Consider the following 57,671-nt stretch of genomic DNA (forward strand, 5'->3'; position numbering starts at 1 on the left):
GCGATTGTCCCCTCAGCGCAAAACCCGCAGCTCCCGCGCCAGCGCCACGGCCTGGGTGCGGCTGCGCGCGCCCAGCTTGAGGTTGATGCTGCGCAGGTGGGTGCGCACCGTGCTGTCGGAGACGAAGAGCTTCTCGGCCATGGCCGCATTGGAGTAGCCCGAGGCCAGCAGCTCCAGCACGCGCAGCTCCTTGCGGGTCAGGGGCTCGGCAAGCGCCGTGGCCGGCGCCGGGCCCTGGGGCGCATCCGCTGCCTGCAGCTCGGGGGGATCGGCGGGTTCGGCAGGCTCGCCCAGGGCAGACAGCAGCCGCTGGGCATGGGCGGCAGCCTCCGGCTCCGACGCTTCCGTGCGGCGCGTCAGTGAAGGCGATAGTGAGGGCGACAGCACACGCTGCAGCACGGGCGCGAGCAGCGGCCCCTCATCGAGCATCAGGCGCACAAAGCCTTCGCTGGCCCCGTGGCGCAGCGGCTGGGCCAGCATGGCGGCTGCGGCGTCCATGTCGCCGCAGCCCGCCTCGGCCAGCGCGCACAGCACCTGCAGCTTGAGGCTGCGGTGGCGGCGCCCGCGCAGTTGCGCATCGGCCAGCAAGGGGGCAATGGCATCGCGCACGGCACGGCAGTCGCCAAAGTGCAGCCCCCAGCGCAGCCGGGCGATGGCGATGTCCTCCACCTCGTGCGGCGGCAGGCGCAGGCGTTCCACGCGCGGCCATACGCCGGGATCGTCGGCACGCTCCAGCGCCTCGGACGCGGCGGCCCGGTTGCCCTGCAGCACGAAGATGCGCGCATGCTCCAGCCGCGCGCTGGCCGTCACGCGGGGCAGCTGGCGTTCATGCCCCAGGTACTCCAGTTCGGTCAGCAGGCCGAAGGCCGCATCCACATCGCCACGCACGAAGGCAATGCGCGCACGCATGCGGTAGCTGGAGATCACATGGTCGGGCAGGCCCACGTCGCGGGCCAGCGGCAGGTAGACGTTGAGCAGGTGGTCGGCGCCGTCGAGGTCGTTGGTCTCGTAGAGCACGCCGGCATGCAGCACGCCGGCCCAGGCATTGCCGTTGGTGGGGTTGTAGGAGGCGCTGCGCGGCGTGGCGGCCAGCGCCACGCGAAAGCGCGACGCCGCCTGCCGCAGCCGCCCGCCCGACAGGTCCAGCACGCCCTCCATGGCCTCGGTGTACATGCGGCTGAACAGGCTGCCGGCCTGGGTGCTGCGCGCCGCGTCCAGCAGGCGGTGGGCCTCCTCGGCATCGCCCAGCACCGACACCACGTAGGCCATGGCATTGGTCAGCGAGCTGTCCGCAAACGGCCGGCAGCTGGGCAGGCAGGCCAGCGCCTGGCGGCCCAGGGGTGCTGCCTCTTCCACGCGGTCCATCATGGCCAGCAGCAGCGGCTGCAGGGCCATGACCAGCGCCTGCGCGGCGGGGTCTGCGGCCATGCGGGGCCGCAAGGCGTCCAGCCGCTGCTGCGCCTGCCAGGGGCCGCGCGTGAAGCAGTCGGCATAGGCGGCCACGGCCTGCAGCAGCGGCTCGCGCGCCATCAGCGGCGCCGGCATGGCCGAGAACCAGCGCGACAGCAGGCGCATGCGGCCCTGCTCCATCAGCGCCTCGGCATGGCGCGCCAGCAGGGACAGGGCATGCGGCAGGTCGCCGCCTTCCAGCGCATGCTCGATGGCGGGCACGGGCCGGCCGCAGGATTCGTACCAGCCGCTGGCCGCCAGGTGAAGGCGCGTCAATTCGCCGGGCTGCTCGCGCAGCAGCTGCGCGCGCAGGAAGTCGGCAAACATGCTGTGGTAGCGCCAGCTGTGCCCGCCCTGGCCGCCCTGTGCCTCGTCGGCCAGCGGCACGAGGAACAGGTGGGCCTGCTCCAGCGCCTGCAGCATGGCGGCGCCGTCGGCACGCGGCACCAGGGCCTGGCAGACCTGGGCATCCAGCGTGCGCAGGATGCTGGTGCGCAGCAGGAAGTCGCGCACGGACGCGGGCTGCTGGGCCAGCACATCCTCGGCCAGGTAGTCGGCCACGGCGCGCTCCGAGCCCGAGAAACGCTCGATGAAATCGCTGTGCGGGCCATGGCGCTCCAGCGCCAGCGAGGCCAGCCACAGCGCGCCTATCCAGCCTTCGGTCTTGTCCAGCAGCCGCGCCAGGGCCTCGCGCGGCAGCGGGCAGCCGCGCAGGCGAAAGAACTCCTCGGCCTCGCCCACGGAAAAGCGCAGCAGCGCCGCATCGATCTCCAGCAACTGGCCACTGGTGCGCAGCCGCCCCAGTCCCAGGGCCGGCAGCGCGCGCGAGCCTATGACCAGGCGCCCGCGCTCGGGCAGCTGCTCCATGAGCTGGCGCACCAGGCCGAGCACGGCATCGTTGTGCAGCACCTCGAAATCATCGATGAACAGCGCAAAGGAGCGGCCCTCGCCGGCCAGCGCATGCAGGGCCTGGGACAACTCGCCGGCGCCTTGCGACGGCCCCACCCCCAGGGTGCGCACGGCCGCGCCCAGGCACTGCAGAAAGCGCGAGACATCGTTGTCGGCGGCATCCAGCGTCAGCCACGCCGTGGCCTGGCCCTCCGCCTGCAGGCGCTCGCGCATCTGGCGCATGGCCGTGGTCTTGCCGAAGCCGGCAGGGGCGCGCACCAGCACCACGCGGGCGCGCAAGGCCTCGGGCCAGCGCGCGGCAACGGCCAGCCGGGCCACCTGGGCGGCAGCGGCGCGCGGCGGGCTCAGCTTGGCCTGCGGCACGTAACCGGAACCCGGACCGGGGCCGGAGGAAGGGGTGGGCGCTGGGGGCTGCATGCAGGCAGGGGGCACTGTGAAGGGGTGAGGCACCGGGCACTTTCGTCGGTTTCGACGATGGCGGCAAGACGGGGCGATTCCTAGACTTGAAGGCAGATCATAGGTGGCGGACTGCCGCCTGTCCCGATCCAAGGCGACAGGCAACGGCGCGCCGCCAACACACCAACCAAGGAGACCTTCACATGCAGCTTGACGCAAGCATCAGCGCCGTCGTCACGGGCGGGGCATCGGGCCTGGGCGCGGCCACCGCGCGCCGCCTGGCCGCCAGGGGCGTGCGCGTTGCCCTGTTTGACCTCAACGAGACGGCCGGGCAGGCGCTGGCGCGCGAGACAGGCGGCCTGTTCTGCCGCGTGGACGTGACCGACGAGGCCAGCGTGGACGCAGGCTTTGCCCAGGCCCGCGCGGCCCACGGGCAGGAGCGCATCCTGGTCAACTGCGCGGGCACGGGCAATGCCGTCAAGACGGCCAGCCGCGACAAGGCCACAGGCGAGATCCGGCACCTGCCCGTGGCCAATTTCGACCGCATCATCCAGATCAACCTGGTGGGCACCTTCCGCTGCATCGCCAAGTCGGCCGCGGGCATGCTCACGCTGGAGCCGCTGGCCGACGGCGAGCGCGGCGCCATCGTCAACACCGCCTCGGTGGCGGCGCAGGACGGGCAGATGGGCCAGGCCAGCTACTCGGCCAGCAAGGCCGGCATCACGGGCATGACCCTGCCCATCGCGCGCGACCTCATGGGCGAGGGCATCCGCGTGAACACCATCCTGCCCGGCATCTTCGACACGCCGCTGCTGCAAGGCGCGCCCGACAACGTGAAGGCGGCGCTGGCCGCCTCCGTGCCCTTCCCCAAGCGGCTGGGCCAGCCCGACGAATACGCCCACCTGGCCGAGACCATGATCACCAACGGCTACTTCAACGGCGAGTGCGTGCGCCTGGACGGCGCCATCCGCATGGCGCCGCGTTAGGCGTACCGCCCAGGCCTCACGGCAGGCACCGCCCCCGCGTTTTCCCTGGCCGGAATCGTCGCTTGCGACGATGCCCGGCCCGCGCCGGCCGGGCCACCATCCCCCCAGGAATACAGGAACAGGAGACATATCCATGGCACAGGCATACATCGTTGCCGCCACGCGCACGGCGGGCGGCAAGCGCGGCGGAAAGCTCTCGGGCTGGCATCCGGCCGATCTCGCGGCCCAGGTGCTCGACGAGCTGGTGCGCCGCAGCCAGGCCGACCCGGCCCAGGTCGAGGACGTGATCATGGGCTGCGTCAGCCAGGTCGGCCAGCAGGCGACGAACGTGGCGCGCAACGCGGTGCTGGCCTCGTCCCTGCCCGAGTCCGTGCCGGGCACCACGGTGGACCGGCAGTGCGGGTCGTCTCAGCAGGCACTGCATTTCGCGGCCCAGGCCGTGATGTCGGGCAGCATGGACATGGTGATCGCCGCTGGCGTGGAGAGCATGTCGCGCGTGCCCATGGGCACGCCCAACGCCCTGCCCGCCAAGGCCGGCCTGGGCGTCTACATGAGCCCGGCCATGCAGAAGCGCTACCCGGGCGTGGAGTTCAGCCAGTTCATGGGCGCCGAGATGATGGCCGGCAAGTACGGCCTGACCAAGGACCAGCTGGACGCCTATGCGCTGCAAAGCCATGAGCGCGCCGTGCAGGCCGCGCGCGAGGGCCGCTTCGACCGCGAGATCCTGGCCGTGCAGGCGCGCAGCGCCGAAGGCGGTGCCGAAGGCGAAGGCCAGCCGCACACGGTGGATGAAGGCATACGCTTCAACGCCACGCTGGAAGGCATTGCCGGCGTCAAGACCATCCGCGAAGGCGGCTGCGTGACGGCGGCCACGGCCAGCCAGATCTGCGATGGCGCCAGCGGCGTCATGGTGGTCAGCGAGCGCGGCCTCAAGGCCCTGGGCGTGCAGCCGCTGGCGCGCATCCACCACATGAGCCTGCTGGGGCATGACCCGGTGATCATGCTGGAGGCCCCCATCCCCGCCACCCAGGCCGCGCTGAAAAAGGCCGGCATGCGCATCTCCGACATCGACCTGTACGAAGTCAACGAGGCCTTTGCCCCCGTGCCGCTGGCCTGGCTGCAGGCCACGGGCGCCGATCCTGCGCGGCTCAACGTCAACGGCGGCGCCATTGCGCTGGGCCATCCGCTGGGCGCCTCGGGCACCAAGCTCATGGCCACGCTGATCCACGCCCTGCACGCACGCGGCGGGCGCTACGGCCTGCAGACCATGTGCGAGGGCGGCGGCATGGCCAACGTCACCATCATCGAGCGCCTGTAGGCGCCGCCATGCCACCGTGCGGCCGGCGCGGCCCGCGCCGGTCGCCCACCATCGGGGGGAGGGAAAGCCATGAGCCAAGACTCGCAGCCCCTGCTGCGCATCGAAGGCGTTTCGCTGCGCTTCGGCGGCATCGTCGCGCTGGACGGCGTGAGTTTCGATGTTGCGGCAGGCCAGATCTGCGGCCTCATCGGCCCCAACGGTGCGGGCAAGAGCAGCCTGTTCAACTGCCTGTCGCGGCTGTATGCCTGGCAGGCCGGCCACATCCGCTTTCGCGGCCAGCCGCTGGCCACGCTGGCGCGCCACCGCATGGCCGCGCTGGGCATGGGCCGCACCTTCCAGAACCTGGCCCTGTTTTCCAGCATGACGGTGGCCGACAACGTGCGCCTGGGCACGCACAGCCACCAGCACGCCGGCTTTGTGCGCGATGCCCTGCGCCTGCCCGGCGTGCGCCGACGCGAGGAAGAAGCCCGCGCCCAGGCACAGTCGTTGATGGCCCTGCTGGATCTGGCGGGCGTGGCAGACCGCCGCGTGGCCGACCTGCCCTTCGGCACGCAAAAGCGCGTGGAGCTTGCGCGCGCCCTGGCCTGCCGCCCGCAGTTGCTGCTGCTGGACGAGCCGGCCTGCGGCCTCAACCATGAGGAGCTGGCCGGCCTGGGCGACCTGATCCTGTCGCTGCGCGACCGGCTGGGGCTGACCGTGCTGCTGGTGGAGCACCACATGGGCCTGGTCATGCGCGTGAGCGACAAGGTCGTGGCGCTGAACTTCGGCCGCAAGATCGCCGAAGGCACGCCGGGCGAGGTTCGCGCCCATGCCGAAGTCATCCGCGCCTACCTGGGCTCGGACATGCAGCCGCAGGATCAGGACAGGGAGGTGGCGCATGCCGGCACTGCTTGAAATCCGCGGACTGCATGCGGCCTACGGGTCGGTGCGCGTGCTGGACGGCATCGACATGGACCTGGCCGAAGGCCGCGTCACGGCCCTGCTGGGCGCCAATGGCGCGGGCAAGACCACCACGCTGCGCGCCATCTGCCGCCACTTGGTGGACACACGCGGCGAGGTGCGCCTGGCCGGCGAACGCATAGACCGGCACAGCACCGAGCGCATCGCGCGCCAGGGCGTGGGCCATGTGCCCGACGGGCGCGGCACCTTCGCCCAGCTCAGCGCCGAGGACAACCTGCGCCTGGGCGCGCAGGCCCGGCCCACGCGCGCGGCGCGCGCCGACGTGGGCGGCGATATGGAGCGCATGTTCGGCTACTTCCCGCGGCTCAGGGAACGCCGCACCCAGCAGGCCGGCACGCTGTCGGGCGGCGAGCAGCAGATGCTGGCCATTGCCCGCGCCCTCATGGGCCGCCCGCGCCTGCTGCTGCTGGACGAGCCCTCCTTCGGCCTGGCGCCGCTGGTGGTGCGCGACATCTTCGGCATCCTGCGGCGCATCAATGAGGAGCAGGGCACGACCATCCTGCTGGTGGAGCAGAACGCGCGCCTGGCTCTGGAGCTGGCGCACAGCGCCTACCTGCTGGAGACCGGCCGCATCGTGCTGCACGGCCCCAGCGAAGCCATGCGCCGCAACGATGCGGTGCGCCAGGCCTATCTCGGGGAATAGCAGCCATGGACGCCTTCATCCACCAATTGCTGGCCGGCCTGGCCACGGGCGGCATCTACGCCACCGTGGCGCTGGCCCTGGTCATGATCTACCAGGCCACGCACCACATCAATTTCGCGCAGGGCGAGATGGCCATGTTCTCCACCTTCATCGCCTGGGCGCTGCTGCAGGCGGGGCTGCCGTACTGGTGGGCCTTCCTGGCCACGGTGGCGCTGTCCTTCGTGCTGGGCGCGGCCGTGGAGTTCGCCATCATCCGCCCCATGCACAAGGCGGCGGACCTGGCCCAGGTGGTGGTCTTCATCGGCCTGCTGATCGTCTTCCACAGCCTGGCCGGCTGGATCTTCGGCTACACCATCAAGGAGTTTCCCAGCCCGTTCCCGGCCGACGCCTGGTATGGCAGCGCCCTGATGTCGGCCCATGAGGTGGGCACCATTTTCGTGGCCCTGGCCATCGTGGCCCTGCTGTTTGCCTTCTTCCGGCTCACGCCGCTGGGGCTGGCCATGCGCGCGGCCGCGCAGAACCCGGCCTCCTCGCGCCTGGTGGGCATCTCCGTGGGGCGCATGCTGATGCTGGGCTGGGGCCTGGCCGGCGCCATCGGCGCGGTGGCCGGGATGATGGTGGCGCCCGTGGTCTTCCTCGATCCGCACATGATGAGCGGCGTGCTGCTGTATGCCTTTGCGGGCGCGCTGCTGGGCGGAATCGACAGCCCCGCGGGCGCCGTGCTGGGCGGCTTCATCGTGGGCGTGCTTGAAAACCTCGTGGGCAGCTACGTGGTCGGCACCGAACTCAAGCTTTCTGTGGCCCTGGTGCTGATCGTGGGCGTGCTCATCGTGCGGCCGGCCGGGCTGATGGGCCGCAAAGTCGTCAGGAGGGTTTGAACAATGCCCCCCCTGAGCGGCTACGCCGCCCCCCCTCTCTCGCTACGCGGGAGGGGGACGACACCCTCGCGGCGGGGCGGCGCGGCCGGCGTGGGCCCTTGCTCGGTGTCCCTCGCTTTTGGGCCACGCCATTTTTGTACCCAACGCCCTGGAGAACAATGATGTCCACACGATCCGCCTCCTCGTCTGACGCACTGGTCGCCGCCACCAGCGCGCGCCGCCCCCTGCCCCCGGGCACGTTACTGATCGCGGCGCTGGCGCTGGCGGCCTGCTCGCTGGTCTTCGTTGCCAAGGGCTACCAGCTGTTCCAGGCCACCATGGTGCTGGCCTATGCCGTGGCCCTGGTGGGGCTGAACATACTCACGGGCTACAGCGGCCAGATCTCGCTGGGCCATGGCGCCTTCTTCGCCATAGGCGCCTATGCGGCCGGCATCCTGATGGACCGCGCGGGCCTGGCCTACTGGCTGGCCGTGCCTGCAGCGGGCCTGGTGAGCCTGGCGGCGGGCTACCTGTTCGGGCGGCCCGCGCTCAGGCTGGAAGGGCTGTACCTGGCGCTGGCCACCTTTGCGCTGGGCGTGGCCATGCCCCAGCTGCTCAAGTACCGCCACCTGGAGGCCTGGACTGGCGGCGTGGGCGGCATCGTGCTGACCAAGCCCGAGGCGCCCTGGGGCCTGCCGCTGGATGCCGACCAGTGGTTCTACCTCTATGCATTGGCCGTGGCGGCGCTGCTGTTCTGGATGGCGCGCAACCTCATAGACAGCGGCAGCGGCCTGGCGCTGCGCGCCATCCGCGACCACGCCATGGCGGCCGAGGCCATGGGCGTGGACAACGCGCACTGCAAGTCCATGGCCTTTGCGATTTCAGCCGGCTACACGGGCGTGGGCGGCGCGCTGTCGGCCATTGCCGTGCAGTTCGTGGCGCCCGACTCCTTCACCATGTTCCTGTCCATTTCGCTGCTGGTGGGCGTGGTGGTGGGTGGCGTGGGAACGCTGTGGGGCGCGCTGTTCGGCGCCCTGTTCATCATGTTCATCCCGGGGCTGGCCGAGCAGGTGTCCAAGGCCGCGCCCTGGGCCGTCTACGGCACCGTGCTCATCGTCTTCATGTTCGCCATGCCCGGAGGCGTGATGGGCCTGCTGCACCGACTGGGCCGGCCGGGCCGGCGCCTGCCACTGCAGCGGCCGCGAGCCTGACTTTCCATCCCCATCCACAGGAGTCCCCCCATGAATTCCAGTCCGGCCATCCGCATGGAACGCCACGGCAACAACGACGACAGCGGCGACAGCGGCGAGATCGCCCTCATCGTTCTCCAGGACAGCACCCGCATGAATCCGCTGGGCAGGCCCTTGCAGCTGCGGCTGCGCGAACTGCTGGCCGAGGTGCGCGAGGACACCTCCCTCCGCGCCCTGGTGCTCACCGCCGAGGGCCGGGGGTTCTGCGTGGGCGCGGACCTGTCGTCCATGGGCGGCGCGCAAGGCGGGGCACAAGGCGGGGCCCAGGCCGATGGCCGCACGCTGGGCGCGCAGACGGCCGACAACATGCAGCAGTTGTCCAACCGCCTCATCCTGGACCTGCAGCAGTTGCCCGTGCCCGTGGTCTGCGCCATCAACGGCGCGGCAGCCGGGGCCGGCGTGGGACTGGCCCTGGCTGGCGATGTGGCGCTGGCGGCGCGCTCGGCCTACTTCTACCTGCCTTTCCTGCCGCGCCTGGGCATCGTGCCGGACCTGGGCACCACCTGGTTCATCGAGCGCCGGCTGGGCCGTGCGCGCGCCATGGGCCTGTCCCTGCTGGGCGACAGGCTGGGCGCGCAGCAGGCTGCCGACTGGGGCCTGGTCTGGGCCTGCGTGGACGACGAGGCCCTGCGCGAGCAGGCCCTGGCCACGGCCGCCCGCCTGGCGCGGCTGCCGGCCGGCGCCGTGCTGGAAGCCCGCCGCGCGCTGGACCACGCAGCCGCTTCCACGCTGGAGCAGCAGCTTCACTACGAGGCCGAACGCCAGCGCGAGCTGGTGGGCGCGCCAGCCTTCATGGAAGGCGTGCAGGCCTTCATGCAAAAGCGCGAACCCGTGTTCGCGCCACGCCAGCCGGGCTGACCGCCGCGCCTTCCCCCCACGCCTTCCCGACGCACCTTGCTGCGCCTGCACATGCATTCGTCGGAATCGACGATGGGCGCGCGCCCGGCCGGTTCCTACCATGGACCGGCCACCACAAGAAAAGCGGGCACGCCGCCCGCAAGCCAGGAGACAACCATGCGCAACACCATCGCCCGGGGCCCCTGGGCCCTGATCGCCTGCCTGGCGCTGGCCCTGCCGGCCATCACCCAGGCGCCAGCCCAGGCCCAGAAGAAGTACGACACCGGCGCCAGCGACACCGAGATCCGCATCGGCAACTTCGTGCCCTACTCGGGCCCGGTGTCGGCCTACGGCACCATCGGCAAGGCCCATGCGGCCTACTTCGCCAAGATCAACGCCGAAGGCGGCATCAACGGCCGCAAGATCACCTACCTCTCCGCCGACGACGCCTACAACCCCGCCCAGAGCGTGGAGCAGACGCGCAAGCTGGTCGAGCGCGACGGCGTACTGCTGATGTTCGGCGCGCTGGGCACCTCGCACAACCAGGCCGTGCATCGCTACATGAACCAGCGCAAGGTGCCCCAGCTCTTCGTCTCCACGGGTGCCACGCGCTGGGGCGATCCGAAGAACTTCCCCTGGACCATGGGCTGGCAGCCCACCTACCAGCTCGAAGGCCGCACCTTCGCCCAGCACATCCTGGCCACGCGGCCCCAGGCCAAGGTGGCCGTCCTGATGCAGAACGACGACTTCGGCAAGGACTACCTCAAGGGCGTGCTCGACGGATTCGGCGAGCAGGCCAAGCAGCGCATCGTCGTGCAGCAGACCTACGAGGTCGGCGACCCCACGGTGGACAGCCAGATGGTGGCGCTCAAGGGCTCGGGGGCGGACACCTTCATCAACATCAGCACGCCCAAGTTCGCGGCCCAGTCCATACGCAAGGCCGCCGACATCGGCTGGAAGCCTGCGCACTACCTGGTCAGCGTCTCGCTGTCCATCAGCTCGGTGCTCAAGCCCGCGGGCCTGGACAACGCGCGCGGCGTGATGACGGCCAGCTACCTGCGCGAGCCCTCGGACCCCACCAACCAGGGCACGCCCGAGCTGGCCGGCTACCTGGCCTTCATGAAGCAGTTCTACCCGGCCGGCGACCCCAACGATTCGCTCAACGTCATCGGCTACTCCCAGGCCCAGACCCTGGTGCAGGTGCTCAGGCAGGCAGGCGACGAGCTCACGCGCGCCAACATCATGAAGCAGGCCGCCAGCCTGAAGATGGACCTGCCCATGCTCTACCCGGGCATCAGCCTGCAGACCGGTGGGGACGATTTCTTCCCCATCAAGAAGATGCAGCTCGTGCGCTTCGACGGCAGCCGCTACGCGCCCGTGCAATGACCCCGGCCTTCAGGACAACGACAGGAGACACCCCCATGCCCGCCTTGCAAGGACTGATGCAGGACCGCCCGCTCATGATCTCGTCGCTGATCGAGCATGCGGCGCGCTTTCACCCGCACACCGAGATCGTCTCGCGCCTGCCGGAAACCCGGGACGGTGGCCTGCACCGCACCGACTGGGCCGGCATGCGCCGCGCCTCCTGCCAAGTGGCCAACGCCCTGCAGTCGCTGGGCGTGCAGCCTGGCGAACGCGTGGGCACGCTGGCCTGGAACAGCTGGCGCCACCTGGCGCTGTACTTCGGCGTCTCGGGCAGCGGCGCGGTGCTGCACACCATCAACCCGCGCCTGTTTCCCGAGCAGATCGAATACATCGCCAACCATGCCGAGGACCGGGTGCTGTTCTTCGACGTGACCTTCGCGCCGCTGGTGGAAAAGCTCGCACCGCATCTGAAGACCGTCACCACCTATGTCTGCATGAGTTCGCGCGAGCACATGCCCGCGCTGGACCTGCCCGGCCTGCACTGCTGGGACGAGCTGGTGGGCAACCAGAGCGAGGACTTCGACTGGCCCGAGTTCGACGAGCGCACGGCTTCGTCGCTGTGCTACACCTCGGGCACCACGGGCCACCCCAAGGGCGTGCTGTACTCGCACCGCTCCACCGTGCTGCACACGCTGATGGAGCTGGCGCCCGACACCTTCGGCCTGAACGCGAGCGAGACCGTGATGCTCATCGTGCCCATGTTCCATGCCAACGCCTGGGGCACGCCCTATGCGGCGGCCATGGCCGGCGCACGGCTGGTGCTGCCCGGCCCGCACCTGGACGGCCAGAGCGTCTACGAGCTCATGCGCGACGAGAAGGTCACCTTCTCGCAGGGCGTGCCCACCGTGTGGCTGATGCTGTTCCAGTACCTGGATGCGCATCCCGACATCGACCCGCGCGCGCTGGGCGTCAAGAGCATAGGCATCGGCGGCGCGGCCGTGCCGCGCGCCATGCTGGAGCGCTTCGAGAACCAGTTCGGCGCCCAGGTCGTGCAGGGCTGGGGCATGACCGAGACCAGCCCCATCGGCGTGGTCAGCAAGCTGCTGCCCCGGCACGACGCGCTGTCGGGCGAGGAACTGGTCAAGGTCAAGCTCAAGCAGGGGCGCGGCGTCTGGGGCGTGGACCTCAAGATCGTGGACGACGACGGCCGGCCCCAGCCCTGGGACGGCCAGGCCCGGGGACACCTGCGCGTGCGCGGCCCCTGGATCGCCAGCGGCTACTTCAAGGGCGAAGGCGGCTCGCCCGTCGATGAGGAAGGCTTCTTCACCACGGGCGACGTGGCCACCATCGATGCCGACGGCTTCCTGCAGCTGGTGGATCGCGCCAAGGACGTGATCAAGTCGGGCGGCGAGTGGATTTCCTCCATCGACGTGGAGAACGCCGCCATGGGCCATCCCGGCGTGGCCGAGGCCGCCATCATCGGCGTGGCCCATCCCAAGTGGCAGGAGCGGCCGCTGCTGCTGGTGGTGCCGCGCGCAGGCCACAGCGTCAGCCGCGAGTCCATGCTCGACTTCCTGTCCACGCGCATCGCCAAATGGTGGCTGCCCGACGACGTGCTGCAGGTGGCCGAGCTGCCGCACACGGCCACGGGAAAACTGCTAAAGACCAAGCTGCGCGAGCAGTACAAGAACCATCCACTGCCCACGGCCTGAAAGGAGACCTCCATGCCAGGACCGCTTGAAGGCGTGCGCGTGGTCGAGTTCGCGGGCCTGGGCCCGGGGCCGTTCTGCGCCATGCTGCTGGCCGACATGGGTGCCGAGGTGCTGCGCATCGCGCGGCCCGGCACGCCGGTCGATGCTCAGGACATCACCACGCGCAGCCGCAGCCAGGTCGAGATCGACCTGCGCGGCGAGGAAGGCCAGGCCTCGGCCCTGGCGCTGATCGCACGTGCCGACCTGCTGATCGAGGGCTTTCGGCCCGGCGTGATGGAGCGCCTGGGCCTGGGGCCCGAGCCCTGCCTGGCGCGCAACCCGCGCCTGGTCTACGGCCGCATGACGGGCTGGGGCCAGCACGGGCCGCTGGCGCATGCGGCGGGGCATGACATCAACTACATCGCCATCTCCGGCGCGCTGCACGCCATCGGCCGCGCGGGCGAGGCGCCCGTGCCGCCGCTCAACTACGTGGGCGACTTCGGCGGCGGCGGCATGCTGCTGGCCGTGGGCCTGCTGGCCGCCCTGCACGAGGCCGGGCGCAGCGGCCGGGGCCAGGTCATCGATGCGGCCATGACCGATGGCACGGCCCTGCTGTCGGCCTTCATGTACGGCTTCAAGGCCAAGGGCCAGTGGAGCAACCAGCGCGGAGAGAACTTGCTGGACGGCGGCGCGCACTTCTATGACACCTATGCCTGCGCCGACGGCAAATACATCGCCATAGGCGCCATCGAGCCGCAGTTCTACGCCGAGCTGCGCCAGCGCTGCGGCATACAGGACCCGCTGTTCGACGCGCAGCTGGACGCCGCACGCTGGCCCCTGCTCAAGCTGCGCCTGGCCGACGTGTTCCGCACGCGCACGCGCCAGCAGTGGTGCGAGCTGCTGGAAGGCAGCGATGCCTGCTTCGCCCCCGTGCTCGACTGGGACGAGGCGCCCCAGCACGCCCACAACCGCGCGCGCGCCACGTTCACCGAGGCCGGTGGCGTGCTCCAGCCCGCGCCGGCGCCGCGCTTTTCGCGCAGCGTGCCCGAGCAGCCCCGCCCCCCGCGCGCCGCCAGCCTGCAAGACACGCTGGCCGCGTGGAACGCCCGCTCCTGAGGAAACCCCATGCCCATGTATCTCACCCAGGCCATCCACAAGGGCCGCCGCGAAAGGGCTGGCGCCACGGCGGCCATCTGCGGCGAAGAGCAGGCCAGCTGGTCGCAGCTTGCGCAGCGCGTCGAACGCTGTGCCGGCCTGCTGCGGGCGCTGGACGTGGCGCCCGGCGACCGCGTCGGCATGATGGGCCTGAACTCCATCCGCTACCTTGAATACTTCTATGGCTGCTGGTGGGCAGGCGCCGCGGTCAACCCCGTCAACATCCGCTGGAGCGCGCACGAGGTGGCCTACTCGCTGGACGACTGCGACACGCGCGTGCTCTTCGTGGACGATGCCTTCGCGCCCCTGGTGCCCCGGCTGCGCGAGCTGTCCTCCAGCCTGCGCACCGTGGTGTTCTGCGGCACGGGCGCCGCGCCCGAAGGCGCGCTGCACTACGAGCAATTGCTGGCCGCCGCCACGCCCTGCGCCGACGCGCTGCGCAGCGGCAACGACCTGGCCGCCGTGATGTATACGGGCGGCACCACGGGCCGGCCCAAGGGGGTGATGCTCAGCCACGACAACCTGTTCATCAACGCCCTGTCCAATGCCAGCAACGTGCCGCGCCAGCATGTGAAGGTGGGCATGGTGGTCACGCCCATGTTCCATGTGGCCGGCTGCGGCCTGGCCCTGCTCATGGCCCAGCGCCTGGTGCCCCAGGTCATCGTGCCGGCCTTCGACGAGCTGGCCATCCTCGCCGGCGTGCAGCAGCACGGCGTGAACGAGCTGTTCCTGGTGCCCACCATGATCCGCCGGCTGATCGAGCATCCGCGCCTGGCGGAGTTCGACCTGTCCAGCCTGCGCCTCATGCTCTATGGCGCGGCGCCCATCGACGCCAGCCTGCTGGAGCGCGCCATGCAGGCGCTGCCCGGCGCCGACTTCGCCCAGGCCTACGGCATGACCGAGCTGTCGCCCACCATCGTGTCCATGGGCCCGGCCGAGCACCGTCCAGGCCCGCAGCGCGAGCGCCTGCTGCGCGCGGCCGGCCGGCCCGTGACCATTGCCGAGGTGCGCATCGTCGATGGCGAGGGCCGCGAGCTGCCGCCCGGCGAGGTGGGCGAGATCACGGCGCGCGGCCCCATGGTCATGCAGGGCTACTGGAACAGGCCCGCCGAGACGGCCGCCGCGCTCAAGGACGGCTGGATGCACACGGGCGACATGGGCCGGCTGGATGCCGACGGCTACCTCTTCGTCGTGGACCGGCTCAAGGACATGATCGTCAGCGGCGGCGAGAACGTGTACTCGGCCGAGGTCGAGAACGCCATCGCCCAGCTGCCCCAGGTCGCCATGTGCGCCGTCATCGGCGTGCCCGACGAACGCTGGGGCGAGCGCGTGCACGCCGTGATCGTCGCGCGCGAGGGCCAGCCGCTGACCGAGGCCGAGGTCATCGCCCACTGCCGCGAACGCATCGCGGGCTACAAGTGCCCGCGCTCGGTGGAGTTCCGCGCCGAGCTGCCGCTGTCGGCCGCCGGCAAGCTGCAGAAATTCCAGCTGCGCGAACCCTACTGGCAGGGCCGCGAACGCCGCATCAACTGACCCCCACGAACCACCAGGCCACGCCATGCCACTGCAACTGACACGCTCCTGGAGCACCCCCGAGCTGGAAAGCCTGCGCGCCACCGCCGTGCGCTTTCTGGAAACCGAAATGCAGCCCCAGGACGAGGCCGCACGCCAGCTCGGCAACGTGGGCCATGCCATCTGGCGCCGCGCCGGCGAGCTGGGCCTGCTGTGCACCGACATCCCCGAGGACTACGGCGGCGGCGGCGGCGACTTCCGCCACGAGGCCGTGATCCACGAGGAGATGGCGCGCCGCGCCCTCTCGGGCATGAGCAACTCCGTGCACTCCATCGTGGCCCACTACCTGCTCAACCACGGCACCGAGGCGCAAAAGCGCAAGTACCTGCCCGCCATGGCGCGCGGCGAGCTGGTGGGCGCCATCGCCATGACCGAGCCCGGCGCGGGCTCGGACCTGCAGGGCGTGCGCACGCGCGCAGAACTCAGGGACGGCCGCTACCTCATCAACGGCAGCAAGACCTTCATCACCAACGGCCTGCTGGCCGGCCTGATCCTCGTGGTCTGCAAGACCGACCCGGCCCAGGGCGCGCGCGGCACCTCCATCCTCATCGTGGAGACCCGGGACTGCGCGGGCTTTCGCGTGGGCCGCGTGCTCGACAAGATGGGCATGAAGGCCCAGGACACCTCGGAGCTTTTCTTCGACGACGTGGCCGTGCCGCAGGACGCGCTGCTGGGCGGGCGCGAAGGCCAGGGCTTCTACCAGCTCATGGGCGACCTGCCCTACGAGCGCCTGATCATCGGCCTGGCTGCCCTGGCCTGCATGGAAGGCGCCTACGAGGCCACGCTGGCCTACGTGCGCGAGCGCCGCGCCTTCGGCCAGGCCATTGCCGACATGCAGAACACCCGGTTCAAGCTCGCCGAGGTGGCCACCACGCTGACCGTGGGCCGCGCCTTCATCGACCGCTGCGTGGAGCAGCTGGTGGCCGGCACGCTGGACACGGCCACGGCCTCCATGGCCAAGCTCTGGGGCTCGGAAGCGCAGGGCCGCGTGCTTGACGAACTCGTGCAACTGCATGGCGGCTACGGCTACATGAACGAATACATGGTCACCCGCATGTACGCCGATGCGCGCGTGCAGCGCATCTACGGCGGCACCAGCGAAATCATGAAGGAAGTGATATCGCGCGCGCTCTGACGCTCTGATCCCCTGGCGGCACCTAGCGCTGCCGCAGTCCCCCTATCCCTTCCCCGGCAGCACAGGAGACAGCAGCCATGACCCTCGACGACCTCATCTACAAGCCCGGCCTGCTCAAGGGCGAACGCATCCTCGTCACTGGCGGCGGCACCGGCCTGGGCCGTGTCATGGCCGAGGCCTTTCTCATGATGGGCGCCGACATCCACCTGTGCGGCCGGCGCGGCGCCGTGGTCGAGCAGACAGCGCAGGAGCTGGTGCAGCAGCACGGCGGCCGGGCCACGGGCCATGCCTGCGACGTGCGCCAGCCCGAGGCCGTGGAGCAGATGATCCAGGCCATCTGGGCCGATGGCGGCGCGCTCACGGGTCTGGTCAACAACGCGGCCGGCAACTTCGTCAGCCGCACCGAGGACCTGTCCATGCGCGCCTTCGACGCCGTGGCCAACATCGTCATGCGCGGCAGCTTCAACCTCACGCTGGAGTGCGGCCGCCGCTGGCTGGCCGAGGGCCGCAAGGCCAGCGTGCTGTCCATCCTCACCACCTGGGTCTGGAACGGCTCGGCCTTCACCGTGCCCTCGGCCATGGCCAAGTCGGGCGTGCATGCCATGACGCAGTCGCTGGCCGTGGAATGGGGCAACCGGGGCATACGCTTCAACGCCATCGCGCCGGGCCTGTTCCCCACCGAAGGCATGAGCGCGCGGCTGAACCCGCAGGGCGGCGAGCATGTGCGTGCCGACAACCCCATGGGCCGCAACGGCCGCATGCCCGAGCTGGCCAACCTGGCCGTCTTCCTCATGAGCCGCCAGGCCGAGTACCTGACGGGACAGACCATCGCCATAGACGGCGGACAATACCAGGCGACGGGCGGCAACTTCGCCGGGCTGGCCAGCTGGAGCGACCAGGACTGGGCGAATGCGCGCAGCGCCATCGAATCGCGCAACGCGGCCGACCGCCAGCAAAGAACCGCATAGACACAAGGAGACAAGCCATGAGCCAAGAACGCGTGCGCATATCGGTGGACCACGGCGTGGCCGAGGTGACCCTGGCCCGGCCCGACAAGATGAATGCGCTGGACCCCGCCATGTTCGACGCCCTGATCGACGCATTGGCGCGGCTGCGGGGCACGCCCGGGTTGCGCGCCGTGGTGCTGCATGGCGAAGGGCGCGCCTTCTGCGCGGGCCTGGACATGGGCAGCATGGCCGGCATTGCCGACGGCCAGCAGACGGCGGACATGACGGACCTGGCCGCGCGCACGCACGGCATGGCCAACCGCTTCCAGCAGATCTGCTGGGGCTGGCGCGAGCTGCCCGTGCCCGTGATCGCCGCCGTGCACGGCGTGGCCTACGGCGGCGGCCTGCAGCTGGCCCTGGGCGCGGACATCCGCCTGGTGGCCGATGATGCGCGGCTGTCCATCATGGAGATCAAGTGGGGACTGGTGCCCGACATGGCCGGCTGCGCGCTGGCCGCGCCGCTGGTGCGCGGCGATGTGCTGCGCGAACTGGTCTACACCGGCCGCATCGTGCCCGGCCCCGAGGCCGTGGCCCTGGGCCTGGCCACGCGCGTGAGCGCTGCGCCGCTGGAGGAAGCGCGCCATCTGGCCCGCCAGATCGCGGTCAGCAGCCCGCACGCCATACGCGCATCCAAGCGCCTGATGCAGCTCAGCGAAACCGCTTCTCCCGCAGACATCCTGCTGGCCGAGGCGCAGGAGCAGCAGGCCCTGCTGGGCAGCGCCAACCAGGCCGAAGCCGTGCGCGCCGGCCTGGAAAAGCGGGTGCCGGTATTCAACGATCAAGGCCTTTAGACACCTTTTGAAACAGCCGCCGGACCCTGCATCGGGGTCCGGCGCAGCCATCCGCAAATACCCTTATTCGACGCCCTTTCGCCACTGCGCTGATTTTTTAGGCATTCCGTGGAAAGCCTTGCAGGGCGCGGATTCGGCAAGTTACACCCGGAGTTTTCCACAACTCCGTCCACACGCACCGGGGATAAAAACCCGGTGCCTGAGGGGCATGCAAGTGCAGGCATACTTGACGGCTTGCCTCGGCTTCCCCCTCTTTTCCCATGCCCCGCCTGCACGCTCCCAGCAAGGATGACAGCCGCCTGCTGCCGCCTTTTGCCGCCCTGCCCGAGCGCTGCATCCACGTGCCCGCCACCGACGCCGAATTCGCGGCCGCACGCGCCGCGCTGATGGCGGCTCCCGTGCTCGGTTTCGATACCGAGAGCAAGCCGCTGTTCCACGCCCACCAGACCGACACCGGCCCCCATGTGGTGCAGTTGGCCACCTGCGACCAGGCCTGGCTGCTGCAGCTGCACCATGCGCAGGCACGCGCGCTTGCGGCCGACGTGCTGGCCAGCGAGTCCATCTGCAAGGCCGGTTTCGGCCTGGACCATGACCGCAGCGCGCTGCCCGCGCGCCTGGGCGTTGCGCTGCACAACGTGATCGACCTGGACCGCGTGTTCAAGCGCCACGGCTACGCCAGCTCGGTGGGCGTGCGCGCGGCTGTGGCCCTGGTGCTGGGGCAGAACTTCCACAAGTCCAAGAAGATCTCCACCTCCAACTGGGCTGCACCGCAGCTGAGCCTGGCCCAGCGCCACTACGCGGCCAACGACGCCCACGGCGCCGCCATGGTGCATGCCGCCCTGCCCGCCTGGGAACAGCTCCAGCCGGCCGTGGCCGAACGCCCCTCCAGGCCCGCCAGGCCTGCGCCTGAACCCCGCGGCCCCGGCAGCTCCAGCGGCCCGCGGGGACCACGCAGGCCCCACGCGCCACGCGAGCAGGACGCACCGCGCGAGCCGCATGTGTCGCACGAGCAGCATGTGTCGCACGAGCCGCACAAGCCGCACGATCCACATGCACCGCGCGAGTCCAGCGCCCCGCGCTCATCGCCACGCCCCTCCCGCACCCCACGCCTGCTGCAGGCGCCGGTCACGCCGGGCAAGCCAAGCCCCGGCTAGGCCTCTTCCTCTTGCGGCACCAGCCGCACCCGGTCGCGGCCTGCGCGCTTGGCCTCGTAGAGCATGGCGTCGGCACGCGCCAGCGCCTGCTCCAGCGTCTGGCCCTGGGCCATCCAGGCCACGCCAAAGCTGGCCGTGATGCGTATGTCGTCGGGCAGCGCGCTGAAGCCCATCAGGCGCAGCTGGGTCTGGATGCGCCGGGTGATCCATTGCGCGGCCAGCGGGTCGGCGTGCGGCAGCAGGGCCACGAACTCCTCCCCGCCAAAGCGTGCAACCAGGTCCTGCTGGCGTGTGCTGCGCAGCAGCAGGCGCGCAAAGCGCTGCAGCACCTCGTCGCCCGCCGCATGGCCCCAGCCGTCGTTGACCCGCTTGAAATGGTCCAGGTCGCACACCAGTACGGCGGCCGACAGCTGCGGCTGCTCGGCCAGCCGGCGCTGCACGGCCTCCTTGAAGGCGCGCCGGTTCAGCAGCCCGGTCAGCGGATCGCGGTCGCGTTCCTCGTGCAGCTCCTGCACGGTGTCGCGCACCGCTGCGGCCAGGAAGAGCATGGCAAACAGCAGGCCGAACACCAGCAGGCTCAGCTGCAGCGCCATCCACGAGGAAGAAATGCCCAGCCATTCGCCGGCTGCGGTGGCCGATACCGAAGCAGCACGCGGCGTCACCCACAGCGTGCGGACGAAAAAGCTCAGCGCAAAGACCACGAACACCCACAGCAGCAGCCGGTCCCAGCCTGTGCAGGGATGCCTGCGTGGCAGCCGCCACAGCGGCAGGGCCAGCTGCAGGCCCAGGCCGAAATTGAGCACATGCTGGCGCGCCTGGGCATCGGGCACGGCCCAGGCGTAGTAGCCCAGCACCACCAGCACCGCGCCGCCAAAGCCGGCCGCCAGCGGTGCATCCGGGCGCACGCCCTGGCGTATGGCCATGGCCTCGGTGATGAACCAGGCCGCGCACAGTTGCAGCGCGGCCGTCGTCAACGCATTGACGGGAACGGCCGCAGGCCGCTCCAGGATCTGCAGCAGCAGCGCCAAGCTGAAGCCGGTGAAGGCGAAGGACATGCTGCGCAACTCGCGCCGGGCACGCAGATGCCGCCAGCAGACATAGAAACAGCCGGCCAGCAGCAAGGTGCACAGGGGCACCGCCAGCGCCAGAAGATGTCTTGCTGTCAACGTCACCATCAACTCCCTGATGGAGTCTAGCGATCAGGTCACGTTACAACACATCGTTAACAAAAATACACATTCACTCACGGCCCTGGCAATGGCAGGCTGGGCATATCTGCGCGTGGCAGAGGAGCAACCGGGCTGCGGCGTATATGTTCGTAACCAACGCATCGTTGGGCACCGGAGGCCGGCACGCCACAATGCCAACCGTCCTCCGCTAGTAAAACCTCAGGACTTACGCAAACAGGATGCGGGAACGCGCCGCTCCCCATGGCAAATGGCCCGCCCGTGCCCTTCTTGCGTAAGCCGTCACCAGAAAGGCAATCTTCCATGCGCATCGAAACCCTGGCCGTCCACGCCGGCTACTCGCCCGACCCCACCACCAAGTCGGCCGCCGTGCCCATCTACCAGACCGTGGCCTACGCCTTCGACAGTGCCCAGCATGGCGCCGACCTGTTCGACCTCAAGGTGGCCGGCAACATCTACACGCGCATCATGAACCCCACCACCGACGTGCTGGAAAAGCGCGTCGCGGCGCTGGAAGGCGGCATTGCCGCCGTGGCCGTGGCCTCGGGCATGGCCGCCATCACCTATGCCATCCAGGCGATTGCCGAGGCCGGCGACAACATCGTCTCGGCCAGCACGCTCTACGGCGGCACCTACAACCTGTTCGCCCACACCTTCCCGCAGCAGGGCATCACGGTGCGCTTTGCCGATCCGCGCGACCCGGCCAGCTTTGCCCAGCACATCGATGAGAAGACCAAGGCCATCTTCATCGAGTCCATCGGCAACCCGCTGGGCAACGTCACCGACATCCGCGCCCTGGCCGACGTGGCCCATGCCCATGGCGTGCCGCTGATCGTGGACAACACGGTGCCCAGCCCCTATCTGCTGCGCCCCATCGAGCACGGCGCCGACATCGTCGTGCACTCGCTGACCAAGTACCTGGGCGGCCACGGCAACAGCGTGGGCGGCGCCGTCGTGGACAGCGGCAAGTTCCCCTGGGCCGAGCACAAGACACGCTTCAAGCGCCTGAACGAGCCCGATGTCAGCTACCACGGCGTGGTCTACACCGAGGCCCTGGGCGAGGCCGCCTACATCGGCCGCGTGCGCGTGGTGCCGCTGCGCAATACCGGCGCCGCACTGTCGCCGCACAATGCCTTCCTCATCCTGCAGGGCATAGAGACGCTGGCCCTGCGCATGGACCGCATCTGCGAGAACACCCAGAAGATCGCCGAGACGCTGCAAAAGCATCCCAAGATCGAATGGGTGCGCTACGCCGGCCTGCAGGACCACCCCGACCACGCCCTGGTGAAGAAGCAGCTGGGCGGCCGCGCCTCGGGCATCCTCTCGTTCAGCCTCAGGAACGGCAGCGGCGACAGCGACACGCGCGCCGCCGGTGCGCGCTTCTTGGATGCGCTGCAGCTGTTCACGCGCCTGGTCAACATCGGCGACGCCAAGTCCCTGGCCACGCACCCGGCATCGACCACGCACCGCCAGCTGGACGCCGAGGAGCTTGCCAAGGCCGGCGTGACCGAAGGCATGGTGCGCCTGTCCGTGGGCATCGAGCACATCAGCGACCTGCTGGCCGACCTGGAGCAGGCGCTGGCCAAGGTCTGATTCCCGCGCAAGGGCTGGCCGGACTGCGCGGCGGCCCGGCCCTTGCAGGCAGGCCCTGGCCTGTCAGCGCCGCTTGGCGCGCTCCCGCACTTGCTGCGAGGAGTAGAAGATCAGCGGATCGGGCGTGCGCTGCGGGTTGGCGCAGGGCTCGATGGCATGGCCCTTGGGCGGGGCGCAGCGGGCCAGGTCGCGCAGCTGGGCCTGGGTGCGTTCGGCGTGTCGCGCGGCGGTCTCGCCTTCGGACGGGCGGCTGCCGGGCACGATGAGGCGCAGCTCCATCTTGCGGATGGCAGGCTCCACGGCATAGGTGCCCTGGTACTGCATCACCACGCGGCGCTCGGCCAGGTCCACCGTGGCCAGCACGGCGCGCATGGGCACGGGAATCATGGCGCCCGACTGGTAGCGCACCAGCACGAAGGGCGCAAAGGGCTTGGGAATCTTCAGCTCCAGTGTATGGCCCTTGCCTCCGCGCGCATCGGCGCGCACGCGCAGTTGCCCGCCGTCGGGCAGGTAGCGGTCCAGCCGCCAGCCCGTGGATACACGCTGCGCACCCACGCAGGGCGCGTAGTAGTACTCGGTGGCATCAGCATCCTTGCCCGTGTAGAGCATCTGGGCACCTTCATGCTCGGTGAGCGCCTTGGCGGCCACGTCCGCACCGTCGGCCCTGGCGCCAACCAGCGTGCCGCCGCGCACGAACACGCCCGTGTACGGGAACCAGGTGGTGCGCTGGTTGGCCACGGCGCCATAGGGCTTGCATTCGGTGGACATGCTCTGGTCCTGCATGTCGGCCTGGGGCGCCATGGGCTCGCCGCCGTGGCCACCGCCCTGGTCGGCCAGGCTCAGGCGGCCATCGGCCTCGATGGTGAAGGTGGCCTTGGCCACCATGGAGTAGTAGCGGCCGGCAGCGTCTTCGCCGATCAGCAGCAGGCTGGGCAGGGGCGTGAGGTTGGCGACCTCGGGTTCGGCGTGCGGCGCATCGGCCGGGGCCTTGGCAGGCACCTCGGGCCGGGGCTGGTCCTGTGGCTGGCTGGGCGCCGGTGCCTGGGGCGGCGCAGTGGCGCAGCCGGCAAGGACCAGGGACAGCGGCATGGCAAGAACAAGCGAACGCAACAACATGGAACTCCCTCGGATCATTGAGGCCGACGATGCTACTGCATGCGCCGGCGCGCGATGCAATGCCAGGCAACGCGGCACGGGCAGGCTCAGGCCAGATCCCTTGCCAGCCGCAGGCCGGTCATCTGCCAGCGCGCCTGGGTGGGGAAGAAATTGCGGTAGCTGGCGCGCGCATGGCCGGGCGGCGTGAGGCAGGAGCCGCCACGCAGCACGTACTGGTTGACCATGAACTTGCCGTTGTATTCACCCACCGCGCCCTCGGCCACCACAAAGCCCGGGTAGGCGGTGTAGGCCGACTGGGTCCACTCCCAGACCTCGCCCAGCGCATGGCTGCCGGGCTGCATGGCGCGCGGGTGCACGGGGCCGGGCGGCTCGCCGTGCTGCGGGCGCTGCGCCATCTGCGCGGCAAGGGCCGCCTCCCATTCCGCCTCGGTGGGCAGGCGCGCGCCTGCCCAGCGCGCATAGGCATCGGCCTCGAAGTAAGAGAGGTGGCAGACGGGCCTGCGCCCGTCCAGCGCCAGCGCGCCATGCAGGCTGAATTCCTGCCACATGCCGTCCATCACGCCGCCGGCCTGGCGCCGCCAGTACCACGGGTGCTCCAGCTGCTGCGCGCAGCGCCAGTCCCAGCCTTCGGCCAGCCACCACTGCGGCTGGGCATAGCCGCCATCCTTGACGAAGCGCAGGAACTCGGCATTGCTCACGGGCCGCTGCGCCATCTCGCAGCCCTGCAGGAACACCTCGTGGCGCGGGCGCTCGTTGTCGAAGGCAAAGCCCTCGCCCGCATGGCCCACGGCATGCATGCCGCGCGGCACGGTCAGCCACTGCAGCGGCGGGGGCAATCCATCGGGCTCTTGCGGCGCAGGCACGCCTTCTTCCTGCGCGCGGTACGCAGGCCACAGCGGGTGGCAGGACAGCAGGTGCTTGATGTCGGTCAGCAGCAGTTCCTGGTGCTGCTGCTCATGCTGCAGGCCCAGTTCCAGCAGCGCGGCCAGCCGTGCAGGCGGCTGCGTGCCCCAGTCCTCGAACATCTGCAGCATGCGCTGGTCCACGGCCTCGCGGTAGGCCAGCACCCGCGCCAGCGAGGGGCGCGTCAGCAGCCCGCGCTGCGCACGCGGATGCCGCTCGCCCACCTGCTGGTAGTAGGAGTTGAACAGCACGCGAAAGTCGGCATCGAAGGGCGGCACGCCGGGCGCGTGCTCGGCCAGCACAAAGGTCTCGAAGAACCAAGTGGTATGCGCCAGATGCCATTTGGCCGGGCTGGCGTCTGGCATGGACTGCACGCAGGCATCCTCGGCCGACAGGGGCGCGGCCAGCAGCACGGTGCTCTGGCGCACGGCCTCGTAGCGCTGCACCCAGCGGAAGACGGCGGGCATTTCACGCATGGGCATGGATCACGGCAAACCACTGGCGCTCATCCGTCCAGACCTGGCAGGGCTCGAAGCCCGCGCAGGCCAGCATGCCCAGGAATTCGGGCAGCGGGTACTTGTAGCTGTTTTCGGTGTGGATGGTCTCGCCGGCCGAGAAATGCCGCAGCCCCTGCGGCCAGCCCACGATCAGCGGGCGGCGCGCGCGCAGATGCATCTCGATGCGCGAATGCTCGGCGTTGAAGAAGGCCACATGCTCCCAGTCGTCCGGGTTGAAGTCGCTGCCCAGCAGGCTGTTGACGTGGCTGAGCAGGTTCAGGTTGAAGCGCGCCGTCACGCCCTGTGCATCGTCATAGGCGGGCTCCAGCCATTGCGTGGACTTGGGCAGGTCTATGCCGATCAGCAGGCCGCCGTCGTCGTTGACCATGGCACGCATCTGGCCCAGCATGCGCTGGGCCTGTACCGGGTCGAAATTGCCGATGGACGAGCCCGGATAGAACAGCAGCCGCCCGGCCTGCGGGATATGGGGCGGCAGGATCAGCGGCTCGGTGATGTCGGCCGTGACGGCATGGGCCTGCAGCTGCGGAAACTCCTCGGCCAGCCGCCGCACGGACTGGCGCAGGAACGCGCCCGCAATGTCCACGCCCACGAAATGCCGTGGCCGCAGGCTGCGGCACAGGGCGCGCACCTTCTCGCAGTTGCCGGCGCCCAGCTCGATCAGCACCTCGCTGCCGCGCAGGGCCTCGGCCATGGCGGCGCCAGAGTCGGCCAGGATGGCGGCCTCGGTGCGCGTGGGGTAGTACTCTGGCAGCCGCGTGATCTGCTCGAACAGGTCGCAGCCGCGCGCGTCGTAGAGGTATTTGGGAGAGACCTGGGCCTGGGGCTGCATCAGCCCGTGCTGCAGTTCGGCGCGGGTCGCGCGCAGTGCGTGGTCCGCCCATTCCGGGGCCGCCTCGCGCCTGCCGCCCTGGGCTGGCGCACGCGGCGCCGAAGGCAAAGGCAGCGGCACGCGCTGGGCGCGCGATGCCAGGGCAGAGGAAGACACGGTCGAATCGTGGGCAGACAGCATGGTGGGGGCCTCGCGTTGTGCGCCGCCCGCCGCAGCATGGTGAATGCCGCATCCCGGCTTGCAGCAGGGCGCGGTCGCCAAGGGGCGGACAGCCAATGGTGACTGACGCCTGCAAACGGCAAGCGAGCCTCGCAAGACTCGCACCGGCAGGCCGAGGCACCAGCCTAGGCGCCTGCCCATGGCATGCGGGTAGGACAGTTTCCCCCGCGCGTGATTTTTTCGTGACCTGTACGGTGGTGCGCCGCAGCATGTCCGCAGCAGGCGAAAGCGCCAGTCCGGACGAAAAAAATCCGGTATGCCGCGAACGGCATACCGGACCAAGTACCCATCCTTGCCTCACTACGCGCTGCCGGATGAAGCAGCGCGTGCCTCACTCATGATCCGGAGATCAGAAGCGATAGCCCAGTCCCACACCGACCAGCACCGGGTTCACCTTGAAGGTGCCCACCTTGGTGCCGGCGGAGCTCACGTCCGTTTCAATGAAGACCTTCTTCACGTCGAAATTCAGCGACCAGTTCTTGTCCAGCGCGTAGTCGAAACCGATCTGCAGCGCGCCGCCGAAACTGTTTTTCTTGATCGAGGGGTTCAGCGCGGCCTGCACGGCAGGGTTGAAGCTCACGCTCGAAAAGCGGGTGTAGTTCACACCGGCGCCGACGTAGGGCTTGAAGGCGCCGAAATTGGTGAAGTGGTATTGCGCCAGCAGCGTGGGCGGCAGGTGCTTGAGGCTGCCGATCTGGCCCAGGCCGTTGGCACGCAGGTCGTGCTTTTGCGGGTAGGTCAGCACCAGCTCGGCCGCGATGTTGGGCGTGAAGAAGTAGGACACGTCCAGTTCGGGCATCCACTTGTTGTTGATCGACAGACCCAGACCCGTGCTGTCCTTGTTGGCGCTGTCCAGATTCACGGCGCGCACGCGCACCATCCAGGGGCCTTCGGCCTGCTGCGCAAACGCGGCACCCGACGACAGGGCGCAAACGGCAGCAACGGCGAGCAGAGTTCTTTTCATGATGGAGAGTCTTGGAGTAGCCCGGGGCAAATCCCGTAGCTGTATTGCATCAGGGGCGGACGTGGCCGATCTTGTCCTAGCTCAAACCCGAAGGTGCGCAGCCCCGCATGGCCGGATCGCGTTGGATGCATGCAACGCATTGCGCGGCGGGCCAGTTGCGGGCAGGCTGCAGCCATTGCTCAAATAGAATGCGAATCATTATCAAATCCGCATTCCCAGGAACCCGCCCCATGGCCGCCGCGCCTTCGCACCCCGACATCGCCCTGCTCTACAGCGACCACCACGGCTGGCTGGTGGGCTGGCTCAGGCGCAGGCTGGGCAATCCCTGCGATGCGGCCGACCTGGCCCAGGACACCTTCGTTCGCGTGCTGGGCAAGCCCCAGTCCCTGCATGGCGTGCGTGAGCCGCGCGCCTGGCTCACCACCATCGCCCACGGCCTGGTCGTGGACCACACCCGTCGCGCCGCGCTGGAGCGCGCCTGCCTGGACGCCATCGCCAGCCTGCCCGAGCCGCTGGCGCCCTCGGCCGAGGAGCGCCATCTGCTGATCGAATCCCTGGTGCGCATGGACAACCTGCTGGCCGGCCTGCCGCCCAAGGCCCGCAGCGCCTTTCTGCTCTCTCGCCTGGAAGGCCTGAGCTACCCGGAAATCGCCCTGCAGCTGGGCGTGTGCCTGAGTTCCGTCGAAAAATACATGGCCACCGCCATACGCCACTGCCTTTCCCTGCGCAAGGAACTGACGGCGTGAGCACAGACCAGGCCCCCCAGGCGCTGGAACAGGCCATTGCCTGGGCCGTGCGGCTGGCCTCCGGCACGGCCACCGATGCCGACCGCGCCGCCTGCCAGGCATGGCGCAGCAGCCACGCCGCGCACGAACAGGCCTGGCAACAGGTCCAGGCGGTGGAGGCCCAGTTCGCCCTGCCCGCCGGCCAGGCGGGACTGGCCCACGGCGTCCTGCGGTCCGCTGGTCCAGGTCCGGCGCGAGGCCGGCGCGCAAGCCTGCAGCGGCTGCTGTTCCTGGGCCCCGCGGCCCTGCTGCTGGGATCCATGGCATGGCGTTGGGCTGCACCGCGCGAGCAGATCGCGCTGGGCACGGCCATCGGTGAGCGCCGCAGCACCCTGCTGGCCGACGGCAGCCGCCTGCACCTGGCACCGGACACGCTGGTGCAGGTGGATTTCACCTTGCTGCGCCGCGTGGTCCGCCTGGCACGCGGCGAGATCTTCATCGACACCGGCAGCGACCCGCGCTCCCTCGCGGGCCGACGCTCCTTCTGGGTGGAAACGCCGCTGGCCCGCTTCGAGGCCCTGGGCACCAGCTTCGGCGTGCGCCACGAAAAACACCCGGACACGGCCACGCGCCTGTACGTCACCGAGGGCCGCGTGGCCATCCATGTCAGAGCGCTGGACGGCACTGCGCCAGACCCCCTGGACGCAATCGTCGCCACCTCCGGCGAAACCCATGTGCTGCACGCCGGCCAGCACCGCCCTGTTCGCCTGCTCGACGAAGGCCTGGTGCCCGACGCATGGACCGACGGCGTGCTTGTCGCCCGCCGCATGCGCCTGGACGCCTTCATGACCGAGCTGTCACGCCAGACCGGCATTCCCATGGAATGCGCCGACGACGTGGCTGCCCTGCATGTTTCAGGCGTATTCCAGCTGGACGGGCCGGATCCGGCGGGTCGTGCGCTGGCCGCCATTGCCCGCACGCTGCCTGTGCGTGTGGAGCGCGGACAAGGTGCGGCCAGCGGTGCCCACAGCGTCATGCGCCTGGTCAAAGCCTGATCCGGAATTTTTTTCAGGCAGTCATTACGGGTTTCACACCGCCCGTTCGGCATAGGAGCAAAGACATCGCTTTTTCCTTTGCCGCTTCTCAAGGACTGCCTCCATGCCCAGCCTGCCCAGTACCCGCCACGCTGCCCATCCGCCCTCCTGCACACGCCCCACGGCCCTGGCCACGCAGGCCTTGGCGCTGGGCCTGTTGATCACGCTGGGCCTGCCAGCGACCGCTCTGGCCCAGAGCCCGGGCTCCGCCCCGGATGCCAGGTCCATCCGGTTCGACCTGCCGGCCGGTGATCTGGAGACCAGCCTGCACAGCCTTGCGCGCCAGGCAGGCATCACCCTCTCGTTCGATCCAGCCCTGATCCAGGGCCGACAGTCGGCGGCGCTGAGCGGTACGCGCGGCTTGCAAGAAGGGCTTGCCGCCCTGCTCGCCCCGCACCAGCTGCAGGCCACGCGCACGGCCGAAGGCGGCTGGGCCGTGCACCGTGCGCGGCCCGGGGCCGCGGCCGAGCATGCACTGCCTACCGTGAACGTGCTGGCCGATGCCGAGCATGAAAGCGCCTGGGGCGCCGTGCCCGGCTACGCGCCGCGCCGCAGCGCCTCGGCCATGAAGATGGATGTGCCGCTGCTGGAGACGCCGCAGCAGGTCAGCATCATCGGCGAGGCCCAGATCCGCGACCAGGCCATCTCCAGCGTGGCCGAGGCCGTGCGCTACAGCGCGGGCGTGCGTCCCATGGACTACGGCGTCACCGATGACGACGTGGCCGTGCGCGGTTTCTATCTGACCGGCACGGGCCTGTACCGCGACGGCATGCGCATGGTCCACAACGGCTTCATGACCAACCTGGAGCCATATGGGCTGGAGCGGCTGGAAGTCGTGCACGGCCCGGCCTCGGTGCTGTACGGCCAGTCCGCGCCCGGTGGCCTGATCAATGCCGTCACCAAGCGCCCGCGCGCCGGCATGCAGCGCGAAGTGGGCGTGGAATTCGGCAGCCACGACCGGCGCCAGCTCACGGCCGACATCGGTGGTGCCATCAATGAACAGGGCACGGCACTGGCCCGGCTGACCGTGCTCAAGCGCGAATCGGGCACGCAGTGGAATGGCCTGCGCGCCGATCGCAGCTACATCGCCCCCTCCTTCACACTGCTGGGCGAGCGCACCAGCCTCACCCTGCTGGCGCAGTACCAGGAGGACGAAACCGGCTTCGTCATCCCCTACTACCGCCAGACGCCTGCGGGCTGGTCGGCCACGGACATCAACGTCAGCGGACCGGGATCTGGCCACCACAAGCGCAATGCCAGCGTGGGCTGGCTGCTGGAGCACCGCCTGAACGACCAGCTCACGCTGCGCAACAACCTGCGCTACCTGGACGGCCGCAACGACCGGCGCGAGATGCGCAACCGGGGCCTGACGGCCGACCAGCGCGGCATGGCACGCCTGGCCATGGTGCGGCCCGACGCCGAACAGACCTGGGTCATGGACACGCAGATCGAAGGGCGCCACCGGACGGGTGCCGTCTCGCACCAGTGGGCCGTGGGCTTCGACTACTACCGCTCCAGGCTCGACTGGCGCATCTACTCGCTCAACGGCGCCGTGGCGCCGCTGGACCTGGTCAACCCCATCCACATCGCGCCGAACTGGAATGACAACTACCTCAGCGACCGCGCGCTGGCCCGCACGCACCAGGCAGGTCTGTACGTGCAGGACCAGATCAAGTTCGGCGAGCGCTGGGTGCTCAGCGCCGGCCTGCGCCGCGACAGCGCACGCATAGACACCGACTACGACGCGCGCGCCGCAGCCAACGCGCCCTTCGCCGTCACCACCGTGCGCCGCACCGACAGCGCCGTCACCGGGCGGCTGGGCCTGATCTACCTGGCGCCCAGCGGCCTGGCTCCCTATGTGTCCTTCAACAACTCCTTCCAGCCGCCGCTGACCACGGTCACGGCCACCGACGCCAACGGCAGGCCCTACGAGCCCGAGACCGCGCGCCAGTTCGAGGCCGGCCTGCGCTACGCGCCGCCATCGGCCGGCTACACGCTCAGCGCCGCCGTGTTCGACCTGCGCAAGCGCAATGTGCGCACGCCATCCACACTCAACCCTCGCTTCGACGTGCAGACCGGCGAAGTGCGCAACCGGGGGCTGGAGCTGCAGGCCCAGGGCGAGATCGGCGGAGGCTTCTCGGCCATTGCGGCCTATACCTACCTCGACTCCAGGGTCACGCGCAGCAACAACGCCATCGAGATCGGCGCGCGCCCCGGCGCCACGCCGCGCCATGCCGCATCGCTGTGGGGCAAGTACCAGCGCGGCGCCCTGGAGCTGGGCCTGGGCCTGCGCCACATCAGCGCCACGCCTGGCGAGCTGCCCATGGACGGCGTGAAGACCCCCATGAACGACGCCTACACGCTGTGGGACGCCATGGCCGCCTACACCACCGGCCCGTGGCGCTTCTCGGTCAACCTCAGCAACCTCACCGACAGGCAGTACCGCACGCAATGCAACACCTTCCGTGGCGGCGCGCAATTTTGCGCGCTGGGCTTCGGGCGTGAGGTGCGTGTGGCTGCGGCCTATCGGTTCTGAGTGCCGCCATTGCTGCCCGCCAGGGCGGGAGCAATGCAGCCCCCGCTCTTGGAACAACGCCTGGCGGACAGCAACAGACAGCCCACTCGGCATGCATCTGCAGCACGCTCGGTGCGGCTTCCATCCGGCACAGCGCATCGCGGACCTGCTCGTCTGGATCGGATGGCGTTGCGCCGCCGCAGCTGCATTGGTTCAGGCGCGCACGACGCCATCGACTTGACATTTCGCCCAGTCCACACCGCGCTCTGCTGGCGACAATCAGGTCTTTGAAAGGCGCGCATGCACTACGGCAAATCCCAGGCCATTGGAGACAAGAGCATCTTCATCATCGACACCGCCATGAGCGTGGTCGATGGCCGGCTCTACTACGAGTACTGCAACAAGGGGGACAGCACAACGTCCTTTCTGCGCGCCGTTGATGTGGCCACCGGCAACGTGCTCTGGGACCACCGCATGCGCGAGAGCGAGGGCATGTCGTGGTTCGTGGACGAGCGACATCTGATGCTTTGCGACCAGGTGCTTGATGCCCGCACCGGCGAATGCCTGTTCGACTTCCATGCCGTGCCGGGCATGCAGGCCAGGCATTGGCCCGTTCCCGTGGAGCTGGACGCGCATCGCTGGCTCGTCGCGATGGAAGAGAGCAGTCCCGAGGGCCGCTATCTGCTGCTGGACCGTCGCAACTGGCAGGGCAGCACGCTGGCGCTGGGCCTGCAGGGTGTGTTTGTGCTGGAGGGGGCGGTCTACGGCTGGATCGTCCACCCTGAGCGCTCGGAGCTGCGGCGCTGGCATGAAACCGACGGGCACACCGAGCATGTGCTGTGGGTGGACAGTGCGCGCAACCTGTACTCGCCCGCCATTGCAGGCGCGTGGGCCGTGTTCGGCCCCGGCAGCAGAGACCACGTGGACATCGATGCACCCTGGCTTCGCATCCATCCCTGCAGCGGCGAAGTCCTGGCCATCACACCTCCCGTTCAACCTGACGATGAGCGCCGGCATGTGCATGCCCAGCGGGCAGCACATCGTGACGGCGTGGTCTATTTCTGCTTTGCACGCCAGGGCATGTATGGCTATGACATTTGCAGCAACCGTTTCGGACCGTGCCTGTCGCCTACCCATGTCAGCGCGCCGCAATGCCATGCCGGCGCCCTCTATGGAATACAGGACAGGCACGAGGACGGCATGGAGCGGGCCTATCTTGTCGCCGTGGACCCGGACACCGGCACCCCGCTTTGGGAAACCCCGTGCAGCAGCCGCAACTACAGGCATCTGAGCGTGAGCGAATGCGGTGTCTTACTGGGCATTGCGGGCGGCAAAATCCAGCACCTTCCGCCAGCGGGCCTCCGGCGCAGCACCCAAACGGCAGAGCCTGCCAAACGCGCAAAAAGCGCCAAGGCCGCCACCCAGCCGGTGCGCACCGTGCCACCCGAGTCTCCCTACGCACACATGCTGGACGACATGCCCACGCTGCTCGATGCCCTGCAGGCGCGCGCCTGCGCGCAGAGCCCGGATAGCACCCTCACGGCCGTGGCCGTCTCCAGACCCTGGGCCATGGTGGCCTGCGTCGAATATGGCGAGGACCCCGACTTCCCCAATCTGCGCCTGCTGGATCTGCAGACCGATGCCTGGATCGCGCTCGACTGCAACGACCTGATCGACGCACCCATGATTGAAGGCATCACGTTCGTGGATGGCCAGGACGGGAAGCTGGACCTGCTACTGCATGACGGCGGCCGCCACACCATCCACATTGACCTGCCCGCACGCACCGTGCGTTGGAATGCCGAGCAGGCATAAGCAAAGACGCAGATGCCGCTTGCACGGCCGTGCGATACGCACTAAGTTGGAGGGCCGGCCCGGCCATCGGCGCCGGCTGCAGAATCTGCACGTATCCCATTCCTGCCCGTCTCTTTCATGACCACCCTCAAGCTCTACTACGCGCCCGGCACCTGCGCCCTGGCCACCCGCATCGCCCTGATCGAAGCCAATGCGCCGCACGAAGTCATCAAGCTCGACTTCCCCAAGGGCGAGCAGCGCAGCCCTGAATACCTGGCCATCAATCCCAAGGGCCGCGTGCCCGCCCTGGTGACCGAGCGCGGCGTGCTCACCGAAACGCCGGCCCTGCTGGCCTACGTTGCGCGCCGCTTCCCCGAAGCCCGGCTCGCCCCGCTCGACGATGCGTATGCCTTTGCCCACATGCAGGATTTCCACAGCTACCTGTCCTCCACCGTGCACGTGGCCCACGCCCACGGCCGCCGCGCAGGCCGCTGGGCCGATGACGAAGCGGCCATTGCCTCCATGCAGCGCAAGGTGGCAGCCAACATGGCCGAATGCTTTGGCGTGATCGAGCGCCATTACCTGGGCGATGCCCCCTGGGTGCTGGGCTCGGACTATTCCGTGGCCGACGCCTATCTGTTCACCATTGCCGGCTGGCTGGAAGGCGACGGCGTGGACATCGCCGGCTTCCCCAAGGTGCAGGCGCATTTCAAGCGCATGGGCGAGCGCGCTGCCGTGCGCGGGGCGCTGGGGAGCTGAGAGGGGGAGGCTGCCCGCGATACCCTCAATGAAGGTGCTTGGTCAGGTATCTATCGCAGGTTTGCGGCAGATGCCGTTCACTTGCCGATTCATCAGGAAGAAACGCTGGCGCGCAATGCCTTGCTCACATCGGCAGCGCCTCGGCCAGCACCTGGCTGCGGAAGGCCTCCGGCAAGGCACTGGGCGTCAGCCCATCGACCGACATGCCCAGCAGGCGCTGCAGTTCCTCCTGGATGGCGGCCTCATCCATCAGGGTCGCACGGTGGGACTTGACCACATGGCGAATCCCGGTACGGTTCAAAGCCAGCGCTTCGGAAGGTTTCATGCCTTCCTCGCCATGCATGGCCATCGCACAGCAGATGCCGCGTCGAGTGCATCCACTCCAGGTCGCCGGGTCAAAGCGCCTTGCAACCGCCTCGGCACATCCGCCACATTCAACAGAAAACTCAGCATCTCCGAAAACCATTCGTAAATTTTTCTTGGCAGTCCACCAAGCCCCGGGCCTCTACCGCCGTCCCCAAGCCTTGCCTACAGTCGCCAGGACAGGCAGGGGTGTTGCACAAGGCGGCGCCTTTTCGCCATTCCAGAAACGACGGATTCAGACGACAGGGTGGAGCATGCAAAGACAAGCCAGGGTGATTGCCATCAACAACCAGACAGGGCTCATCGGCCTGCAGCCGGAGGGAGAGGACAGCTGCGTGCTGGCGCAGCAGCTCGATACCCGCCCCGTGAATACGGGCCAGGTGCTGTCAGGGGAGATGGACAGCGTGGGCATGGAGACGTTTGTGAACGCGCAGACACAGGACCGCATCGAGGTCTTTGTGGAGGCCTACGGGTTGTCTGCGGAGGCCGTGGAGCTCGCCCTGCGCTGAGCGGGCTCCAGGGCGGAATGTGCAGGTGCCAGCGTCAAGGCCGCGCCCACTGCGCCAGCGTGTGCCGCGCCAGGGCCTCGACATCCAGCGGAGACTGCGGGTCTAACGCAAGCTCTCCCAGCATCACCATGGCCTCTGGGATCTGGTTGCGTTCGCGCAGCACCATGGCCTTGTTCAGGAGCAGAAAGCCGCGGGTCTCGGCATCGGGGCCGGCCTTCAGGCCGCTGTCCAGCAGGGCGAGACGTTTTGCGGGGTCGTCCTCCAGATGGGCGGCCGTCTTCCAGGCGGGAGCGAAGCCGGGCGTCTCGCGGGTCATGGCCAGCGCGGCCTGGCGCGTCTTGTCGCGGTCGGTTTCCCACTCCAGGGCAAGGTAGCGCAGGTAGGTGCCTTGGGGGAGCTTGCCGTCACGCTCCATGCGCAGGCTGTGCACGGCCGTCTTGGCGGTGAAAAAGCCCCTGGGCGCCAGTGCATCCACGCGCCGGTAATGCCGATAGGCCGCGTCAAAGTCCTTTTGCAGCAGGTAGGTGAATGCAGCGTCGTAGACGGGATAGGGCCAGCGGGGCGCCAGCTTCGAGGCGGTCTCGAAATGCGCCAGGGCGGCGCGGTAATCGCCGTTCTGCCCTGCAGCGCGGCCCAAGGCATGGGCATCGCGCGCGGCCTGGCTGACGGGTGTGGCGGAGGGCAGCTCCCAGCTGAAGCGGCCATCGGCCTTGTCCAGGTCGCTGCGCCTGAGCACGCGGCCGGCGCTGTCCTTGAACACGATGTCGTCGGCCGCCAGGGCAGGCGCCGGCGCCAGCAGTTGCAATGCCACAGCCGCGGCAGCAAGCAAGGAGAGCTTCATGGTGTATCGGGCCTTGTTGGGAAGCCCCGATATTAGGGCGCAGCCCCTGTGGTGCTGACGGCAGGCAGGGATTCCACTGCGCAGGCAGCCGGGGCAGGCCGGCTCCTGGCCCGGCCGCGCTTGCGGGCCAGGTGATTCATTTGCCATTCCAGCGATTCGGTGTCGAAGTCGAAGGCGTCGAGCAAGGCAATGGCCTTTCTGGCCTCCCTGAAGTCGATGTCCGTGATGGGCGGGCCATGCATCAGCGACAGGTCATGCTTGAGCAGCCACTCCTGCAGATCGGCCAGGGCGATGATGGAGACGCCCTGGTTGATGAGCTGTGACGCGCTGACCTGCGCGAGCACGGCCGGCGTCAGTTGCCTGGACGAGCGCAGGCCCAGCACCTGCTTGAGCTTGGCCACCAGCGGCGTGCGCAGCTCGAACTGGGGCAGGCTCTCGAAGTGGGCCAGGGATTCGAGGTACAGCTGCGGCTCCGCGTGGATGGCGGCAAGGTCGTTGGGCAGATGCAGCAGCTCGCAGATGCGGTTGAGCGCCGTGCGCGCGCGCTCGGTGCTGAGTTTCTCGGCCCTGCCCGCTTGCGCGAGCGTGCAGCCGGCGATGACGGACCGCAGCACGCTGGCCTTGGTGAGGTTGGAAATCATGGAGTCCCCCTGATGAACACCCAGGGACCGGTGCGGATGCGAATTCAGCCGCCCGGTCCCGACAACGGCTCCGCTGCGGCAATGGGCCGCTCCCGGAGCCTCGGCGGCCGGCAGGCGCAAACGCATTGCGCCGCCGCCAAGGGACAGGAGGACGCCTGGCCTTGCGGAGTTCCAGGGGAAATGCACGTGCTTGCGCCCACAGTCAAATGCGATGCGCCAAAGCGAAAATTCCATGCAAACGGGGGCCGTCCGGCCCCCGTGGCGTGCCTTGCCGGCTGCAGGGCCGGCCGGCGATGTTTGCCGCGACTCAGCGGCGGCGCATGCGCTTGATGCCTTCGACAGCCGCCAGCACGATGGCACCGGCCACGATGCCGGCCACCGCGTTGAGCACATTGACGGCCAGCACGCGCCACAGGCCGCCCAGCGCGCCCTGGGCCACGGCCTCGCCCAGGCCTTCCACGGCGTGGTGCAGCGCAGGCACGCCGTGCACGAGGATGCCGCCACCCACCAGGAACATGGCGGCCGTGCCCGCAACGGACAGCCCCTTCATCAGCCAGGGCGCGGCGGCGACGATGCCCCGGCCCAGCGCGCGGGCCGCAGCGCTGGCACGCTGGCCCAGCCACAGTCCCAGGTCATCGAGCTTGACGATGCCGGCCACCAGGCCATAGACGCCCACGGTCATGATGAGGGCAATGCCCGCCAGCACGGCGACCTGCTGCCCGAACGGCGCCGAGGCCACGGTGCCCAGCGTGATGGCGATGATCTCGGCCGAGAGGATGAAGTCGGTGCGCACGGCGCCCTTGATCTTGTCCTTTTCCATGGCGACGAGATCGACGCCCGCATCGGCATTGGCCTGGGTGAGGCGCTCGCGCTCCACGGCATCTTCCTCGGGCGAATGCAGGAATTTGTGGGCCAGCTTCTCGCAACCCTCAAAGCACAGAAAGGCGCCGCCGACCATGAGCAGCGGCGTGACAGCCCAGGGAATGAAGGCGCTGATGAGCAGCGCCGCAGGCACCAGGATGGCCTTGTTGATCAGCGAGCCCTTGGCCACGGCCCAGACCACGGGAATCTCGCGCTCGGCCCGCACGCCCGTGACCTGCTGGGCGTTCAGGGCCAGGTCATCGCCCAGCACGCCAGCCGTCTTCTGCGCGGCCACCTTGGTCATGACGGACACATCGTCGGCCATGGCCACGCTCTTGCGTGCCGCCACCTTGGTCATCAGGGCCACGTCGTCCAGGATCGCTGCAATATCGTCCAGCAGCATCAGCAAACCAGCACCAGCCATCGCATTACTCCAGTGAATTGTTCGGGGAACTTCTTTTTGCCTGGGCGCCATCATGGGGCCTGGGCATGTCCTGCCCATGTAGGAGATGCCCGGCGGCCAGCCCGGTCACGGGGCCGACCGGCCGTGCGTCACTTGCTGGTCTTGAAGCCCTGCCCTGCCGCCCAGGCAGCCACGTCGTCGCGGCGGATGGCGGCGGCCATGAGCTGCGGGAAGGCGTCCGGCGTGCAGGCGAACGAGGGCACGCCCAGCGCGGCCAGCTTGGCGGCCAGTTGCGCGTCGTAGGCGGGGGCGCCTTCGTCGCTGAGCGCCAGCAGGGTGATGAACTGCACGCCCGACTCCACCAGTTCGGAGGCGCGGCGCAGCAGGCCGCTTTCCACACCGCCTTCGTAAAGGTCGGAGATGAGCACGACGATGGCGTTGCGCGGCTCGCTGATCAGGCCCTGGCAGTAGCCCACGGCACGGTTGATGTCGGTGCCGCCGCCCAGCTGCACGCCAAAGAGCACATCCACCGGGTCGGAGAGCTTGTCGGTCAGGTCCACCACCGCCGTGTCGAAGACCACCAGCTTGGTACTGACGGCCGGCAGGCTGGCCATGACTGCACCGAAGATGCTGGAGTAGACGACGGAGTTGGCCATGGAGCCGCTCTGGTCTATGCACAGGATGACTTCGCGCTGCGGGCGGCGGACCTTGCGGCCGTAGCCGACCAGGGTCTCGGGCACGATGGTGCGGTAGTCGGGCTGCCAGTGGCGCAGGTTGGCGCGGATGGTGCGGTTCCAGTCGATCTCGGAGTGGCGCGGACGGCGGTTGCGCTGGCTGCGGTCCAGCGCGCCCGAGACGGCGCTGCGCATGGGCTCCTCCAGGCGGCGCATGAGGTCGTCCACCACCTTGCGCACGACGATGCGCGCGGTCTCCTTGGTGTTCTGCGGGATGACGGAGCCCAGGGAGATGAGGTCGGCCACCATGTGCACGTCGGGCTGCACATGCTCCAGCATTTCGGGCTGGAGCATGAGTTCGCGCAGGTTCAGGCGCTCCATGGCGTCGCGCTGCATCACCTGCACGACCTGGCTGGGAAAGTACTTGCGGATGTCGCCCAGCCAGCGCGCCACGCTGGGCGAGGAGTTGCCCCGCCCGCCGCGGCGCGAAAGGCCGCCGTCCTTGTTGTCCTCTTCGTAGAGCGCGGCCAGGGCCTTGTCCATCTCGTCGATGGAGCTGCCCTTGGGGCCCAGCCCGCCGCAGCTGGCCTCGGACGGCTGGCCCAGCACCAGACGCCAGCGTTGCAGGCGGGTGGTGGGCTGGAGGGCGGTCTCCTGCGGGTCGGCGCCGGCAATGGATGCATCGTTCACGGTGGCAGCGGTGTTCATGGCTGGGCCTCCTGCAGGCGGGTCAGCGGTTGCGCGGGCAGGTTCAGGCCCAGCAGTTGATCGAGTACGGGAATGGCGAGCACGGCACGCGCCTCGTTCCAGGCGCCGTCGTTCCCATCGCCTGCCGCACCTGCGGCACCCGCGGCACCTGCGGATGCGGCCGCCACGGCTGCACTGCCCTGACCGCGCCGGGCCTTCTCGCCCAGGCTCTGGCGGTCATGGTTGGAGAAGGCCGAGAAGCTGCGGCGCACCAGGGGCAGGATCTGGGTGAACTGGGTCTCGCCCAGCTGCGCCAGCCAGGCATCGACGGCGCCCCAGATGGCGTCGTCGTGCAGCAGCACCAGGGCCTGGCGGTTGAGAAAGCCGTCCAGCCAGGCGGCAGCGTCCAGCGGCGGCACGCCCAGCGAGAGATTGCGGCCCAGTTGCGTGGCCACGGCCTCGCTGTCCAAGCGGTGGGCATCGAGCAGCAGGCGGCAGGCCGCGCCGCGCAGCAAGGCGGCGCCCGCGTCGCCCATGGCAATGCTGCGCAGGGCGCCGAACCAGGCTTCGCGCGGCTCCTCGGCATCGCGCAGGCGCAGGGCCTCGTGGGCCTGCAGCACCGTGGCCTGCATGTGTCTTGCAGCGTCTTCATCCAGCGCCATGCAGGCCAGGGGCAGGCCGATGGCGGCGCGCAGCGCCATGCTGTCGATCACCGTGGCCAGGGCCTGGGTGTCGGTCTGGCGCACGCTGCCGTAGCGCAGCACATTGGCCAGCGGCGGCAGCGCCTGCATGAGCTGGGAAACATCGCCGGTGCTGGCCGAGCGGTCGGCCAGGTCGTGCATGAGGGCATCGACCAGGTGCGGCAGGTCGGCCAGCAGGGCGTCGTCGATGGTCTTGGCCAGCTCGGGCAGCGGGGTCTCGGGCGTCAGCGCCTGGCGTACCTTGGCGGCGGCGGCCTGCACCAGGGTGCCGCCGTAGCGGCTGGCCTCGATGATGCGCACGGCCAGCTCGGGCTCCCACTGCAGCTGCCAGCTTTCGCGGAAGGTGCCACGGTTGCGCTGCTGGTCGGTGGTGACGCTGCCCCACTCTATGCCCAGCAGGCGCAGGCGGTGCAGGAAGTGGCTGCGGTCGCGGTCCGTGTCCTTGCGCAGGTCCAGGGCCAGGACCTTGGCGGCCGCCTCTGGCTTGAGGCGCAGGCTTTTTTGCTGCTGCTCGATGTCGCGCTGCAGCGGCACCTGGGGCACGTCGGCGGGCACGCCGCCGATGCGGTCGCCCACGCTGAGTTCGCGCTCGATCAGGCGCAGCGGCGTGCGCTCGCCCATGCTGATGACGGTGACGATGGCCTCGTCCAGCTCGGGCAGGCCGGGGCTGGCGTGGCCGCGCAGGGCCGCCAGGCTTTCGGCCAGGCGCGTGGCCTCGATGATGTGGGCGCTGGAGCAGTCCAGGTCCTTGGAACGCAGCAGATGGGCCACGCGCGCCAGCCAGCCGACGGTGCGCTGGGTGCTGGCGCGTGCCGGGTCGGCAGCAGGGGCGGGCTGGAGCAAGGACTCGGGCACAGGCTCGGAACAGCGCCACAGGTGTTCATACCAGCCCGGCGAATCCACGCCCGCACCATAGCCGCTGGACGAGCACAGGTTGCGGTAGGTCCAGGGCGCCCAGGTGGCCTGGACCTTGGCCTTGGGCAGGCCCTTGAGCGTGGCGGCATCGGCCTTGGCGGTGACCTGGGCCTGCAGGGCAGGCACATGCCATGCGCCGCAGACCACGGCAATGCGCTGGTGGCCGGCCTTGACGGCCTCGCGCATGCACTGGCGCATCCAGGCTTCGCGCAGCGCCTCGCGCTGGGCATGGCGTTCTCCGCGCACTTCGTTGGGCAGCTCGGCGCGCACCACGGTCATGGCTTCGGCAATGCCCTCGAACAGGGTGGCGCCGTCGCCGCGTTCCTCGACCATGCGGTTCCACCAGCTTTCGCCGTCGGGGTAGCCAGCGGCCTCGGCCAGCAGGTCCAGCGGATCGTGCCAGTCCTGCGGGGACGGTGCCGAGGGATCGACGGCCAAGTCGGCAGCCGGCACGGACTGCGTGGTGTCGTCGCGGTCCAGGGCCTCGGCGGCATTGCTCTGGAGCTGGCTGCCGTCTGCCGCAGCGGCGACGGAATCGGAGCCGGTGTCGGCATCCTGGCCTACGTCGGCCGCATCCGCGCCTGCATCAGCTGCATCTGCTGCCGCCGCCTCGGCCCGGCGCCGCTCCTGCTCGGCCATGTCCAGCGCCATGCGGTGGGTCTGGGGCAGGTCGATGAAACGCGTGGCCACGCCCTGGCGCGCCGCCCATTGCAGGGCCTGCCATTCGGGCGAGAACTCGGCATAGGGATAGAAGGCGGCATGGGCCGGGCTGTCCTGCACATAGACCAGCATGGCCACGGGCGGCTGCAGGTCGGCATGCTGCAGCATGGGCAGCAGGGACTCGCCCTCGGGCGGCCCCTCCACCAGCAGGCAGTCGGGCTGCAGCTGCTCCAGGGCCTGCAGCAGGCTGCGCGCGCAGCCCGGGCCATGGTGGCGGATGCCGAAGAAATGAAGCGGATTGGCAGAGGTGGCCATACAGGGGATGCGCAGAGGGTGCGGTCGGTCAGCGGTGCGGGACTGGGGGCTTCAGAGCTGCTCGCGGCAGGCGCGGTACAGGTCCTTCCAGTCGCTGCGTTCCTTGACCACGGTCTCCAGGTATTCCTTCCAGACCACGCTGTCCTGCACCGGGTCCTTGATCACGGCGCCCAGCAGGCCCGAGGCCACATCGCCCGCGCGCAGCACGCCGTCGCCGAAATGCCCGGCCAGCGCCATGCCGCTGTTGATGACCGAGATGGCCTCGGCCGTGGACAGCGTGCTGCTGGGCGACTTGACGCGCACGGTCTTGCCGTCTTCGGTCTGGCCGTTGCGCAGTTCGCGGAAGATCTGCACCACGCGGCGCACTTCCTGCAGGGCCGGCGGCTCGGCTGGCAGGGCCAGGGCGCGGCCCTGCTCGGCCACGCGCTTGGTGACGATCTGCACCTCTTCGTCCTGCGAGGCCGGCACGGGCAGGATGACGGTGTTGAAGCGGCGCTTGAGCGCACTGGACAACTCGTTCACGCCCTTGTCGCGGTTGTTGGCCGTGGCGATGACCGAGAAGCCCTGCACGGCCTGCACTTCGCTGCCCAGCTCGGGCACGGGCAGGGTCTTTTCGGACAGCACGGTGATCAGCGTGTCCTGCACGTCAGCCGGGATGCGGGTCAGCTCTTCGATGCGGGCGATCTTGCCCAGCTTCATGGCATTGACCAGGGGGCTGGGGATCAGCGCCTTCTCGGACGGGCCGTGGGCCAGCAGCTGGGCGTAGTTCCAGCCGTAGCGCAGCTGCTCCTCGCTGGTGCCGGCCGTGCCCTGCACCAGCATGGTGGAGTCGCCGCTGACGGCGGCCGACAGGTGCTCGGACACCCAGGACTTGGCCGTGCCCGGCACGCCGTACAGCAGCAGGGCGCGGTCGGTGGCAAGGGTGGAGACGGCGATTTCCATCAGGCGCGGATTGCCGATGTACTTGGGGCTGACCTCGAAGCCGTTGCCGAGCTTGCCGCCCATCAGGTACTGGAGCACGGCCCAGGGCGAGAGCTTCCAGTTGGGCGGACGCGGACGGTCGTCCACCTTGCGCAGGGCTTCGAGTTCTTCGGCGAATTGCTGTTCGGCATGCTGGCGCAGGACTTGGCTCATGGTGTGCTTCCGGGAAGGGGTAAGGGTTGGATTCGGTTCGGTTCGGGGTATGCGGCAGGACGGGCGCGGCTCAGGCCGGGCCGCGCAGGGCAACAAAGGCCTGGTGCAGGCCCAGGCGCAGATCGACGATGCGCTCCAGATGGCCGCGCATGCGCTCCTCGTCCCAGGGCCGCACGCGGCTGCGTTCAAGGCGCGCCTGCTGCTGGGGCGTGAGGGGAATGCTTGCCGGTGCGGCAACTGCAGCGGCTGTGGCGGCAGCGGTGGCCGTGACTGCTGCCGCAGCTGCCGCAGATTCGGTTTGCGGCTCGGGCTCAGGCTCGGGTTGCGCATCCAGCACCGAGGGCTTGCGCCACAGTTCGGCAAAGCGCTCCAGCGCGGTCACGTCCAGCATGCGCGCACAGGACAGCAGGGCCTGGTCGGCGCGGTAGCTGTGCCAGTTGCCCGTGATCTGCTTGCCGCCCACGGCCACGTGCAGTGCCTCGGTCAGCCGCGCCGACAGCGCGGGCGAGAGCAGTTCGGCACCGCCCAGCGACTGGGACATGCCCTCGATGGCGTCGATGAGCTTGTGCCTGTCGCGCTCGAACTGGGCAATCCAGCGGGACTCGCGTTCCTCGCGGGACAACCGGGCCATGAGGGCGGGCAGGAGGGCGTCGTGGCGCATGTCGCGGCCCATGGTCTGGGCGGCATCGATCCATTCCACGTCCAGCTGGTACTGCAGGGCCTGCACCCAGCCCTGGCGCAGCGAGGATTTCCAGTCGCTGCGCCGGCTCCACTCCATCACTTCCAGGGGCGTCAGGCCCAGGGCGCGGGTCCAGAAGGACACGGGCGTGAGCTGCACCATCTGCTCGAGCAGCCAGGCCTTCTTGCCGCCACGGTGGTAGGCGTCGGGCTTGAGCGTGATGCCGTCGCGCTCCCATTCCTTGAGGCCTTCTTCGGGAGGCTCCACGATCCACTGGCCCTTGTCGTCCTGCTGCAGCATGGACTGCATCCAGCCCATGACGCGCTGGCTGTGCGCGCTGTCCGGCAGGCACGAGAGCATTTGCGCGGCGTTCTCGCGGATCTCCTTGCTGCGGTCGGACAGCAGTTTTTCGAGCAGCGGCTCATCGTCCATGCCCAGCCCCACGGCCAGGGCCTGGACCAGGGGCAGGCGCTCCTTGGCGCCCAGTTCCTTCAGGCTGCCTTCCAGCCGCGTGCGGGCCTTGGCGGCATCGGTTGCGCGCTCGCTGCGCAGCAGGGCCACGCGCTGCTCCACCGAGCCCTCCTGCCAGACCAGTTCGGGGTCGGCGGTTTCCTCCACGCCGCTGGCATAGCCCCATTGCGGGTTGAGCGTGCCCAGCCATCGTCCGCGCTCGCCCAGCACGGGGGCCAGCCACTGGCGCAGCTCCACGGACTGGCGGCCCTGCTCCAGCGCAGGCACCAGCAGATCGTGGGGCAGGCGCTGGCCGGCCTGGTCCAGGGTGCGCAGCATGGAGGCCTGCAGCTCGAATGGGCCGTCCTTGAGCACGTCGCCCATCAGGGTGTGCAGGCGCGCATCGGCAGGCGCGGTGCGCGACTCCGCAGGCGCTGCGGCCGGCACGGCCAGCGGTGCCGTCAGGCGCACCTGCGCGCCAGGCTGCCAGCCGGCCCGCTCGAACACGGCCGCCACGGCGCTGGCCCGCAGCAGTTGCTGGGCGGGCGAGTCACCGGCCACGTCAGCGCGGGGCTGCAGCGCGGCCTGCACGGCCTGCTGCGACCCGCTTGCCGACGGGTCCACGCCCGAAGCCAGCGCAGGCGGCACGGCCAGCCGGTCCGAGCCGACCATGGCCGATTGCTGCAGCGCAGCCCAAAGTTGTGCGTTGCTCATACCGGATCACCCTGGTTCTGCCAGATACATTGCTGGGCGGTTTCACCCTCGCGGGCCTGCCAGGCGCTCAGCAGCCGCCAGCGGCCCACGGCCGGGCCGGCCTCCCATTCGCCAAACAGCTGCATGGGCGCACCGCCGCTGAGCGCCAGCAGGCGCCAGGCCTCGGCATCGTCAATCGCCACGGGAACGGGCTGCACTGGCGCTGCCGTGCCAGGGGCGACCGGCGATGCATCCAGCGCTTGGGGCCAGGCCGCGAACCACTGGCCCTGGGCGGGCACCAGCCGCAGCCGGTCCTGGCACAGCGGCTGCGTGGCCTGCAGCGGGTTGGCGGCAATGCGCTGGCCCAGCAGTTGCAGGACGTCGCCCACGGCCGAGTTGGCCAGCGGGCTGGCGCCATCAGCCGGCAGCGCAGGCCCGTTGCCATTGGCCGCAATGGCGCGCAGCGGCGCATGGCCCGGATAGAAATTCAGCGCGCAGCCGTAGCGATGGCCCGGCACCCAGGCCGATTCAAAGCCGCGCCCGCCCTGCGCATAGTCCAGCACCAGGGCCATGCGCCCCGTGCGCTGGCCATGCAGCCAGACGCGCCGCTCCATGAGCCGGCCTTCGCGCTCGATCATGCGCAGGCCGGCCACCAGCCATTCGTCCTCGACCAGCTGGCCCCTGGCCTGCACCTCGGCCTTGTCCATGGGCCAGCCCAGCGCGGCCATCACGTCGGCCTTGACCTCGGGGCTGAGCGATTCGCGGCGGCGCACGGCGTCGATGATCAACTGCCAGTGGCCCAGCTGCACCAGCATGTCGCGCGGCCAGTCTCGGTGGCTGTCCACCAGATCCCGGCAATCCTTGATGCGCGCCGCCATGCCGGTGGCCTGCGCATCGACCATGCGCGCGGCCATGTTGTTCCAGCGCTGGCGCATCTGCGTGTCGCTGGCCTGGTTGGCCAGGCCCGCACGCACCATGTCCTGCATCCACAGCGACAGTTCCTGCAGGCCGGCTTCGACCTTGTCCCAGCGCTTGTCTTCGCGCCTGGCCTGCTGTTTGGCCGCGACCTCGGGATCGGGTGGCGGCTCGGCCGCTGCGGCGGCAGCCTTGGCCTCTTTCTTCTCGGCCTTTTCCTGGCGGCTGTCCAGCCAGGTCTGCACCCAGGCGGGCGGATCAACGCCTTCGGGGACTTGCCCGCCGGCACGCATCAGCATCAGCGCCAGCCCGTGCTTGCAGGGGAATTTGCGGCTGGGGCAAGAGCATTTGAAGGAAGGCCCCGACAGGTCCACCTGGGTCTGGTAGGGCTTGCTGCCGCTGCCCTGGCATTCACCCCAGACCGCCACATCATTGGCGCCCATGGCGGGCCATTTGGCGGGCGATTGCAGGCCCTTGGCGGCCTTGCTGGATGAGGCGTCCGGCGACAGCGCCAGCACTTCGCTCTCTGTTCCTAATACACGCGACACCGAAGCTCCCTCTCCAAGTGTTTGTCATCGCCGGGCGCATTGAATGAAACGGCACCGCCCGGCAAACCCGAAAGCCTATCAGCAATAGTTATCGGCAATTTGAAACAATTCACAACAACACCCAACCTCTCTCCCATGAATGGGAACCCCCCATGGCGTGCAGCCAGCTGCGCTATATCAGCGCGTGCATTGATGGCACCAAGCCATGCCAGTCTTCAGGCATTGCGAAAGACGCAGAAAACACGCATTCACCATTTCCTGCGATGCACATCGCCACCCATTGAAAGCAAGCACTCATTCCGCACCTGAAAACGGTTTCATTCCATTGCACTGGCAACCATTGCAATCCGCTGGCCATTGCGATAGCGCGACAGTGCGTTCGACCCGCAGCCAGGCAAGGCCGGACCAGACCCTGGCTGGGGGATGGGCTCTCAGAAAACCGGACGTGTCAGGCAAATATACTGTATATTTATACAGCCATGGAGCTGCAACGCAAACTTTTCATCCTCGCCGACGCCGCCAAGTACGACGCCAGCTGCGCCTCCAGCGGATCGCAGGGGCGCGACTCGCTGGACGGCAAGGGCATGGGCTCGGTTACCGGCATGGGCATCTGCCACAGCTATGCGCCCGACGGGCGCTGCATCTCGCTGCTCAAGATCCTGCTGACCAATGTCTGCATCTTCGACTGCCGCTACTGCATCAACCGCAAGAGCTCCAACGTGCAGCGCGCCCGCTTCACGGTGGCCGAGGTGGTGCAGCTGACGCTGGACTTCTACCGGCGCAATTGCATCGAGGGGCTGTTCCTGTCCAGCGGCATCATCCGTTCCAGCGACTACACCATGGAGCAACTGGTGGAAGTGGCGCGCCGCCTGCGCGAGGAGCATGACTTTCGCGGCTACATCCACCTCAAGACCATCCCGGATGCCGCCCCCGAATTGCTGGCCCAGGCAGGCCGCCATGCCGACCGCCTGAGCATCAATGTGGAACTGCCCACGGCCAGCGGCCTGGCGCAGTTCGCGCCTGAAAAGGATGGGCAGCGCATACGCCAGGCCATGCAGGGCGTGGACCGGCATGTGCAGGCCTGGCGCGCAGCCACGCGCGAGCAGCGCCAGGCGCAGTCCCTGCCCGGCGCGCCCGCGCAGCGCGCCGCCGTGCCGCGCTTTGCGCCGGGCGGGCAGAGCACGCAGATGATCGTGGGCGCCGACCGCGCAACCGATGCCGACATCCTCGAATCCAGCCATACGCTGTATGCGGGCTACGGCCTGCGCCGCGTGTACTACTCGGCCTTCAGCCCCATTCCCGATGCCTCGCGCGACCTGCCGCCGCAGGCACCGCCCCTCATGCGCGAGCACCGGCTCTACCAGGCCGACTGGCTCATGCGCTTTTACGGCTACGGGGCGGGCGAGATCGCGGCGGCCAGCCGCCACGGCATGCTGGACCTGGAGATCGACCCCAAGCTGGCCTGGGCACTGGCCAACCGCCAGCAGTTCCCCGTGGACCTCAACCGTGCTCCGCGCAGCCTGCTGCTGCGCGTGCCGGGCCTGGGCACGCAGACGGTGGACCGCCTGCTGGCGGCGCGCCGCGTGCGCAGGCTGCGGCTGGACGATCTGCTGCGGCTGCGCGCCCCCATGCAAAAGGCCCTGCCCTTCGTGCTGATCGACGGCCACCGGCCCCTGCTGGGCGAGACCGACTCGGCCGCGCTGCGCACCCGGCTGATCGCTCAGTCGCAGGCCAGCCAGGCCCAGGCACGGCACAGCGGCATGCGCGTGCAAAGCGCGCTGCAGGCCAGCCTGTTCTAGCGCCTGGAGCACGCCATGCAAGCACAGGCTCTCACCATCGAACTCGACAGTCCCGACGACTGGCCCGGCTTTCGCGCAGCCTGCCGGGCGCTGCTGGCCCATGGCGCCGACCCCGCCCTGGTGCGCTGGCGGTGGCCCGACACGCGGGGTGCGCAGCCACTCGGCGCGGGCGCGGACCTGTTTTCCAGCGCGCCGCAGCAGGCCATGCCCGCCTCGGCACTCGCCGGGCTGGCCGGCCCCGGCGAGGCAGGGCTGTCCCTGTCGGACACCCAGATGTCCGCGCTGCGCCATGCCTGCATGCACCGCGCGGCAGGCCGCTTCGAGCTATGCCACCGCTGGCTGGCGCGCATGCAGGCCCGGCCCGAACTGCGGCTGGATGCGCTGGATGCGGACTGGCGCGCCATCGAGGCCCTGGCCCGCCCCGTCTCGCGCGAGATCCACAAGATGCACGCCTTCGTGCGCTTTCGGACCACACAGCGGCCGGACCAGCCCGATCTGCACATTGCCTGGTTCGAGCCCGAGCACCACATCGTGCGCGCGGCGGCGCCCTTCTTCTGCAAGCGCTTTGCCAACATGCACTGGGCCATCCTCACGCCGCAATGCAGCGCGCACTGGGACGGCCATGCGCTGCGCCTGGCGCCCGGCGCACGCCGCAGCGATGCCCCGCCAGCCGACGCGGGCGAGGCCCTGTGGCTGACCTACTACGCCAGCACCTTCAACCCGGCGCGCCTGAAGGAGCAGGCCATGCTGCGCGAGATGCCGCGCCGCTACTGGCACAACCTGCCCGAGACGGTGCTGATCTCCACCCTGGTCCAGCAGGCCCGCGCGCGCACGGCGCAGATGCTGGCGCCGTAACGGCAGCCGCCAAAAAGAAACAGAAAAAAGAAAAGGCCCCGAAGGGCCTTTGTCTGCTTTGCAGCGTCGCTCAGTGCATCAACCCAGCCACTTGCGGGCGTTGCGCCACACGCGCATCCAGGGGCTGAATTCCGACTTGTCGCCGTTGGTCCAGCTCATCTGCACGTTGCGGAACACGCGCTCGGGATGGGGCATCATGGCCGTGAAGCGGCCATCGGCCGTGGTCACTGCCGTCAGGCCGCCGGCCGATCCGTTGGGATTGAACGGGTACTGCTCGGTGGCCTTGCCGTGGTTGTCCACATAGCGCATGGAGGCGATGGCCTTGTCCGCATTGCCGCGGAAGCGGAAGTTGGCAAAGCCTTCGCCGTGGGCCACGGCGATGGGCAGGCGGCTGCCGGCCATGCCCTGCAGGAACAGGCTGGGGGACTCCAGCACTTCCACCATGGACAGGCGCGCCTCGAAGCGGTTGCTCTGGTTCTGCGTGAAACGCGGCCAGTCCTGGGCACCGGGAATGATGTCGGCCAGCTCGGCAAACATCTGGCAGCCGTTGCACACGCCCAGGCCGAAGGTGTCGCTGCGGCCGAAGAACTGCTGGAACTGCGCAGACAGGCTGTCGTTGAAGGTGATGGAGCGCGCCCAGCCGATGCCGGCGCCCAGCGTGTCGCCGTAGCTGAAGCCGCCGCAGGCCACCACGCCGGCGAAGTCCTGCAGCTGCGCGCGGCCGCTTTGCAGGTCGGTCATGTGCACGTCCACCGCGTCGAAGCCGGCCTCGGTGAAGGCGTAGGCCATTTCCACATGGGAGTTCACGCCCTGCTCGCGCAGCACGGCCACGCGGGGGCGCGCGCCCAGGTTCAGGAAGGGTGCGGCGGGGTTCTCGGCCGGGTCGAACGTCAGGTGCAGGTGCATGCCCGGGTCGGCAGGCTCGCCGGCTGCGGCGTGCTCGCTGTCGGCGCAGGCCGGGTTGTCGCGCTGCTGGGCAATCTTCCAGCTGACGGCATCCCAGACCTGGTGCAGGTCGCTGAGCGAGGCGCCGAAGACGGACTTGGCATCGCGCCAGACCTGCAGCTCGCCCTTGCCCGCATCGACCTTGGACGAGACGGGGCGCGTCTTGCCGATGATGTGGCTGCAGGTGGACAGGCCATGCTCGCGCAGGGTCTGCAGCACGGCGGCGCGGTCGGCCGTGCGGATCTGCAGCACGGCGCCCAGCTCTTCGTTGAACAGTGCGCGCAGCGTCATGTCGTCGCGGCGGCCACTGATCTGGGAGGCCCAGTTCTTGCCTTCACCCGAGTCCATGCGGCTGTCGCTGATGCCGTCGCCTTCGGTGACCAGCATGTCCACGTTGATGGCCACGCCCACATGGCCGGCGAAGGCCATCTCGGCCACAGTGGCCAGCAGGCCGCCGTCGCCCTTGTCGTGGTAGGCCAGGATCTGGCCCTTGGCGCGCAGGTCATTGACGGCATCGACCAGGGCAATCAGGTCCTTGGCGTCATCGAGGTCAGGCGTTTCATTGCCGGACTGGCCCAGCACCTGGCCCAGGATGGAGCCGCCCATGCGCATCTTGCCGCGGCCCAGGTCCACCAGGACCAGGGTGCTGTCGTCTTCCGAGGCGTCCAGCTGGGGCGTGAGCGTGCCGCGCACATCGTCGATGGAGGCGAAGCCCGTGATGATCAGGCTGACGGGCGAGGTCACCTTCTTGACCTGGCCGCCCTCGTTCCACTGGGTGCGCATGGACAGGCTGTCCTTGCCCACGGGGATAGAGATGTCCAGCTGCGGGCACAGCTCCATGCCCACGGCCTTGACGGTGGCGTAGAGCGCCGCGTCTTCGCCGGGCTCGCCGCAGGCCGCCATCCAGTTGGCCGACATCTTGACCTTGGACAGCTCGATGGGCGCGGCCAGCATGTTGGTGATGGCCTCGGCCACGGCCATGCGTCCCGACGCCGGGGCATTGATGGAGGCCAGCGGCGTGCGCTCGCCCATGGCCATGGCCTCGCCCTTGAAGCCACGGTAGTCGGCCAGGGTCACGGCCACGTCGGCCACGGGCACCTGCCAGGGGCCGACCATCTGGTCGCGGTGCGTGAGACCGCCCACGGCGCGGTCGCCAATGGTGATCAGGAAGCGCTTGGAGGCCACGGTGGGATGGGCCAGCACGTCGATCACGGCCTTTTCCAGGGGCACGCCGGTCAGGTCCATGGGCGGCAGCTCGCGCTGCACGGTGGCCACGTCGCGGTGCATCTTGGGCGGCTTGCCCAGCAGCACGTTCATGGGCATGTCCACGGGGAACTTCTGGTCGCCCGAGGCCACCGCCGTGTCCTCCAGCACCAGCTGGCGTTCTTCCGTGGCCGTGCCGATCACGGCGAACGGGCAGCGCTCGCGCTCGCAGAAGGCCGTGAACTCGGCCAGCGATTCGGGAGCGATGGCCATCACATAGCGTTCCTGGCTTTCGTTGGACCAGATTTCCTTGGGCGCCAGGCCGGATTCCTCCAGGTTGACGGCGCGCAGGTCAAAGCGCGCGCCACGGCCCGCATCGTTGGTCAGCTCGGGGAAGGCATTGGACAGGCCGCCGGCACCCACGTCGTGGATGGCCAGGATGGGATTCTTGTCGCCCTGGGCCCAGCAGTGGTTGATGACTTCCTGGGCGCGGCGCTCGATCTCGGGATTGCCGCGCTGCACGGAGTCGAAGTCCAGCTCGGCCGCGTTCGTGCCGCTGGCCATGGAGCTGGCAGCGCCCCCGCCCATGCCGATGCGCATGCCGGGGCCGCCCAGCTGGATCAGCAAGGTGCCGGCGGGGAACTCGATCTTCTGAGTCAGTTCGGAGTCGATCACGCCCAGGCCGCCCGCGATCATGATGGGCTTGTGGTAGCCGCGCATCACGGCATCGGCACCCACGCCGACCTGCTGCTCGTACTCGCGGAAATAGCCGGTCAGGTTGGGACGGCCGAATTCGTTGTTGAAGGCCGCGCCACCGAGCGGGCCCTCGATCATGATCTGCAGCGGGCTGGCGATGTGCTCGGGCTTGCCCACTTCGCTGCCCCACAGCTTGGAAACCGTGAAGCCCGACAGGCCGGCCTTGGGCTTGGAGCCGCGGCCCGTGGCGCCCTCGTCGCGGATCTCGCCGCCCGCGCCGGTCGATGCGCCGGGGAAGGGGGAGATGGCCGTGGGGTGGTTGTGCGTCTCCACCTTCATCAGCACGTGGTTGACGGCCTGCTTCTTCTGGTAGCTGGGCGCCTTGATCTTGTCCAGGGCCGCCTCGAAGGTGGCGACGAAGCGCTCGACCTCATGGCCTTCCATGATGGAGGCGTTGTCCGAGTAGGCCACCACCGTGTGCTGGGGCGAGACCTGGTGCGTGTTGCGGATCATGCCGAACAGGCTCTTGTCCTGGGCCTCGCCGTCGATGGTGAACTGGGCGTTGAAGATCTTGTGGCGGCAGTGCTCGCTGTTGGCCTGCGCGAACATCATCAGCTCCACGTCCGTGGGATTGCGCTGGAGGCCCTTGAAGGCATCGACCAGGTAGTCGATCTCGTCGTCGGCCAGGGCCAGGCCCCATTGGCGGTTGGCGGTCTCCAGCGCGGCGCGGCCGCCGCCCAGCACATCGACGAACTCCATGGGAGCGGCGTCCAGGGCGGAGAACAGTTGCTCGGCCTCGGCGCGCGTGGCGAAGACCGACTCGGTCATGCGGTCGTGCAGCAAGGCGGCGATCCGTGCAGTCTGCTCGGCCGAAAGCTCAGGCGCGCTGCCCAGCACATTGCTCAGCAGGCCGGTCTTGAAGGCGATGCGGTATTCGGTGATGCGCTCCACGCGGAACACGCCCAGGCCGCAGTTGCGGGCAATGTCCGTGGCCTTGGAGGCCCAGGGGGAGATCGTTCCCAGGCGCGGCGTGACCACCAGGGCGGCACCATCGGCCGGGCCTTCATAGGGGTCTCCATAGGTCAAGAGCGCCTGGAGGCGCTCTTGCAATGCGGGCGTGGGTGCGGCGTCCGTGGCCACCAGGTGCACGAAGCGCGCGGCAATGCCGGTGATTTTGGGATGGATGGAGACCAGTTCGGTCAGGAGCTGCTGGGCGCGGAACGAGCTGAGAGCGTTTCCACCCTCCAACTGTGTCAGATGCAAGGTCACGTGGCGGCCTGTTGGGTGAGGAGGCTTGTGAAAAGCGCCCTGCGGCCCCGCCCTCCGGGGCTGGCTGCAAGGCGCTGAATCGGTGAGGCCGCTATTTTACCGGGCTGAGCCGTCCCGATGGAGACAGCCGCCCCTTACCCCTGCACGCCCGAAGGCGCAATGGGATAATTGCGGGCATGAGCATCACCATCAAGAGCGCTGAAGACATCGCAGCCATGCGCGTGGCCTGCCGCCTGGCTTCGGAAGTGCTGGACTACATCACCCCCCACATCAAGCCCGGCATCACCACGGCCGAGATCGACCGCCTGGGCGCCGAATGCATGGCGCAGCAGGGCACGGTCTCCGCCACCATCGGCTACCAGCCGCCCGGCTACCCTCCCTACCCCGGGCACCTGTGCACCTCGGTCAACCATGTGGTCTGCCACGGCATTCCCAATGACAAGCCGCTCAAGAAGGGCGACATCGTCAATGTGGACGTCACGGTCATCACCAAGGACGGCTGGTACGGCGACAACAGCCGCATGTTCATGATCGGAGAGTGCTCCATCGCGGCCAAGCGCCTGTCGGCACTGACCTTCGACGCCATGTGGCTGGGCATCCAGCAGGTCAGGCCCGGTGCCACGCTGGGCGACATCGGCAACGCCATCCAGACCTTTGCCGAAGGCCACGGCCTGTCGGTGGTGCGCGAGTTCTGCGGCCACGGCATCGGCCAGAAGTTCCACGAAGAGCCCCAGATCCTGCACTATGGCCGCCCCGGAACGGGCACCGTGCTGGAAGAAGGCATGGTCTTCACCGTCGAGCCCATGCTCAACCTGGGCAAGCGCGAGATCAAGGAACTGGGCAAGGACGGCTGGACCATCGTGACCAAGGACCACAGCCTCTCGGCCCAGTGGGAACACACCCTGGTGGTGACCAAGACCGGCTACGAAGTCATGACCCTGTCGGCCGGCTCGCCCGCGCTGCCCCCCTTCGTTACCACCACGAGCTGCTGAGGCTCGGCATGTTTCTTGCGTGATGCGCAGGCAAAATGGCATGGCGTCCGGGGCACCCGCTCCCGGCGCCTTCCCTGCCCTCGCCGCGCATGAAACAGACCACTGACCACACTCCTTCCCACGCTGCGCCCTCTGCCCCGGACTCGCTGGAGCAGTTGCGCGTGCAGTACGCCCGGGATCGCGGGCGCTGGATAGGCTCGCTGCTGGCGCCCACCATGGGCCGGCGCGGCGTGCGCCTGGTGCTGCAGCACCTGAGCGATCTGGCCGACACGCTGCTGCGCGCGCTGTGGCATCGCGCCGGCATGCCGCCCGAGGCCTGCCTGGCCGCCGTGGGCGGCTTCGGGCGCGCCCAGCTGTTTCCCTATTCCGACATCGACGTGCTGGTGCTGCTGCCAGCCGCTGGCACGGCAGATGCCGAACTGGCCTCGCGCATCGAGAAATTCATCGGCAGTTGCTGGGACGCGGGCCTGGAAATCGGCTCCAGCGTGCGCACGCTGGCCGAATGCCTGGAGGAATCCGAGCGCGACCTGACGGTGCAGACCGCCCTGCTGGAATCACGCCGCATCTGCGGCAGCGAGCCGCTGTTCGCCGAGTTCCAGACGCGCTACCAGGCCCAGATGAATGCGCACGCCTTTCTGTCCGGCAAGCTGCTGGAAATGCGCCAGCGCCACAACAAGTACGAGAGCACGCCCTACTCGCTGGAGCCCAACTGCAAGGAATCGCCCGGCGGCCTGCGCGATCTGCACACCATGATCTGGTTGGCCCGTGCCGCAGGCCTGGGCAGCAGCTGGCAGGCCCTGGCCGGCAAGGGGCTGATCACCGATTTCGAGCGCCGGCAACTCGAGGACAACGAAGCCTTGCTGAGCCTGATACGTGCACGCCTGCACGCGGTGGCGGGCCGGCATGAGGACCGCCTGGTCTTCGACCAGCAGACCGCCGTGGCCGAGGCCTTTGGCTACCGCTCCACCTCGGCCGAAGGGCGCAAGCTGGCCATGCGCGCCAGCGAGACGCTGATGCGCCACTACTACTGGGCGGCCAAGGCCGTGACCCAGCTGTGCCAGATCCTGCGGCTGAACATCGAGGAGCGGCTGAACCCGCGCCCCACGCCGCGCATCCGGCTGAACTCGCGCTTCTACGAGAAGGCCGGCACCATCGAGGTGGCCAGCGACGATCTCTACGAGCGCGAGCCGCACGCCATCCTCGAAACCTTCCTGATGTACGAGACCCATGTGGGCCTCACCGACCTGTCGGCGCGCACGCTGCGCGCGCTGTACGGCGCGCGTGACCTGATGGACGCGGCCTTCCGGCGCGACCCGGTCAACCGCGCCACCTTCATGAAGATCCTGCAGCAGCCCAGCGGCATCACGCACGCCATGCGGCTGATGAACCAGACCTCGGTGCTGGGGCGCTACCTGTGGCCCTTCCGGCGCATCGTGGGCCAGATGCAGCATGACCTGTTCCACGTCTACACGGTGGACCAGCACATCCTCATGGTGCTGCGCAATGTGCGGCGCTTTTTCATGGCCGAGCATGCGCATGAGTACCCGTTCTGCTCCCAACTGGCCAGCGGCTGGGACAAGCCCTGGCTGCTGTACGTGGCCGCGCTGTTCCACGACATCGGCAAGGGCCGGGGCGGTGACCACTCCATCATCGGCGCCGTGGAGGCCAAGCGCTTTTGCCGCGCCCACGGCATTGCGCGCGCCGACGCCGAGCTGATCGAATTCCTCGTGCGCGAGCACCTGACCATGAGCCAGGTCGCGCAAAAGCAGGATCTGTCGGACCCCGAGGTGATCCAGGCCTTTGCCGAGCGCGTGGGCAACGAGCGCAACCTCACGGCCCTGTACCTGCTGACCGTGGCCGACATCCGCGGCACCAGCCCCAAGGTCTGGAGCGCCTGGAAGGGCAAGCTGCTGGAGGACACCTATCGCCTGACCTTGCGCGTCATGGGCGGACGCGCGCCCGATGCAGCCGCCGAAATCGAGGCCCGCCGCCGCGAGGCCCTGGTGCAGCTGGCACTGACAGCCCAGCCCTTCGAATCGCACAAGAAGCTCTGGGACACGCTGGGCGTGGACTATTTCATGCGCCACGAGGCGGCCGACATCGCCTGGCACACGCGCCACCTGTCGCGCCACGTGGGCACCACCCGCCCCGTGGTGCGCGCGCGCCGCTCCCTGGCCGGCGAGGGGCTGCAGGTGCTGGTCTACGCGCCTGACCAGCCCGATCTGTTCGCGCGCATCTGCGGCTACTTCGACCGGGCGGCTTTCTCCATTCTGGATGCGCGCGTGCACACGGCCCACAACAGCTATGCGCTGGACACCTTCCAGGTGGTCGCGCCCGCCATGCAGGAGCAGTACCGCGAGCTGATGCACATGGTCGAGAACGACCTGGTCGCCGCGCTGATGCAGGGCGGGCCGCTGCGCGAGCCATCCCCCCGGCGCCTGTCGCGCCGCGTCAAAAGCTTCCCCTTTGCGCCGCGCGTCACGCTGCAGCCCGACGAGAAAGCCCAGCACTGGCTGCTGTCCATCTCGGCCACGGACCGCGCCGGCCTGCTCTACACCGTGGCGCGCATCCTGGCCCAGCACCACTTGAGCGTGCAATTGGCCAAGGTCAGCACGCTGGGCGAGCGCGTGGAAGACAGCTTTCTGATCGAGGGCGCCGAACTGCAGAACAACCAGCGCCAGTTGCTCATAGAAACCGAGCTGCTGCAGGCCTTGGCGGTCTGAGCTTGCGGCGAAAAAAAGGCCCGCCCTGTCAACCAGGGCGGGCCTTTTGCATCCAGGCGCTGGCGCGGGTGCGGCCGTCAGTGCATGGCAGCCGCAGGCGCCGACACCGTGGCCACTTCCTTGCCCTCGCGGTCATAGAGCTTGCCGTCAACCACCCGGTCGCCATCGGCCAGGGCAGACAGCACGGCCTCGCTGAGCACGCGCTCAGAACCTGCGCCGAACACCGAAGGCTCCTCGGGGTTGCCCTGCTTGAAGTGGTTGAAGACCAGGTTCAGCAGCAGCACGGTCACCGCCGTGGAGCTGATGCCCGAATGGAACATGGTGGCGAACCAGTCCGGGAAGTGGTGATAGAAGTCCGGCTTGACCATGGGCAGCACGCCCATGCCGATGGACGCCGCCACGATGATCAGGTTCATGTTGTTGTGATAGTCCACCTTGGCCAGCGTGCGGATGCCGCTGGCCGCCACCGTGCCAAAGAGCACCAGGCCCGCGCCGCCCAGCACCGAGGGCGGCACGCAGGCCACGATGCGCCCCATGATGGGCAGCAGGCCGAAGGCGATCAGGATCAGGCCGCTGAAGGCCACGACATAACGGCTCTTGATGCCCGTGACCGCGACCAGGCCCACGTTCTGGGCAAAGGCGCTCTGCGTGAACGAGCCGAAGAACGGCGCCACCACGCTGGACAGCATGTCGGCGCGAAGGCCGTCGGCCAGGCGGCGCGAATCCACGCGGGTGCCCACGATGTCGCCCACGGCCAGGATATCGGCCGAGGTTTCCACCAGGGTCACCAGGATCACGATGGACATGGAAAGCGTCGCCGCCAGGCTGAAGGTCGGCCAGCCGAAGTGCAGCGGCATGGGCACGGCGAACCAGGCGCCGCTGCCCACCTCGGAAAAGTCGGACTTGCCGATCATGGCCGCCACCGCCGTGCCGATGACGATGGCCAGCAGAATGGACAGGCGCGAGATCATGGCGTTGCCCAGCTTGCTCAGCGCCAGCACGATGACCAGCGACAGGCCCGCCAGCCCGATGTTGCCCATGCTGCCGTAGTCGGCCGCCTGGGGATTGCCGCCCATGGCCCAGTGGGCCGCCACCGGCATCAGCGACAGGCCGATGATGGTGATCACGCAGCCATTGACCAGCGGCGGGAAAAACCGGGTGAGCTTGGAAAAAATGGGCGCAATGATCAGGCCGAACACCGAGGCAAAGAGCACGGCGCCCAGCACGCCCTGCATGCCGCCGCCCGTGTGCAGGATGCTGACCATGGTGGCCACGCCCGAGAAGGACACACCCTGCACCAGCGGCAGGCGCGAGCCGAAGAACGGAATGCCCAGCGTCTGCAGCAGCGTGGCCAGCCCACCCATGAAAAGGCAGGCCGTGATCAGCAGGCCCGTGTCGGCCGCCGACATGCCGGCCGCATTGGCCATGACCAGGGGCACGGCCACGATGCCTCCGTACATGGTCAGCACATGCTGCAAACCATAGAGGGTGTTGGCCGTGAGGCCGAGT

The 57,671-nt window shown here is 68.9% G+C and carries 43 protein-coding genes (1 of these 43 only partly in view); 26 read left to right on the forward strand and 17 right to left on the reverse strand.

The genetic code is table 11. The features are described 5' to 3' along the window. Nucleotides 1-12: 12 nt before the first annotated feature. The gene (locus tag BW39_RS03010) at nt 13-2,775 is read right to left on the reverse strand and encodes a LuxR C-terminal-related transcriptional regulator (protein WP_043819672.1); all 2,763 of its coding nucleotides are present in this window, start codon (nt 2,773-2,775) and stop codon (nt 13-15) included. Nucleotides 2,776-2,957: 182 nt separating this feature from the next. On the opposite strand from BW39_RS03010, the gene BW39_RS03015 reads away from it, so the two are divergent. The 15 genes from BW39_RS03015 to BW39_RS03090 all read left to right on the forward strand — a co-directional run bounded on the left by BW39_RS03015 (nt 2,958) and on the right by BW39_RS03090 (nt 19,475). Then, a complete protein-coding gene (locus BW39_RS03015; RefSeq protein ID WP_013801549.1) occupies nt 2,958-3,740 on the forward strand; it encodes an SDR family NAD(P)-dependent oxidoreductase in 783 nt (260 codons plus the stop codon). A 133-nt stretch (nt 3,741-3,873) separates the two neighbouring features. Beyond that, entirely contained in the window at nt 3,874-5,058 is a 1,185-nt protein-coding gene (locus tag BW39_RS03020; RefSeq protein WP_043819675.1) for an acetyl-CoA C-acetyltransferase, read from the forward strand. A 69-nt stretch (nt 5,059-5,127) separates the two neighbouring features. Next, complete coding sequence (locus tag BW39_RS03025) at nt 5,128-5,952, forward strand: ABC transporter ATP-binding protein (RefSeq protein WP_043819676.1); 825 nt, start codon at nt 5,128-5,130, stop codon at nt 5,950-5,952. Further along, complete coding sequence (locus tag BW39_RS03030) at nt 5,936-6,661, forward strand: ABC transporter ATP-binding protein (protein WP_043819679.1); 726 nt, start codon at nt 5,936-5,938, stop codon at nt 6,659-6,661. Before BW39_RS03025 ends, BW39_RS03030 begins: the two co-directional genes overlap by 17 nt. A 5-nt stretch (nt 6,662-6,666) precedes the next feature. Further along, nucleotides 6,667-7,539: a branched-chain amino acid ABC transporter permease gene (locus BW39_RS03035; RefSeq protein ID WP_012206619.1), complete on the forward strand. Its 873-nt coding sequence runs from the start codon at nt 6,667-6,669 to the stop codon at nt 7,537-7,539. A gap of 161 nt (nt 7,540-7,700) precedes the next feature. Further along, entirely contained in the window at nt 7,701-8,729 is a 1,029-nt protein-coding gene (locus tag BW39_RS03045) for a branched-chain amino acid ABC transporter permease (protein WP_043819683.1), read from the forward strand. 30 nt (nt 8,730-8,759) lie between these two features. Further along, entirely contained in the window at nt 8,760-9,626 is an 867-nt protein-coding gene (locus BW39_RS03050) for an enoyl-CoA hydratase-related protein (protein ID WP_043819685.1), read from the forward strand. A gap of 156 nt (nt 9,627-9,782) precedes the next feature. Next, complete coding sequence (locus tag BW39_RS03055; protein ID WP_043819687.1) at nt 9,783-10,991, forward strand: ABC transporter substrate-binding protein; 1,209 nt, start codon at nt 9,783-9,785, stop codon at nt 10,989-10,991. Between the two features lie 35 nt (nt 10,992-11,026). Further along, on the forward strand, nt 11,027-12,682 hold the full coding sequence (locus tag BW39_RS03060) for a long-chain-fatty-acid--CoA ligase (RefSeq protein ID WP_043819689.1): 1,656 nt from the start codon (nt 11,027-11,029) through the stop codon (nt 12,680-12,682). A 12-nt stretch (nt 12,683-12,694) separates the two neighbouring features. After that, complete coding sequence (locus tag BW39_RS03065) at nt 12,695-13,777, forward strand: CaiB/BaiF CoA transferase family protein (RefSeq protein ID WP_012206624.1); 1,083 nt, start codon at nt 12,695-12,697, stop codon at nt 13,775-13,777. Nucleotides 13,778-13,786: 9 nt separating this feature from the next. Next, on the forward strand, nt 13,787-15,349 hold the full coding sequence (locus tag BW39_RS03070; protein WP_043819691.1) for a long-chain-fatty-acid--CoA ligase: 1,563 nt from the start codon (nt 13,787-13,789) through the stop codon (nt 15,347-15,349). A 25-nt stretch (nt 15,350-15,374) separates the two neighbouring features. Next, entirely contained in the window at nt 15,375-16,523 is a 1,149-nt protein-coding gene (locus BW39_RS03075; protein ID WP_043819692.1) for an acyl-CoA dehydrogenase family protein, read from the forward strand. Between the two features lie 77 nt (nt 16,524-16,600). Then, entirely contained in the window at nt 16,601-17,491 is an 891-nt protein-coding gene (locus BW39_RS03080) for an SDR family oxidoreductase (protein ID WP_043819693.1), read from the forward strand. A gap of 17 nt (nt 17,492-17,508) precedes the next feature. Next, a complete protein-coding gene (locus BW39_RS03085) occupies nt 17,509-18,321 on the forward strand; it encodes a crotonase/enoyl-CoA hydratase family protein (RefSeq protein ID WP_043819695.1) in 813 nt (270 codons plus the stop codon). A gap of 260 nt (nt 18,322-18,581) precedes the next feature. Beyond that, nucleotides 18,582-19,475, forward strand: a complete 894-nt coding sequence (locus BW39_RS03090) for a 3'-5' exonuclease (RefSeq protein ID WP_043819696.1) — start codon at nt 18,582-18,584, stop codon at nt 19,473-19,475. On the opposite strand, the gene BW39_RS03095 is transcribed toward BW39_RS03090, so the two are convergent. Continuing rightward, complete coding sequence (locus BW39_RS03095; RefSeq protein ID WP_043819698.1) at nt 19,472-20,650, reverse strand: GGDEF domain-containing protein; 1,179 nt, start codon at nt 20,648-20,650, stop codon at nt 19,472-19,474. The genes BW39_RS03090 and BW39_RS03095 overlap by 4 nt on opposite strands. 315 nt (nt 20,651-20,965) lie before the next feature. On the opposite strand from BW39_RS03095, the gene BW39_RS03100 reads away from it, so the two are divergent. Beyond that, nucleotides 20,966-22,255, forward strand: a complete 1,290-nt coding sequence (locus tag BW39_RS03100; protein WP_043782476.1) for an O-acetylhomoserine aminocarboxypropyltransferase/cysteine synthase family protein — start codon at nt 20,966-20,968, stop codon at nt 22,253-22,255. 63 nt (nt 22,256-22,318) lie between these two features. On the opposite strand, the gene BW39_RS03105 is transcribed toward BW39_RS03100, so the two are convergent. The 4 genes from BW39_RS03105 to BW39_RS03120 form a co-directional block, all read right to left on the reverse strand. Beyond that, on the reverse strand, nt 22,319-23,371 hold the full coding sequence (locus BW39_RS03105) for a hypothetical protein (protein ID WP_043819699.1): 1,053 nt from the start codon (nt 23,369-23,371) through the stop codon (nt 22,319-22,321). An 86-nt stretch (nt 23,372-23,457) separates the two neighbouring features. After that, entirely contained in the window at nt 23,458-24,756 is a 1,299-nt protein-coding gene (gene egtB / locus BW39_RS03110) for an ergothioneine biosynthesis protein EgtB (protein ID WP_013801532.1), read from the reverse strand. Beyond that, nucleotides 24,743-25,801, reverse strand: a complete 1,059-nt coding sequence (gene egtD / locus BW39_RS03115; protein WP_043819700.1) for an L-histidine N(alpha)-methyltransferase — start codon at nt 25,799-25,801, stop codon at nt 24,743-24,745. Before egtD ends, egtB begins: the two co-directional genes overlap by 14 nt. A 388-nt stretch (nt 25,802-26,189) precedes the next feature. Next, the gene (locus BW39_RS03120; protein ID WP_013801530.1) at nt 26,190-26,804 is read right to left on the reverse strand and encodes an OmpW/AlkL family protein; all 615 of its coding nucleotides are present in this window, start codon (nt 26,802-26,804) and stop codon (nt 26,190-26,192) included. Between the two features lie 230 nt (nt 26,805-27,034). Between BW39_RS03120 and BW39_RS03125 the strand changes: the two genes are divergently transcribed. The 5 genes from BW39_RS03125 to BW39_RS03145 all read left to right on the forward strand — a co-directional run bounded on the left by BW39_RS03125 (nt 27,035) and on the right by BW39_RS03145 (nt 33,691). Next, on the forward strand, nt 27,035-27,550 hold the full coding sequence (locus BW39_RS03125) for a sigma-70 family RNA polymerase sigma factor (protein ID WP_043819702.1): 516 nt from the start codon (nt 27,035-27,037) through the stop codon (nt 27,548-27,550). Further along, nucleotides 27,547-28,584: a FecR family protein gene (locus tag BW39_RS03130; protein ID WP_043819703.1), complete on the forward strand. Its 1,038-nt coding sequence runs from the start codon at nt 27,547-27,549 to the stop codon at nt 28,582-28,584. The genes BW39_RS03125 and BW39_RS03130 overlap by 4 nt, the downstream gene beginning before the upstream one ends. A 103-nt stretch (nt 28,585-28,687) precedes the next feature. After that, nucleotides 28,688-31,159 (forward strand): TonB-dependent siderophore receptor, encoded by a 2,472-nt coding sequence (locus tag BW39_RS03135; protein ID WP_043819704.1) that lies wholly within the window; start codon nt 28,688-28,690, stop codon nt 31,157-31,159. A gap of 279 nt (nt 31,160-31,438) precedes the next feature. Further along, on the forward strand, nt 31,439-32,953 hold the full coding sequence (locus tag BW39_RS03140; RefSeq protein WP_043819705.1) for a hypothetical protein: 1,515 nt from the start codon (nt 31,439-31,441) through the stop codon (nt 32,951-32,953). 117 nt (nt 32,954-33,070) lie between these two features. Beyond that, nucleotides 33,071-33,691, forward strand: a complete 621-nt coding sequence (locus BW39_RS03145) for a glutathione S-transferase family protein (RefSeq protein WP_034396003.1) — start codon at nt 33,071-33,073, stop codon at nt 33,689-33,691. Nucleotides 33,692-33,815: 124 nt separating this feature from the next. On the opposite strand, the gene BW39_RS03150 is transcribed toward BW39_RS03145, so the two are convergent. Then, nucleotides 33,816-34,016: a hypothetical protein gene (locus BW39_RS03150; protein WP_043819759.1), complete on the reverse strand. Its 201-nt coding sequence runs from the start codon at nt 34,014-34,016 to the stop codon at nt 33,816-33,818. A gap of 292 nt (nt 34,017-34,308) precedes the next feature. Between BW39_RS03150 and BW39_RS03155 the strand changes: the two genes are divergently transcribed. Beyond that, nucleotides 34,309-34,563 carry a hypothetical protein gene (locus tag BW39_RS03155; protein ID WP_043819707.1) on the forward strand — a complete coding sequence of 85 codons (255 nt, stop codon included), beginning with the start codon at nt 34,309-34,311 and terminating at the stop codon, nt 34,561-34,563. A 34-nt stretch (nt 34,564-34,597) separates the two neighbouring features. On the opposite strand, the gene BW39_RS03160 is transcribed toward BW39_RS03155, so the two are convergent. The 8 genes from BW39_RS03160 to BW39_RS03195 all read right to left on the reverse strand — a co-directional run bounded on the left by BW39_RS03160 (nt 34,598) and on the right by BW39_RS03195 (nt 45,680). Then, nucleotides 34,598-35,404, reverse strand: a complete 807-nt coding sequence (locus tag BW39_RS03160; protein ID WP_043819708.1) for a hypothetical protein — start codon at nt 35,402-35,404, stop codon at nt 34,598-34,600. A gap of 32 nt (nt 35,405-35,436) precedes the next feature. After that, nucleotides 35,437-36,045: a hypothetical protein gene (locus tag BW39_RS03165; RefSeq protein ID WP_013801522.1), complete on the reverse strand. Its 609-nt coding sequence runs from the start codon at nt 36,043-36,045 to the stop codon at nt 35,437-35,439. Between the two features lie 307 nt (nt 36,046-36,352). Next, nucleotides 36,353-37,330: a DUF808 domain-containing protein gene (locus BW39_RS03170; RefSeq protein WP_043819710.1), complete on the reverse strand. Its 978-nt coding sequence runs from the start codon at nt 37,328-37,330 to the stop codon at nt 36,353-36,355. Nucleotides 37,331-37,458: 128 nt separating this feature from the next. After that, nucleotides 37,459-38,691 carry a VWA domain-containing protein gene (locus BW39_RS03175; RefSeq protein WP_043819713.1) on the reverse strand — a complete coding sequence of 411 codons (1,233 nt, stop codon included), beginning with the start codon at nt 38,689-38,691 and terminating at the stop codon, nt 37,459-37,461. Further along, nucleotides 38,688-41,261 carry a DUF5682 family protein gene (locus BW39_RS03180; RefSeq protein ID WP_043819714.1) on the reverse strand — a complete coding sequence of 858 codons (2,574 nt, stop codon included), beginning with the start codon at nt 41,259-41,261 and terminating at the stop codon, nt 38,688-38,690. Before BW39_RS03180 ends, BW39_RS03175 begins: the two co-directional genes overlap by 4 nt. A gap of 51 nt (nt 41,262-41,312) precedes the next feature. Beyond that, nucleotides 41,313-42,395, reverse strand: a complete 1,083-nt coding sequence (locus tag BW39_RS03185) for an AAA family ATPase (protein WP_012206645.1) — start codon at nt 42,393-42,395, stop codon at nt 41,313-41,315. Nucleotides 42,396-42,465: 70 nt separating this feature from the next. Next, entirely contained in the window at nt 42,466-44,238 is a 1,773-nt protein-coding gene (locus tag BW39_RS03190) for a DUF5691 domain-containing protein (RefSeq protein ID WP_043819717.1), read from the reverse strand. Further along, nucleotides 44,235-45,680, reverse strand: coding sequence for an SWIM zinc finger family protein (locus tag BW39_RS03195; protein WP_043819718.1), 1,446 nt, complete (start codon nt 45,678-45,680; stop codon nt 44,235-44,237). Before BW39_RS03195 ends, BW39_RS03190 begins: the two co-directional genes overlap by 4 nt. 479 nt (nt 45,681-46,159) lie before the next feature. On the opposite strand from BW39_RS03195, the gene BW39_RS03200 reads away from it, so the two are divergent. Beyond that, entirely contained in the window at nt 46,160-47,479 is a 1,320-nt protein-coding gene (locus tag BW39_RS03200; protein ID WP_043819720.1) for a putative DNA modification/repair radical SAM protein, read from the forward strand. Between the two features lie 15 nt (nt 47,480-47,494). Further along, entirely contained in the window at nt 47,495-48,334 is an 840-nt protein-coding gene (locus BW39_RS03205) for a TIGR03915 family putative DNA repair protein (protein WP_043819722.1), read from the forward strand. A gap of 78 nt (nt 48,335-48,412) precedes the next feature. On the opposite strand, the gene purL is transcribed toward BW39_RS03205, so the two are convergent. Further along, a complete protein-coding gene (purL, locus tag BW39_RS03210) occupies nt 48,413-52,447 on the reverse strand; it encodes a phosphoribosylformylglycinamidine synthase (protein WP_043819724.1) in 4,035 nt (1,344 codons plus the stop codon). 176 nt (nt 52,448-52,623) lie between these two features. On the opposite strand from purL, the gene map reads away from it, so the two are divergent. Both map and BW39_RS03220 read left to right on the forward strand, forming a co-directional pair. Beyond that, nucleotides 52,624-53,439 (forward strand): type I methionyl aminopeptidase, encoded by an 816-nt coding sequence (map, locus tag BW39_RS03215; protein WP_034396030.1) that lies wholly within the window; start codon nt 52,624-52,626, stop codon nt 53,437-53,439. 89 nt (nt 53,440-53,528) lie between these two features. Then, the gene (locus tag BW39_RS03220) at nt 53,529-56,162 is read left to right on the forward strand and encodes a [protein-PII] uridylyltransferase (RefSeq protein WP_013801514.1); all 2,634 of its coding nucleotides are present in this window, start codon (nt 53,529-53,531) and stop codon (nt 56,160-56,162) included. A gap of 77 nt (nt 56,163-56,239) precedes the next feature. Here BW39_RS03220 and BW39_RS03225 read toward each other — a convergent pair whose 3' ends face one another. Next, nucleotides 56,240-57,671: the 3' portion of a nucleobase:cation symporter-2 family protein gene (locus BW39_RS03225; protein ID WP_012206653.1), read on the reverse strand. It continues 62 nt past the right edge of the window; only the last 1,432 of its 1,494 coding nucleotides appear in the window; its start codon lies beyond the right edge, outside the window — the gene reads right to left on this strand; the stop codon is at nt 56,240-56,242.

The organism is Delftia sp. RIT313, assembly GCF_000632165.1.
Lineage (GTDB): Bacteria > Pseudomonadota > Gammaproteobacteria > Burkholderiales > Burkholderiaceae_C > Comamonas > Comamonas acidovorans.

Excerpts from the sequence above, each read along its gene's own strand:
- BW39_RS03010 (WP_043819672.1), bottom strand. The coding sequence starts at position 2,775 with ATGCAGCCCCCAGCGCCCACCCCTTCCTCCGGCCCCGGTCCGGGTTCC.
- BW39_RS03015 (WP_013801549.1), top strand. The coding sequence starts at position 2,958 with ATGCAGCTTGACGCAAGCATCAGCGCCGTCGTCACGGGCGGGGCATCG.
- BW39_RS03020 (WP_043819675.1), top strand. The coding sequence starts at position 3,874 with ATGGCACAGGCATACATCGTTGCCGCCACGCGCACGGCGGGCGGCAAG.
- BW39_RS03025 (WP_043819676.1), top strand. The coding sequence starts at position 5,128 with ATGAGCCAAGACTCGCAGCCCCTGCTGCGCATCGAAGGCGTTTCGCTG.
- BW39_RS03030 (WP_043819679.1), top strand. The coding sequence starts at position 5,936 with ATGCCGGCACTGCTTGAAATCCGCGGACTGCATGCGGCCTACGGGTCG.
- BW39_RS03035 (WP_012206619.1), top strand. The coding sequence starts at position 6,667 with ATGGACGCCTTCATCCACCAATTGCTGGCCGGCCTGGCCACGGGCGGC.
- BW39_RS03045 (WP_043819683.1), top strand. The coding sequence starts at position 7,701 with ATGTCCACACGATCCGCCTCCTCGTCTGACGCACTGGTCGCCGCCACC.
- BW39_RS03050 (WP_043819685.1), top strand. The coding sequence starts at position 8,760 with ATGAATTCCAGTCCGGCCATCCGCATGGAACGCCACGGCAACAACGAC.
- BW39_RS03055 (WP_043819687.1), top strand. The coding sequence starts at position 9,783 with ATGCGCAACACCATCGCCCGGGGCCCCTGGGCCCTGATCGCCTGCCTG.
- BW39_RS03060 (WP_043819689.1), top strand. The coding sequence starts at position 11,027 with ATGCCCGCCTTGCAAGGACTGATGCAGGACCGCCCGCTCATGATCTCG.
- BW39_RS03065 (WP_012206624.1), top strand. The coding sequence starts at position 12,695 with ATGCCAGGACCGCTTGAAGGCGTGCGCGTGGTCGAGTTCGCGGGCCTG.
- BW39_RS03070 (WP_043819691.1), top strand. The coding sequence starts at position 13,787 with ATGCCCATGTATCTCACCCAGGCCATCCACAAGGGCCGCCGCGAAAGG.
- BW39_RS03075 (WP_043819692.1), top strand. The coding sequence starts at position 15,375 with ATGCCACTGCAACTGACACGCTCCTGGAGCACCCCCGAGCTGGAAAGC.
- BW39_RS03080 (WP_043819693.1), top strand. The coding sequence starts at position 16,601 with ATGACCCTCGACGACCTCATCTACAAGCCCGGCCTGCTCAAGGGCGAA.
- BW39_RS03085 (WP_043819695.1), top strand. The coding sequence starts at position 17,509 with ATGAGCCAAGAACGCGTGCGCATATCGGTGGACCACGGCGTGGCCGAG.
- BW39_RS03090 (WP_043819696.1), top strand. The coding sequence starts at position 18,582 with ATGCCCCGCCTGCACGCTCCCAGCAAGGATGACAGCCGCCTGCTGCCG.
- BW39_RS03095 (WP_043819698.1), bottom strand. The coding sequence starts at position 20,650 with ATGGTGACGTTGACAGCAAGACATCTTCTGGCGCTGGCGGTGCCCCTG.
- BW39_RS03100 (WP_043782476.1), top strand. The coding sequence starts at position 20,966 with ATGCGCATCGAAACCCTGGCCGTCCACGCCGGCTACTCGCCCGACCCC.
- BW39_RS03105 (WP_043819699.1), bottom strand. The coding sequence starts at position 23,371 with ATGTTGTTGCGTTCGCTTGTTCTTGCCATGCCGCTGTCCCTGGTCCTT.
- egtB (WP_013801532.1), bottom strand. The coding sequence starts at position 24,756 with ATGCCCATGCGTGAAATGCCCGCCGTCTTCCGCTGGGTGCAGCGCTAC.
- egtD (WP_043819700.1), bottom strand. The coding sequence starts at position 25,801 with ATGCTGTCTGCCCACGATTCGACCGTGTCTTCCTCTGCCCTGGCATCG.
- BW39_RS03120 (WP_013801530.1), bottom strand. The coding sequence starts at position 26,804 with ATGAAAAGAACTCTGCTCGCCGTTGCTGCCGTTTGCGCCCTGTCGTCG.
- BW39_RS03125 (WP_043819702.1), top strand. The coding sequence starts at position 27,035 with ATGGCCGCCGCGCCTTCGCACCCCGACATCGCCCTGCTCTACAGCGAC.
- BW39_RS03135 (WP_043819704.1), top strand. The coding sequence starts at position 28,688 with ATGCCCAGCCTGCCCAGTACCCGCCACGCTGCCCATCCGCCCTCCTGC.
- BW39_RS03140 (WP_043819705.1), top strand. The coding sequence starts at position 31,439 with ATGCACTACGGCAAATCCCAGGCCATTGGAGACAAGAGCATCTTCATC.
- BW39_RS03145 (WP_034396003.1), top strand. The coding sequence starts at position 33,071 with ATGACCACCCTCAAGCTCTACTACGCGCCCGGCACCTGCGCCCTGGCC.
- BW39_RS03150 (WP_043819759.1), bottom strand. The coding sequence starts at position 34,016 with ATGAAACCTTCCGAAGCGCTGGCTTTGAACCGTACCGGGATTCGCCAT.
- BW39_RS03155 (WP_043819707.1), top strand. The coding sequence starts at position 34,309 with ATGCAAAGACAAGCCAGGGTGATTGCCATCAACAACCAGACAGGGCTC.
- BW39_RS03160 (WP_043819708.1), bottom strand. The coding sequence starts at position 35,404 with ATGAAGCTCTCCTTGCTTGCTGCCGCGGCTGTGGCATTGCAACTGCTG.
- BW39_RS03165 (WP_013801522.1), bottom strand. The coding sequence starts at position 36,045 with ATGATTTCCAACCTCACCAAGGCCAGCGTGCTGCGGTCCGTCATCGCC.
- BW39_RS03170 (WP_043819710.1), bottom strand. The coding sequence starts at position 37,330 with ATGGCTGGTGCTGGTTTGCTGATGCTGCTGGACGATATTGCAGCGATC.
- BW39_RS03175 (WP_043819713.1), bottom strand. The coding sequence starts at position 38,691 with ATGAACACCGCTGCCACCGTGAACGATGCATCCATTGCCGGCGCCGAC.
- BW39_RS03180 (WP_043819714.1), bottom strand. The coding sequence starts at position 41,261 with ATGGCCACCTCTGCCAATCCGCTTCATTTCTTCGGCATCCGCCACCAT.
- BW39_RS03185 (WP_012206645.1), bottom strand. The coding sequence starts at position 42,395 with ATGAGCCAAGTCCTGCGCCAGCATGCCGAACAGCAATTCGCCGAAGAA.
- BW39_RS03190 (WP_043819717.1), bottom strand. The coding sequence starts at position 44,238 with ATGAGCAACGCACAACTTTGGGCTGCGCTGCAGCAATCGGCCATGGTC.
- BW39_RS03200 (WP_043819720.1), top strand. The coding sequence starts at position 46,160 with ATGGAGCTGCAACGCAAACTTTTCATCCTCGCCGACGCCGCCAAGTAC.
- BW39_RS03205 (WP_043819722.1), top strand. The coding sequence starts at position 47,495 with ATGCAAGCACAGGCTCTCACCATCGAACTCGACAGTCCCGACGACTGG.
- map (WP_034396030.1), top strand. The coding sequence starts at position 52,624 with ATGAGCATCACCATCAAGAGCGCTGAAGACATCGCAGCCATGCGCGTG.
- BW39_RS03220 (WP_013801514.1), top strand. The coding sequence starts at position 53,529 with ATGAAACAGACCACTGACCACACTCCTTCCCACGCTGCGCCCTCTGCC.